Annotated in this window: 42 protein-coding genes and 3 pseudogenes (2 of these 45 cut by a window edge); 15 read left to right on the top strand and 30 right to left on the bottom strand. The window is 55.6% G+C overall.

Features of this window, described 5'->3' with window-relative positions; translation table 11 throughout:
* The 5 genes from purL to DBV39_RS03500 all read right to left on the bottom strand — a co-directional run.
* A protein-coding gene (gene purL / locus DBV39_RS03520) for a phosphoribosylformylglycinamidine synthase (RefSeq protein WP_227870888.1) crosses the window boundary here: on the bottom strand, positions 1-2822 show its 5' portion. 1186 nt of this gene lie to the left of the window's left edge; only the first 2822 of its 4008 coding nucleotides appear in the window; it begins with the start codon at positions 2820-2822; the stop codon falls past the left edge of the window.
* Between the two features lie 305 nt (positions 2823-3127).
* Positions 3128-3676 (bottom strand): phosphatidylglycerophosphatase A family protein, encoded by a 549-nt coding sequence (locus tag DBV39_RS03515; protein WP_227870798.1) that lies wholly within the window; start codon positions 3674-3676, stop codon positions 3128-3130.
* Between the two features lie 3 nt (positions 3677-3679).
* Positions 3680-5299 carry an acyl-CoA synthetase gene (locus DBV39_RS03510; protein WP_108623068.1) on the bottom strand — a complete coding sequence of 540 codons (1620 nt, stop codon included), beginning with the start codon at positions 5297-5299 and terminating at the stop codon, positions 3680-3682.
* Positions 5300-5604: 305 nt separating this feature from the next.
* The gene (locus tag DBV39_RS03505) at positions 5605-6783 is read right to left on the bottom strand and encodes an acetyl-CoA acetyltransferase (protein ID WP_108620377.1); all 1179 of its coding nucleotides are present in this window, start codon (positions 6781-6783) and stop codon (positions 5605-5607) included.
* 185 nt (positions 6784-6968) lie between these two features.
* Positions 6969-9995 carry an EAL domain-containing protein gene (locus tag DBV39_RS03500; protein ID WP_159078773.1) on the bottom strand — a complete coding sequence of 1009 codons (3027 nt, stop codon included), beginning with the start codon at positions 9993-9995 and terminating at the stop codon, positions 6969-6971.
* Between the two features lie 672 nt (positions 9996-10667).
* On the opposite strand from DBV39_RS03500, the gene DBV39_RS03495 reads away from it, so the two are divergent.
* The 4 genes from DBV39_RS03495 to DBV39_RS20555 all read left to right on the top strand — a co-directional run bounded on the left by DBV39_RS03495 (position 10668) and on the right by DBV39_RS20555 (position 14376).
* Positions 10668-11834: an acyl-CoA dehydrogenase family protein gene (locus DBV39_RS03495; protein WP_108620375.1), complete on the top strand. Its 1167-nt coding sequence runs from the start codon at positions 10668-10670 to the stop codon at positions 11832-11834.
* A 90-nt stretch (positions 11835-11924) separates the two neighbouring features.
* On the top strand, positions 11925-12377 hold the full coding sequence (locus DBV39_RS03490) for a MaoC family dehydratase (protein ID WP_108620374.1): 453 nt from the start codon (positions 11925-11927) through the stop codon (positions 12375-12377).
* A 572-nt stretch (positions 12378-12949) separates the two neighbouring features.
* Positions 12950-14047: a GntP family permease gene (locus DBV39_RS03485; protein ID WP_407669222.1), complete on the top strand. Its 1098-nt coding sequence runs from the start codon at positions 12950-12952 to the stop codon at positions 14045-14047.
* A gap of 17 nt (positions 14048-14064) precedes the next feature.
* Positions 14065-14376, top strand: a complete 312-nt coding sequence (locus DBV39_RS20555; protein WP_407669221.1) for a hypothetical protein — start codon at positions 14065-14067, stop codon at positions 14374-14376.
* A gap of 7 nt (positions 14377-14383) precedes the next feature.
* Here the strand turns inward: DBV39_RS20555 and DBV39_RS03480 are convergent, their stop codons facing one another.
* A complete protein-coding gene (locus DBV39_RS03480) occupies positions 14384-15646 on the bottom strand; it encodes an RNA-guided endonuclease InsQ/TnpB family protein (RefSeq protein WP_108620373.1) in 1263 nt (420 codons plus the stop codon).
* A 79-nt stretch (positions 15647-15725) separates the two neighbouring features.
* Here DBV39_RS03480 and tnpA (DBV39_RS03475) point away from each other — a divergent pair, with 79 nt between their 5' ends.
* Positions 15726-16142, top strand: coding sequence for an IS200/IS605 family transposase (gene tnpA, locus DBV39_RS03475; protein ID WP_108620372.1), 417 nt, complete (start codon positions 15726-15728; stop codon positions 16140-16142).
* A 290-nt stretch (positions 16143-16432) separates the two neighbouring features.
* On the opposite strand, the pseudogene DBV39_RS03470 reads toward tnpA (DBV39_RS03475), so the two are convergent.
* The 5 genes and pseudogenes from DBV39_RS03470 to aceE all read right to left on the bottom strand — a co-directional run.
* Positions 16433-17302, bottom strand: a pseudogene (locus DBV39_RS03470) (IS630 family transposase); the annotation flags it as partial.
* A 273-nt stretch (positions 17303-17575) separates the two neighbouring features.
* Positions 17576-17872 (bottom strand): hypothetical protein, encoded by a 297-nt coding sequence (locus DBV39_RS03465; RefSeq protein ID WP_108620371.1) that lies wholly within the window; start codon positions 17870-17872, stop codon positions 17576-17578.
* Positions 17873-18151: 279 nt separating this feature from the next.
* Complete coding sequence (gene lpdA, locus DBV39_RS03460; RefSeq protein WP_108620370.1) at positions 18152-19987, bottom strand: dihydrolipoyl dehydrogenase; 1836 nt, start codon at positions 19985-19987, stop codon at positions 18152-18154.
* Positions 19988-19999: 12 nt separating this feature from the next.
* Positions 20000-21424, bottom strand: a complete 1425-nt coding sequence (locus DBV39_RS03455; protein WP_108620369.1) for a dihydrolipoyllysine-residue acetyltransferase — start codon at positions 21422-21424, stop codon at positions 20000-20002.
* 23 nt (positions 21425-21447) lie between these two features.
* Positions 21448-24156, bottom strand: a complete 2709-nt coding sequence (gene aceE, locus DBV39_RS03450; RefSeq protein ID WP_108620368.1) for a pyruvate dehydrogenase (acetyl-transferring), homodimeric type — start codon at positions 24154-24156, stop codon at positions 21448-21450.
* 362 nt (positions 24157-24518) lie between these two features.
* Between aceE and DBV39_RS03445 the strand changes: the two genes are divergently transcribed.
* The 3 genes from DBV39_RS03445 to folD are packed head-to-tail and all read left to right on the top strand — an operon-like array spanning position 24519 to position 27762.
* Positions 24519-26285, top strand: a complete 1767-nt coding sequence (locus tag DBV39_RS03445; RefSeq protein WP_108620367.1) for a PAS domain-containing sensor histidine kinase — start codon at positions 24519-24521, stop codon at positions 26283-26285.
* Complete coding sequence (locus tag DBV39_RS03440; protein WP_108620366.1) at positions 26282-26905, top strand: response regulator transcription factor; 624 nt, start codon at positions 26282-26284, stop codon at positions 26903-26905. Before DBV39_RS03445 ends, DBV39_RS03440 begins: the two co-directional genes overlap by 4 nt.
* Positions 26902-27762 (top strand): bifunctional methylenetetrahydrofolate dehydrogenase/methenyltetrahydrofolate cyclohydrolase FolD, encoded by an 861-nt coding sequence (gene folD, locus DBV39_RS03435; protein ID WP_108620365.1) that lies wholly within the window; start codon positions 26902-26904, stop codon positions 27760-27762. The genes DBV39_RS03440 and folD overlap by 4 nt, the downstream gene beginning before the upstream one ends.
* A gap of 213 nt (positions 27763-27975) precedes the next feature.
* Here the strand turns inward: folD and DBV39_RS03430 are convergent, their stop codons facing one another.
* The 13 genes from DBV39_RS03430 to DBV39_RS03370 form a co-directional block, all read right to left on the bottom strand.
* Positions 27976-29955, bottom strand: a complete 1980-nt coding sequence (locus DBV39_RS03430) for an AMP-binding protein (protein WP_108620364.1) — start codon at positions 29953-29955, stop codon at positions 27976-27978.
* Between the two features lie 83 nt (positions 29956-30038).
* Positions 30039-31223 carry a CaiB/BaiF CoA transferase family protein gene (locus DBV39_RS03425; protein WP_108620363.1) on the bottom strand — a complete coding sequence of 395 codons (1185 nt, stop codon included), beginning with the start codon at positions 31221-31223 and terminating at the stop codon, positions 30039-30041.
* Entirely contained in the window at positions 31216-32133 is a 918-nt protein-coding gene (locus DBV39_RS03420) for an NAD(P)-dependent oxidoreductase (RefSeq protein ID WP_108620362.1), read from the bottom strand. The genes DBV39_RS03425 and DBV39_RS03420 overlap by 8 nt, the downstream gene beginning before the upstream one ends.
* Before the next feature lie 96 nt (positions 32134-32229).
* Positions 32230-33039, bottom strand: a complete 810-nt coding sequence (locus DBV39_RS03415; protein WP_159078772.1) for an IclR family transcriptional regulator — start codon at positions 33037-33039, stop codon at positions 32230-32232.
* A complete protein-coding gene (locus DBV39_RS03410) occupies positions 33029-33814 on the bottom strand; it encodes an IclR family transcriptional regulator (RefSeq protein ID WP_159078771.1) in 786 nt (261 codons plus the stop codon). The genes DBV39_RS03415 and DBV39_RS03410 overlap by 11 nt, the downstream gene beginning before the upstream one ends.
* A gap of 43 nt (positions 33815-33857) precedes the next feature.
* Positions 33858-34667, bottom strand: coding sequence for an enoyl-CoA hydratase/isomerase family protein (locus DBV39_RS03405; RefSeq protein WP_108620359.1), 810 nt, complete (start codon positions 34665-34667; stop codon positions 33858-33860).
* A gap of 15 nt (positions 34668-34682) precedes the next feature.
* On the bottom strand, positions 34683-35465 hold the full coding sequence (locus DBV39_RS03400) for an SDR family oxidoreductase (protein WP_108620358.1): 783 nt from the start codon (positions 35463-35465) through the stop codon (positions 34683-34685).
* 65 nt (positions 35466-35530) lie between these two features.
* Positions 35531-37474, bottom strand: coding sequence for an AMP-binding protein (locus DBV39_RS03395; RefSeq protein WP_322348737.1), 1944 nt, complete (start codon positions 37472-37474; stop codon positions 35531-35533).
* 33 nt (positions 37475-37507) lie between these two features.
* Complete coding sequence (locus DBV39_RS03390) at positions 37508-38233, bottom strand: ABC transporter ATP-binding protein (protein ID WP_108620356.1); 726 nt, start codon at positions 38231-38233, stop codon at positions 37508-37510.
* The gene (locus DBV39_RS03385; RefSeq protein WP_108620355.1) at positions 38220-38972 is read right to left on the bottom strand and encodes an ABC transporter ATP-binding protein; all 753 of its coding nucleotides are present in this window, start codon (positions 38970-38972) and stop codon (positions 38220-38222) included. Before DBV39_RS03385 ends, DBV39_RS03390 begins: the two co-directional genes overlap by 14 nt.
* Positions 38969-39922, bottom strand: coding sequence for a branched-chain amino acid ABC transporter permease (locus DBV39_RS03380; protein ID WP_108620354.1), 954 nt, complete (start codon positions 39920-39922; stop codon positions 38969-38971). The genes DBV39_RS03385 and DBV39_RS03380 overlap by 4 nt, the downstream gene beginning before the upstream one ends.
* Positions 39915-40790 (bottom strand): branched-chain amino acid ABC transporter permease, encoded by an 876-nt coding sequence (locus DBV39_RS03375; protein ID WP_108620353.1) that lies wholly within the window; start codon positions 40788-40790, stop codon positions 39915-39917. Before DBV39_RS03375 ends, DBV39_RS03380 begins: the two co-directional genes overlap by 8 nt.
* Positions 40791-40815: 25 nt before the next feature.
* On the bottom strand, positions 40816-42036 hold the full coding sequence (locus DBV39_RS03370; protein ID WP_108620352.1) for an ABC transporter substrate-binding protein: 1221 nt from the start codon (positions 42034-42036) through the stop codon (positions 40816-40818).
* A gap of 234 nt (positions 42037-42270) precedes the next feature.
* Here DBV39_RS03370 and DBV39_RS20550 point away from each other — a divergent pair.
* Positions 42271-43028: pseudogene (locus DBV39_RS20550) on the top strand (SDR family NAD(P)-dependent oxidoreductase).
* 57 nt (positions 43029-43085) lie between these two features.
* Here the strand turns inward: DBV39_RS20550 and DBV39_RS03360 are convergent.
* Positions 43086-44226: pseudogene (locus tag DBV39_RS03360) on the bottom strand (IS630 family transposase).
* Positions 44227-44459: 233 nt separating this feature from the next.
* Here DBV39_RS03360 and DBV39_RS03355 point away from each other — a divergent pair.
* Together DBV39_RS03355 and DBV39_RS03350 are read left to right on the top strand one after the other, a co-directional pair.
* Positions 44460-46589, top strand: a complete 2130-nt coding sequence (locus tag DBV39_RS03355; protein ID WP_108623067.1) for a M3 family metallopeptidase — start codon at positions 44460-44462, stop codon at positions 46587-46589.
* Positions 46590-46890: 301 nt separating this feature from the next.
* On the top strand, positions 46891-47202 hold the full coding sequence (locus DBV39_RS03350) for an I78 family peptidase inhibitor (RefSeq protein WP_108620351.1): 312 nt from the start codon (positions 46891-46893) through the stop codon (positions 47200-47202).
* Between the two features lie 118 nt (positions 47203-47320).
* On the opposite strand, the gene xth is transcribed toward DBV39_RS03350, so the two are convergent.
* Positions 47321-48103: an exodeoxyribonuclease III gene (gene xth, locus DBV39_RS03345; RefSeq protein ID WP_108620350.1), complete on the bottom strand. Its 783-nt coding sequence runs from the start codon at positions 48101-48103 to the stop codon at positions 47321-47323.
* A gap of 165 nt (positions 48104-48268) precedes the next feature.
* On the opposite strand from xth, the gene DBV39_RS03340 reads away from it, so the two are divergent.
* The 4 genes from DBV39_RS03340 to DBV39_RS03325 all read left to right on the top strand — a co-directional run bounded on the left by DBV39_RS03340 (position 48269) and on the right by DBV39_RS03325 (position 53329).
* The gene (locus tag DBV39_RS03340) at positions 48269-49174 is read left to right on the top strand and encodes an HpcH/HpaI aldolase/citrate lyase family protein (RefSeq protein WP_108620349.1); all 906 of its coding nucleotides are present in this window, start codon (positions 48269-48271) and stop codon (positions 49172-49174) included.
* A 62-nt stretch (positions 49175-49236) separates the two neighbouring features.
* Positions 49237-50484: a CaiB/BaiF CoA transferase family protein gene (locus DBV39_RS03335; RefSeq protein WP_407669220.1), complete on the top strand. Its 1248-nt coding sequence runs from the start codon at positions 49237-49239 to the stop codon at positions 50482-50484.
* A gap of 783 nt (positions 50485-51267) precedes the next feature.
* Positions 51268-51696: an IS200/IS605 family transposase gene (tnpA, locus tag DBV39_RS03330; protein ID WP_108619982.1), complete on the top strand. Its 429-nt coding sequence runs from the start codon at positions 51268-51270 to the stop codon at positions 51694-51696.
* A gap of 751 nt (positions 51697-52447) precedes the next feature.
* Positions 52448-53329, top strand: a complete 882-nt coding sequence (locus DBV39_RS03325; protein ID WP_159078770.1) for an MraY family glycosyltransferase — start codon at positions 52448-52450, stop codon at positions 53327-53329.
* Here DBV39_RS03325 and DBV39_RS03320 read toward each other — a convergent pair.
* From DBV39_RS03320 to DBV39_RS03305, 4 genes are all read right to left on the bottom strand, one after another.
* Complete coding sequence (locus DBV39_RS03320; RefSeq protein WP_108620347.1) at positions 53294-53917, bottom strand: nitroreductase family protein; 624 nt, start codon at positions 53915-53917, stop codon at positions 53294-53296. The genes DBV39_RS03325 and DBV39_RS03320 overlap by 36 nt on opposite strands.
* Positions 53918-54192: 275 nt before the next feature.
* On the bottom strand, positions 54193-54399 hold the full coding sequence (locus DBV39_RS03315) for a cold-shock protein (protein WP_108623065.1): 207 nt from the start codon (positions 54397-54399) through the stop codon (positions 54193-54195).
* Between the two features lie 384 nt (positions 54400-54783).
* On the bottom strand, positions 54784-57150 hold the full coding sequence (locus tag DBV39_RS03310; protein WP_108620346.1) for a polysaccharide biosynthesis tyrosine autokinase: 2367 nt from the start codon (positions 57148-57150) through the stop codon (positions 54784-54786).
* A 26-nt stretch (positions 57151-57176) separates the two neighbouring features.
* Positions 57177-57671 carry the 3' end of a polysaccharide biosynthesis/export family protein gene (locus DBV39_RS03305; RefSeq protein WP_108620345.1) on the bottom strand. Its footprint extends 801 nt past the window's final position, so the window shows 495 of its 1296 coding nt (coding positions 802-1296); the start codon falls outside the window, past its right edge — the gene reads right to left on this strand; the stop codon is at positions 57177-57179.

The raw sequence follows: 57671 nt of genomic DNA, 5'->3' as shown, positions 1-57671 counted from the left end.
ATCTTGTAGTCACCCCAGTCGGCTGCATACGGATCAATCGTCAGCAGATCCAGGTTGATGGACACGCCGCAATGTCCGGCAAATGCCATTTCCGCAAGCGTGACAAACAGTCCGCCATCGGACCGGTCGTGGTAGGCGAGAATGGTACCTGACTCCTCGAGCGTGCGAATCGTCGCAAAAAAGCTGCGCAGGGTCTGTGCATCGCTAATATCCGGCACTTCCTGGCCAAGCTGATTGCTGACCTGGGCCAGAATGGACCCGCCCATCCGCTGCTGCCCCTGGGACAGATCGATAAAGATGAGGGACGTGGGCCCCATGTCCGTACGCAACTGTGGCGTCAGTGTGCGCTTGACATCGTTAACCTCGGCAAACGCCGTGACAATGAGAGACACCGGCGAAATCACTTCACGCGAGGACTCGGTCTCGCCTTCGACCTCCCAGCGCGTACGCATGGAAAGCGAGTCCTTACCCACAGGGATCGACACGCCCACTTCACGGCAGAACTCACTCGCGGCCTGAACTGTGTCAAACAGCACCGCATCCTGACCTGGGCTGCCACAAGCTGCCATCCAGTTGGCAGAGAGCTTGACCAGATCCAGAGACTTGACATCGGCTGCAACCAGATTGGTGATCGCTTCCGTGATCGCCATGCGAGCCGAAGCCGGGCCATTGAACATGGCCAGCGGTGTGCGCTCACCCATGGACATGGCCTGACCATTGTCACCGTCGTGGTCGGTCAACGTTACGGCACAATCAGCGACCGGCACCTGCCACGGGCCAACCATCTGGTCCCTGCTCGACAAACCACCCACCGTTCGGTCACCGATGGTAATCAAGAACGACTTGCTGGCAACCGTTGGGTGACGCAACACGCGATCAACGGCATCATCCAGACGGATGAGCGTCAGATCGATTGGCTCATTCACCGGGGCAATCCGCGTGACGTCCCGTGTCATGCGGGGCGGTTTGCCCAGAATGACGTCCATAGGGACGTCAACCGGCTGGGTAGCATCGCCATCATCCGTGTCCACGACCTTGAGGTGCCGCGCCTGCTCGGTGACACCAATCACCGCAAACGGGCAGCGCTCACGTCGAGCGATACCACTGAATCTCTCCAGGCTATCGGGCGCGATGGCCAGCACGTAGCGCTCCTGGCTCTCGTTACTCCAGATTTCTGCGGGAGACATGCCGGACTCTTCAAGCAAGACTTTGCGCAGATCGAAGGTTGCACCGCGCAGGGCATCATTGACCAGCTCAGGAAACGCGTTGGACAGGCCACCCGCACCCACGTCGTGAATAGCCAGCACCGGGTTATCCTGGCCGAGCTGCCAGCAGCGATCGATGACCTCCTGGGCCCGACGCTCGATTTCGGGGTTGGCACGCTGCACAGAATCAAAATCCAGCTCGGCCTGGTTGCTGCCGACCCCCATGCTGGAGGCCGCAGCGCCACTCATGCCGATGCGCATACCCGGTCCGCCCAACTGGATCAGGAGTGATCCGGCCGGCAGCTCAAGCTTTCGCACCTGGGACTCATCAATGCTGCCCAGACCGCCGGCAATCATGATGGGCTTGTGGTACCCCCAGCGAAGGCCGGCACCACTTTGCTCGAAACTGCGGAAATACCCCAGCAAATTGGGACGACCGTACTCGTTGTTGAACGCAGCCCCGCCCAGTGGACCATCGATCATGATCGACAGTGGACTGGCGATGCGATCCGGCAACCCATGGTGATCGGACTCCCAGGGCTGAATCGCATCGTCGAATCGCAGATGGGAAACAGTGAACCCCGTCAGACCTGCCTTGGGCTTGGAGCCTCGACCCGTGGCGCCTTCGTCACGGATCTCCCCGCCAGCGCCCGTTGCCGATCCCTCAAACGGCGCAATGGCCGTCGGGTGATTGTGAGTCTCAACCTTCATCAGCGTGTGCACCATCGTCTGACGACGTCCGTAGGCCGACGGGCCTGCCTCGTCGAGTGCCTCGGCCTCAAACCGCGTGGCCCCGGATCCCTGCATCACGGCTGCATTGTCGGAGTACGCCACAACAGTCCCCTGCGGCGTTTGCTCGTGCGTCTGGCGAATCATGCCAAACAACGTTTCAGACATGGGCTGACCATCAATGACCCACTGCGCATTGAAGATCTTGTGGCGGCAGTGTTCGCTGTTAGCCTGGGCGAACATAAGCAACTCGACATCGGTGGGATCGCGGCCGAGTTCCACAAATGACTGCAACAGGTAATCGATCTCGTCTTCCGAAAGCGCCATGCCCCACTCAAGATTGACGCGTTCGAGCGCCGGACGGCCCTGCTCGATCACCGGCACGGTCTGCAACGACTTGCCCGGGCGCGCTTCAAAGAGCGCCGACACATCAAAACCGCTATCGACCACGACCTGGGTCATGCGATCGTGCACACACGCCGCAAGTTGCGCAAGCTGTTGCTCGTTGAGCTTCTTGCTCGATAGCCAGGCGCGCTTGAGTGAGAACACATAGCGCACACCACGCTCGATGCGCCTGACCTGAGTCAGACCACAGTTGTGCGCAATATCGGTTGCCTTGCTGGCCCAGGGTGACACCGTGCCAAGTCGCGGATAGACCCGTAAGACCAGTGCCCCCTCTTCCGACACCGGAGTTTGTGGTTCCACGCCATAATCAAGCAGCTTCGCAAGGTGCTCTCGCTGGGTTGCATCCAGATTCCCCGCGGCCAGCACCACGTGTTCGTAGCGTGCCTGCACGCTTGCAACCGGCAGATCCAGATTTGCGAACTGATCAATCAGCCGCTGGGTACGAAACGCCGACAAGGCATTCGCGCCAGCCAGCAAGATCACTTCGGATGCACTTGAATTCGCCTTCGGATCAGAAGCGTCAGAAGAGGAAAAAGAAACAGAAGAAATGGGGGAGGAAGAAACGGGCTGGGAGGACTGAGTCACGGATATCAACCATCGTGGGATGAACAATAATGGCATTTTAGCCCCCATCCCTGACACAATTGGCAGACAGGCCCTGCAGCGGTAGGGACAGCGAGCAAGTAACGAGTCTACTGGCCGTACACCTGACTGCGCATTGCTCGAGCGACAGACTGGGACGTGCCGATTGGAAGATCAGAGAGAATCAGGCGCCTGATTGAGATACTTCAACGTTCCAGGCGAGATCTGGCGATGAGGAGGTGATTTCGCCATGTACGATAAAGCAGACGGGCGCTCACCAGTACCAGCCAGACACATGACGCGGCGACCACATCGTCGAGCATGATGCCGAGTCCACCTGGAACAGACTCAAGCTCGCGAATCGGCCAGGGTTTGAAGATATCGAACGCCCGGTACAGCACCAGGGCCAACATCATCACGCCAGGGTGACGAGCGAATCGCAACCCCAGCACCGATAATGGAAAAGCCAGAAACTCATCGGCAACGATTTGCGGAGCATCGACGGCACCAAACCGTGCAGAGGAAACTTCACATACCCACCAGCCAACCCCAAAAAACAACATTGCCATCGCGAGTTGCGTGGCACGATCGCGTCCCAGCATCCACCAGGCCAGCAACACGCCGACAAGGGAGCCAAAGGTGCCAGGTGCCCAGGGCAGGAACCCAAGGCCGAATCCGGTCCCAACCCGGAAACCTGCCCTGTCAGCCCACGCCATCACCATCGCAACGACCCCCGCGTCCGGCATCGCTGCCATCGTTCAGGCCTGGATTTCCCCGCGCTCGATCAGCTGCTGGCGCACATCCTTCTTGGTGATTTTGCCGTACCCTGACTTGGGCAATGCTTCCCAGAAGAAAAAGGACCGCGGCCAGCGATACTTGGCGCAGCGCCCCTCAAGGTGGGCATAGAGGGCATCTGGCGCAATCGTGAGCGACTGATCGCGTAGCACCACCACGGCAACACCCACCTCCCCCCATTTGGGATCCGGAACGCCCAGCACGGCGACTTCGAGTATGTCCGGGTGCTCGAGCAGGATCTCTTCGACTTCACGCGGGTACACATTGGATCCACCCGAGATGTACATATCTGACTCGCGTCCCGTGATGTAGAGCAGCCCACGTTCGTCCATCCGGCCCAGATCACCCGTGTGGAACCAGTCACCGCGCAACGCCTTGGCGGTCGCTTCATCATTGCCGAAATACCCTTCGAAAACGGCCGGCCCTCGCACACAGATTTCGCCAATCTCGCCGGTGGGCACACGACGCATCTGCGAATCGAGAATCGCCACATCAATACCGGTGCGAGGACGTCCGCAAGAGCCAATACTGGCATTCGGGTCGTCATCATGCTCGCTGTGCATGTGTCGGGGCAGCACCGTGATACATCCGGTCACCTCTCCCAGTCCGAAATACTGCACCAGCACCTTGCCCAGTTTCTGCAAGGCCAGTTTCTGGTCGGTGCGATACATGGGCGCACCGGCATAGATCATGTATCGCAGGCTTGAGTGATCGTACTGATCGACCGCCGGATGCTCAACCAGCACCTTCACAATCGTAGGAACCGTAAAGAGATTGCTGACCCGATGCTTCTCGACCAGTTGCCAGAACACCTCGGGATCAAGCTTTTCACCTGGCATCAGCACCGAAGCGGCTGCGCGCGCCACATTGAGCATCGCGTGCACGCCCGCGCCGTGCGAAAGCGGCGCAACCACAATGGAGCAGTCTTCCTCAGTGGTCTGCGGAATCAGATCAGCCAGATGATTGGTGACAACAAAGGTCATCTGCCCGTGTGTCAGCACAGCAGCCTTGGGCTTGCCTGTTGTGCCTGATGTGTAGAAAAACCAAGCTGGCGTATCTTGATGCACTGGCACCGGCTCAAACCCTGCCCCGGGTGGCAAAGCCAGCATGGCGTCCAGGTGGGCCTGCACCATCTGCTCGTAATCCAGTTCGCCCGCATCGAGCGCGCGTTCGCTTTCGCGAATCACCACCCGCAGGCGCAGTGCAGGACTGCTTTGCGCCACGGCCTGCGCATGCGCTTCAAACCCTTGTTCATAAATCATGACAGTCGCACCGGAACTCTCGCCGAGGTACGCCACTTCGTTGGGCATGAGGCGAAAGTTAGTCGGGACCCACACACAACCCATGCGCCAGGCCACCCAGCCCAGCTCAAACGTCTGAAGGATATTGCGGGAATGTGAAAGTATCCGGTCACCCGGTCGGACTCCCTGGTCGCTGAGCGCTTTTGCCATGGCACTGGTGCGCGCATCGATCTCGCGCCAGTTCCAGGAGGTGTCACCCCGAATGACGCCGGGACGCTGAGGATGAAGTCTGGCCGTCTGGACCAGTAACTGTGCCAGATTGATAACCTGCGCCTGATGCATGATGATTGACTCGCTGTATTTGACTCGCTGTGTTTGACTCGATGCGATTGACTCGCACAATATGACTCTTGATCGTTACCGTGAGCTGTAGAGAGAAAGTGAACGGACGCGCTTATCGCTACCCGGGTATGCGACAACCCGCGAACCCGGACTGGACGTCCGGTCAGAGAAATCTGGAAATCGCAAAAAAATCAACGGGATAGTGAATCAAGCGACAGGAGCGACATCCCCAATGCTGGAAACACCCTGGGGCTGCGCACCCCGGACGTCTCAGTTCTCCCGGACCCTCTGATTCCTTCCAGGTGTCAGTCTGCTGCTCGCAAGATGCTCAAATAGTTGGCAACCGACGCCCCACCCATGTTGAATACCGCGCCGTGCGAACCACTTGTCACATTTGGCAGCTGCATGTCTCCTGCAGTACCACTGAGTTGCATCGCAGCCATCACGTGCATGGAGACACCCGTTGCACCGATCGGATGGCCTTTGGACTTGAGTCCGCCCGAGCGGTTGACGGGCAGCTTGCCATCTGCAGCAGAGATACCATCCAGTGCCACCTTTGCGCCTTGGCCGTACGGAGCCAGTCCCATCGCTTCGTACTCGAGCAACTCTGCAATTGTGAAGCAGTCGTGTGTCTCCACAAAACCCAGATCATCGAGTCCGAGTCCCGACTGCTCCAACCCCTTGTTCCAGGCCAGTGCCGCACCCTCGAAACGAGTCGGATCGCGACGGCTCAGCGGCAGCCATTCGTTGACATGCGCACGTGCAGCCCAGGTCACGGGTGTGTGACGCGCGCCATCGATCCGTTCGCTGGAGATCACCATCGCAGCCGCACCGTCAGACACAAGCGAACAGTCAGAGCGCTTGAGCGGCCCCGCCACGACCGGATTCTTGTCCGAAGGATTTCGACAGAATTCAAACCCGAAATCCCGGCGCAGATGCGCATACGGGTTGTCCATGCCATTGTGGTGATTCTTGGCTGCGATCGCGGCCAGTGCATCAGACTGGTCACCGTGACGCTCGAAATACGCCTTGGCAATCTCACCAAAGACGCCGGCAAAACCGCCCTGGATATCGGCCTCTTCCTTGACGTAGGAGCACTTGAGCAGAATATTGCCAATCTCGGCTGTGGGCAGCGTGTTCATTTTTTCGTAGCCGACCACCAGCACGCGCTTCATCCGCCCGGCCATGATGGCGTCCAGTGCGGTCCAGATCGCTGCCGACCCGGTCGCGCACGCATTCTCCAGGCGCACAGCGGGAACATGTCGTAACTCAGGCAGGGCCACGCCGACCATTGCCCCGCCGAAGTCCTGCTGAACGAATCCGCCGTTGAATGTGCCCACAAACACGCCGTCAATGTCCAGGGGATCGACACCTGAGGACTCGATTGCCTCACTGGCCGCCTGCTGGATCAACTGCTCGATGTCGACATTGTCAAGTTTGCCGAACTGGGTGTGACCCCAGCCAACGATCATGGGTGTATGCATGTTCTCTCCTCCTTCTGTTGTTCTGCCGAACTTCGTCTCGCTTTGTCCGGCGCTGTGTGGCTTATCGGTTTCATCGACTCGGTCTTTCGGCGAGCCAGACTTGCTGCCAGAACCAGACTCTGATCTTAGCAAGATTACCGCGCTCACGAGCGTGCCGCCTCAGTGAGCGTCCTGACTGAAAACATTCACTGTCCTGACCCGCCCTGATTCGGTCGGGCTGCTGCCACGATTGCCTGGACCATCTCGCCCACATCCGGGACCATCGCCCAGGTACGGTGAACCAGATCAACACCTGCAAACGTATCGAGATCCGCCGCGCGCAGTCCAGAAGCCGGACTCATGCACACCCACCGCATCAGATCAGGATGCACATCGGCCACCTTGATCAGAAGCGACCGCACGCCCATGTCTGTCAGGCAGTCCTGAATGATCACCAGATCCACGTCGAACTGCGCCAGAAACTCAAGTGTCTGCACACCCGAGCTGGCCTCGGAAACGCTGAAACGGGTGGCGGCGAACCCACCTGCCAAAGGCTCCAGCCCCGAGCGCAACTCGCTCGCCAGCGACCTGGACCATCGCGGCTGACCTGCCAGCAAAATGGCGTACGGCCGATGCGTACGTCGCACCCCGAACGGGGTGCCTACTCTTGGTAGTTCGCGTGAGGCCATTTCACAGGTGGAAACACCGAGGATGTCATCCAGTAAACGAGGACGATCAAACAGGTAACCCTGAAACAGATCACAACCACTACGTTGCAAGAAACTGAACTGGCCTATCGACTCGATGCCTTCGGCAACCACTTTCAGATGCAGGTGATGCGCCATCGCGATCACGCCACGTACGATGGCTGCATCAGCCGGCTCGCTGATGACGTTTCTCACAAACGTACGGTCAATTTTGATGGTGCGGATGGGAAGCTGCCTGAGGTAGGCCAGACTCGAGTAGCCAGTCCCGAAATCATCGAGAGCGGCGTCGACCCCCATGTCACGCAGATGCTGCAGCTTGCTGATCGCGGCGGGCGCATCATCTAGCAGCACGCTCTCGGTGATTTCCAGATATAGCCTGGAGGGTGTCAGGTCCGCTGTATTCAGGGCCGTCCGGATCCGCTCCACAAAATTCGCACTCTGAAAATAGCGCGGTGAAATATTGATCGCCAGCGGGATGCTGCCATAGCCGGCAGCTTCGAGTCGTTTCGCATCCTGACAGGCTCTGGCCAGCAGCCAGTCAGTCAGCGGAAGTATCTGGCCCGACTCTTCTGCCATCGGAATGAAGACTCCCGGCGAGATTTCTCCCAACGTCGGATGTGGGTGCCGCATGAGTACTTCAAAACACTCCACAGACCCGGTGCGACCATTGACGATCGGCTGATAACGAAGCTGGATCGTGCCCTTCTCCATGGCGGTCTGCAAGTCATTGAAGAGCGCGAGCCGGGCGTTGACTTGCTCACCAAGTTCAGGCGAATAGTGGCGCCAGGCGGAGTAGCCACTTTTTCGGGCCTTCAGCATCGCCATGTCGGCCTGACGCACCAGTCGCATTGGCTCGACCTGTTGTCCGGTTGAACGGGCAATCCCCGCAAACGCGGTCACCCTCAGCTGGTTGGACTCGACCTGCAAAGGTTCCTGAACCACAGCCAGCAGCCTGCGCGTGAGCGTCTCGATCTCCAGCTGTGTCATGCCTGCCACGTGAACGACAAAGTCACCCGAATCCAGTCGGGCCAGGCCCGCCGTCTCAGGCAGCTCTGTCCGTAACCGCCGGGCCGCTTCAATCAGCAGGGTGTCGGCTGCTTCATGTCCGAGTGAATCGCTGATCAGGCGCAAGCCGTCAAGCTCGAGAAACACGACCGACAGACTCGATCCGTCTTTCTCGCACTGAAGCTTGGTGCGCCTCAAGGCTTGCGCCAGCATGCGCCTGTTGGGCAAGCCGGTCAGCGAATCGTGCAAGGCACTGTGCTGCAACTGAAGATTACGACGTCGCACGACATGCGTCAGACGCTGACTGCTGTTGGCCAGAAACGTGAACACCAGACCGAAGAGCAGAATACCTTCAGGCAGATATGGCTGCTCGATGCGTGTGGATGAGTCCACGTACCAGTACCTGAAATCCAGACTGGAGTCATGGTGCATCGACGCAGAATCATACGCAACAGCCAGTGCGCGTTTGTCTGAATCAAGAGGTACTCCATGAATCACATGGCCATTGCTGACAATCTGGTAGCAACAACCAATTTCGCCTGGATCAAGACGCTCTATGGCGAGTTCCTGCATGTTGACAGTCGCAACCACCAGTCTTTCATCCACATCCCCGGCAAAGATTGCTGCAACGATGAACCCAACCCTGGGGTCAGAAATGAATTCACCGACCGGGGTCAGGTGCACGTCACCTGATTCAAACACATGTTCAAGGTAGTGTCTGAAATCGTCCAGGGCCAGTGCGGTCTCCAGGTGCCCCTCGAATGCCGGATCGCTGATCATGTCGTGACGCGGGACCAGCCCCGGGTCGAGATACGTCAGGCGTTTGAACTCATCAAAGCCTGATACGATGCTTTCGAACTCCTGCTGCACAAACACTGACGGCATGCTCTGGTCGATCGTACTCCAGCGAGCGGCCAGACGCTCCATTGCACCGACAGAAGCCGTGACCGCAGTGACGACATCGTCGCGTAGCCCCTCGACCTGCACCTGGGCTCGCTCCTGAATCTGGATGATATCCCGTTCGATCAGAACGTAGGCCGCACCCGTACTGAAAAAGGTACCAATCAGGGCGGTCGCCAGTGCGCTGCGTCCTGGCCTGAAAGCCAGTGGGCCACCCACCGGTCTTACAACCAGCATCATGATGCCTGAGAGCAACGCCAGTACTAGCGCAAACTCAGTGAAACCCAGTCGCTGGGACTGCCAGTCTGACCACAAACAGGACGACACCCAGCCAAAGCCCGTAATCAGGATGACGGTCAGGGCAAGCATCACCTTGAACCGGGGAACGAGCCTGGCGATCGCCAGCATCACGCCACTGCAGATCAAGAGACTGGCCAGGTTGACAGACATCAGGAGGTGACTCTGGTCGACCCGACCCAGTCTGATCGCTCCGACAAGCCCAAACAAGCCAATCCAGAGAGTCGCAGGCACGGTCACGAGCAAAATCAGACGTAGATAGCTATGTCCTGATCTCTCAAGTATCCTGCCAAGTGCAACCGGCATACCCACCGTATAAACCACCTTGATCGTCTTTTGCTGCCCATGCTCGCTGCATCTGCAGCCTACCTTACGCTACCCCTGCACCCGCCGGGGGATTCACCGTGAAGGCACACTGACTCGATCAGACAAGATATTCTTATTAGCGATTACCGATCGTTAATATACACGCTCGCCGCGACATAGGTACGATTGGCTGTAACCATAATTAGCACCAACACTTTTCAGTCTGCTGCGAAAGTCCCTCTCACAGACGTACCACGCTCACCCCGACGCTCTGTTATGCTCGAATCCGGATCCGAAAGACAACAGATTAACTCGGTACCGCGCCATTTCCCGCTAATCGATGCTTGCCAGGGTGACATCCATCAAGGGGGCGCGCATCCTGTCGGAAAATGCTGCACAAAAGGTCTGAGACGACCGCATCGCGGACCAACTAGTCGCTGGTGCAAGCGCTGACCGTGCCAGTTTCCGAGTGGGTGCCTGTCGGGCCCCGAGGGACGTTTCTGGCTGAAGTTTTTAGCTGAAATAGATAACTGTATTTTGTGACTAGTCGCGGATCAGGCTCACACAAACTTCACGAACCAATGGTTTGTGTCTGGTTTGCCTGACGCCACACACAGGCGAGTGAAGCATCAAGCGTGAATGACCTGTTCTGCCTGGATATTGCATAAAACTTCATAGAGGGGAGCAAGCATGGACTTTTCGTTTTCTGAGGATCAACTGCGCATTCGCGAAGCCATCGAAAAGATATGTGAACCATTTGACGAACACTACTGGTTGACGCGGGACAACGAAGGCGGCTTTCCGCACGAGCTGCACCAGGCCCTGGCTCGAGACGGCTGGCTGGGCATCTGCATCCCCGAAGAATACGGTGGATCCGGACTCGGCATCACCGAAGCAACCATCATGATGCAGGCCATCAGTGAGTCTGGAGCAGGCATGAGTGGTGCATCAGCCGTGCACATGAACATCTTTGGGCTGAATCCCGTGGTGCAGTTTGCCACCGAGGAGCAAAAGCACCGCATGCTGCCACCGCTGATTGCCGGACAAGAAAAGTCGTGTTTTGCGGTGACCGAACCCAATACCGGGCTCAATACCACGCAGCTCAAGGTCAAAGCCGAGCGCAAATCCGATCATTACCTGCTGAGCGGCACCAAAGTCTGGATCTCAACTGCCCAGGTCGCAGACAAGATGCTGATCCTGGCCCGCACCACGCCGCTGGAAGACTGCAAGAGCCACACCGACGGGCTGAGTCTCTTTTACACCGACGTCCACCGCAAGTACGTGACCGCGCGAGAGATCCCGAAGATGGGTCGCAAGGCGGTTGACTCCAACGAGCTGTTTATCGACGGTCTGCGGGTACCCTTGGACGACCTGATCGGAGAAGAAGGCAAAGGATTCCAGTACATCATGCACGGCATGAATGCCGAGCGCATCCTGATTGCATCCGAAGCCGTCGGGCTTGGACGTGCGGCATTGCGACGCGCCACGCAGTACGCCAAGGAGCGGGTGGTCTTTAACCGCCCGATCGGCATGAACCAGGCGATCCAGCACCCCCTGGCGGTGAACTGGATGCAGCTGGAGTCGGCCAACCTGATGGTGTTTCAGGCAGCCACACTCTTTGATGCAGGCAAGTCTTGTGGTGCCCAGGCCAATGCCGCCAAATATCTCGCAGGCGAAGCGGGATTCAATGCCTGCCAGCAAGCGGTCATGACCCATGGCGGGTTTGGGTACGCCAAGGAGTATCACGTTGAGCGCTATCTGCGTGAAGTGATGATTGCCCGGATTGCACCTGTCAGTCCGCAACTCGTGATGTGCTACATCGCCGAGCGTGTGCTGGGACTGCCGAAATCGTACTGAGATCTTACTGAAATCGTTTCGAACCCGCATTGATACCGCTGCATCGCATCCCCTCGAAAACGATTGCGGTCAGCGAACAAGGAGACAAACATGGCAGGACTGTATTTTGAGCAGTTTGAAGTCGGACAGGTGTTTCGCCACGAACTCACCCGCAGCATCACCGAGATGGACAACATGCTGTTTTGCAACATGACGCTTAATCCGCAACCGTTGCATATCGACTTTGAGTTTGCCAAACAGACCGAATTTGGCAAACCCCTGGTCAACAGCCTGTTCACCCTGGGACTGGTGATCGGGATTTCAGTGGCGGACACAACACTGGGCACCACCGTTGCCAACCTCGGCATGCAGGACACACGCTTTCCGGCACCGGTGTTTCACGGCGACACGATCCGGGTCGAAACCACGGTCAAATCCGTTCGAGAAAGCAAATCCAGGCCAAATGCAGGCATCATCGAGTTCGAACACAAAGGGATCAACCAGCGCGACGAAGTGGTCTGTATCTGCCTGCGCTCAGCATTGATGAAAAGAAAGCCGGCCTGATGTCTGTCTGATGCTGGTCTGATGTCGGTCTGCGGCGGCCTGGAGTCATCCCGGGATCAGATCTCATCCACTTCGCGCTCCTTCCAGTCATTTCCGTCATTTCCGTCATTTTCACCACATGAGGACCCCGGACCGCTAGCCGATCCGGTGTTCCCGCCTTAACCGTTGTCCTGCAACAGAAATCAGGGTTTGGCAAGTCCATTAGCACCTTCTTATATCTAAGACTTTCCCTAAGTGCAGATCAAATCATTCTTGAGGTACATTTCAGCTTGGTCGCAGATTAGTCACTATCCTTAAGGTTATCGGTTCAGAGCAACCGGTCAGATCAGCCGGATTATCGAGTCTGGGTCAAAATGCCTTCAGATGTATGCCGTTGCGTTCAGGAACCTGACGTCACATCTGCTGTTATTGAATGATTCAAATGGTTCCTGTACGCAACTCACCTTCAGTCTGCACTTCGCAGCTTTTCTCTGAACACACTGGCACAGATCCACATGCCGGCCTGCAACCGGCCGTGCTGTGCCTGTTCGCGTTCACGATTCCTGTTTCCTTAAAGCCTGGAGTTTCCAGACATGACTAGCACGCTTGCAATTGTTGTATCCCTGGTACTGCTGATGTACCTCGCCTATCGAGGCATCACCGTTTTGCTACTCGCACCGCTGATGGCGGGCCTGGCAGTGTTTCTGTCAGGCGAAATCAACCTGTTTCTGCCCATTTACTCCGACACCTTCATGAAGGCGCTCGGCAACTACGTGATCCAGTTCCTGCCCATCTTTCTGCTGGGCTCGCTCTTCGGGCAACTAATGGCCGACTCGGGCGCGGCGACCACCCTTTCGCACTGGATCGTCAAGCGTCTGGGGCACGAACGGGCCATCGTGACTGTGGTGCTTGCGTGCGCCCTGCTCACTTATGGCGGGGTCTCCCTGTTTGTGGTTGCGTTCGCGATCTTTCCGGTCGCCAAGAACCTGTTCCGCGAAGCCGACATCCCCAAGCGACTGGTTCCGGCGACCATCGCACTCGGTTCGTTCACTTTCACCATGACCGCGATGCCTGGAACACCAGCCATCCAGAACGCGATCCCGATTCCGTTCTTCGGCACCAACGTATTTGCTGCACCCGGGCTTGGCATCATCGGCTCTCTCATCATGCTGGGCGGCGGGCTGTGGTGGTTGCAAAGTCGTGCCAGCAAAGCGCAACGCGCTGGAGAAGGCTATGGCGACCATCCGGATGACACCGACGTCAAACTGCCCGACAGCGACGAGGAAATCAACAACACTGCAAGCGGCTCGGCAATGGCCCAGATGCCACTGTTTCTGGCTCTGCTGCCCTTGATACTCGTGATTGGCGTGAACGCAGTGCTGACCTATGTGGTGATCCCCTCAATCGACATGACCTACATCACGGTGCGTTTTCCCAACATCGTCCCTGACAAGATTGCGGGCCTGTGGGCACTGATCATTGCGCTGGTCGTGGCATGTACGACCCTGGTTCTGGTTCGGCTTGGTCACTGGAGCGATCTGCGCCAGACGATCAATAAAGGAGTGTTTGGCTTCATGCTACCGCTCTTTAACACCGCTAGCGAAGTTGGCTACGGCGCGGTGATTGCAGGTCTGGCCGGATTCGCGATCATTCGTGATGCGGTGCTAAACGTCACCCCGACCAACCCCTGATTTCCGAGGCGATTGCCATGAACGTGCTGGCCGGTATCACCGGATCGTCATCGGGTGGTCTGAGTATCGCGCTACAGACACTGGGCGCTGACTACCTGCGCATGGGTCAGGAAATGGGCATCAGCCCCGACCTGCTACACCGTGTGGCAGTCATGGCGGCCGGCGGCTTCGATACGCTACCTCACTGCGGCGCCATTATCACCCTGCTGGCAATCTGTAACCTGAGTCATCGCCAGTCCTATCTGAACATTGCCGCAGTGACCATGGGGGTACCAATGCTGGCACTGATCGCGGTCATCACACTTGGCACAATGTTTGGAAGTTTGTGACTGCTCCTCACGCCTGAAGGCGGAGGCTTCCCACTTCACTGGCGGTTGCGGGTGCGCTAGACACCCGACTGACACCGCCTCCATGGGCTGAGACCGACAGTCCTTCGGCCTTGAGTTTCAGAATCCCTTGCCGCCGGATGTTCTCGGCGGCATTTTCGTCACGGTCATGCAACGACCCGCAGGCGGTACAGAGCCAGGAACGATCCGAAAGCGTCAATCCTTCGTGTATCGCACCACAGCAACTGCACGTTTTGGTCGACGGGAACCAGCGGTCGATCTTCACCAGCCGACCGCCATGCTGTTTCAGCTTGTAGTCGATCTTGAGCAACAAACTGCCCCAGCCGACATCGGCGATGGCGCGGGAAAGGCGCCGGTTCTTCATCATGCCTTTGACGTTCAGCGTCTCGGCGGCAACGGCTTGGTTTTCGTCCGCCAGTTGCCGAGAGGCTTTGTGCTGCCAGTCGTCGCGTGCATGACGCACGCGCTCGTGGGCGACAGCGACCCGCTTCCGATCCTTGGCGATGTTCGCGCCAAAGAAGTCCCGCAGCCGATACGCCTTGCCGTCGTCCGCCGCTTTCGCGGCCTCAAAGCGTTTTTTCGCCGCTTCGATTTTGCGCGACATCGCCTGCTGTTTGCGTTTCAAGTTCTTCAACGCCCGGCGCAAGGGCTTCGGGTTGCCGGACTTGTGGCCGGCGCTGGACACCAGCGCATCCTTCAGCCCCAGATCAATACCCGTAATCCGCTCGATACGGGGCAATGGTTCGATCTCCGGCAGGCCATCGTCTGCGAGGATCGAGGCGTAATACTTGCCTGTCGACTCTCGCGAGACGGTAACGGTCTTGATCTTGCCGACGATCTCGCGGTGCACGACGGCTTTCACCCAGCCGACCTTTGGCAAATAGGCCAGGTTGCCCTCAAGTTTCACGCGTTGCGGATAGGCAATGCTTTGCCGGGCGGCGTGCTTCTTCTTGAAGCGCGGCAGTCGGGCGCGTTTCTCGAAAAAGTTGCGGTAGGCGCGGTCAAGATGGCGAATGACCTCCTGCATCACTTGCGAATCGGCGTCCTTGAGCCACGGAAATTCGCCGCCCTTCCAGACCGGCAACATACCCTTGATCGTATAGCAGGACAGCGATTCTTTACGTTCCTGCCATGCGGCCCGTTTCATGGCTAGCGCCCGGTTCCAGACGAACCGCGCACAGCCGAACTGCACCGCCAGGTGGCATTCCTGGTCGGCGGTCGGATAAAGGCGGATCTTGGTCGCAGTGAGCATCGGGGTTAGTATTTGGTGTTCGATGTCAGTTTATCATGTATAACGTGCTTTAATCCATTAAGTTGATAATAGGTGTTCGATGCCAAAACCCGCTACCGAGTATCGCTCTGGAAGACATTGCGTCTTTCAGCTTCACGCCCATTTGATCTTCACGCCGAAGTATCGACGGCGGGTCTTCGAGGGCGTTCATATCGAGGCAATGCGGGAGATATTTACCCGCGTCTGCGACGGGTTTCATGTTGAACTTGCCGAGTTCAACGGGGAAAGTGACCATGTGCACTTGCTGGTCAACTTCCCGCCGAGCGTCGAACTCTCGAAGTTGGTCAACAGCCTCAAAGGTGTTTCCAGCCGCTTGCTCCGCAAGCAGTTCCCCGAGCTTGAGAAACGGTACTGGAAGAATGTGCTCTGGAGTCGCAGCTACTTTGCCGCGTCCTGCGGCGGCGCACCGCTGGAAATCATCCGGCAGTATGTCGAGCAACAGAAAACACCGGCATAAACCTAGGACGCCAATGGCGTCCGCGCCTTATATCCCCGCCCAATCGGGTCGCCTCCGGCTAAAGGACGCTGCGCGTCCAGGCCCGATTGGAGCGAGGGTTTACGGCGCACTTGCTAAAGAACAGAAGAGCTGACTTCAGGCGCCAGCATCCAGCCGGAGAGCGATTCGAGAAAGGGGCGTGTCAATATCTGGCACGCCCGTTTTTGCGCGACAAATTGCTGAATGGCCTGGCATGGCTAGATGGTTACCCTCTGTCATGCTATCGATCTCTAGTGCATTGATTGGTTAATTCAATTATTCAAAAACATCGCCGTTTTCGCACGATCCACGCTGGCCAGAATCGGATCATCCGATTTGGCCCAGCGAATCGGTTTGGCGCTGAGCTTGTTGTGCGTCTCAGTGAATGTCTTGATGGCGTCTCGCAGATCTTTCACGTTGGTAAAGCATCCGCGGTACAGGGCTCTGCGCTCGAGTTGACCGAACCATCGTTCAACCGCATTGAGCCAGGATGCACTGGTCGGCGTGAAGTGCAGCTTGATACGAGGGTGCTTTTCCAGCCAGGCTTTCACATCAGCGGTCTTGTGCGTTGAGCTATTGTCCAGAATCACGTGCAGGTCCAGCTCTTTCGGGGTGTTGCGCTCGATCTGCCGCATGAATTCGAGGAACTCTTGTGCGCGGTGTCGTTCGGTGACTCGACCAATGACCTTGCCAGAGGCCACGTCAAAGGCGGCATACAGACTGGCAGTGCCGTTGCGCTTGTCATCATGCGTACGACGCTCGACCTGACCAGGACGAAGAGGTAGCTGTGGCTGGGTTCTGTCCAGTGCCTGGATCTGTGTCTTCTCATCAATGGATAGCACCATCGCGTTGTCGGGTGGATTTATGTAGAGCCCGACAATGTCGACCACTTTCTCGGCAAAGTTCGGATCGTTGCTAATTTTGAAAGTCTGGGTCAGATGGGGCTTCAGGCCTGCGGCTTGCCAGACCTGACTGACTTGCCACACTATGGTGTCCGTGTATTTGGCCATCAGGCGCAGGCTCCAGTGGGTGGCCTCTTTTGGCACCTGGTGCATGGTCTTGTCCAGGATTTCTCGAACCTTCTTCTCACTGAGCTTGCGGGGCTGACCCGGGCGGGGCAGATCATTCAGTCCCTCCTGACCTTTGCGCTGGATCTGGTTGCGATAGCCGTTCTCTTTGAGCCATTGATCTCTGGCTTTCCGGTTCTCACAGCACCAGAAAGATTTACTGAGAATTGAAAAATAGATGTTACTTTTCAATCCACCACAACTCTCATGAGAGCATAAATATGTACAGGTATAAAGTCATGGAACACTGCCGTGATGGACTCAATTGGTGGGATGCACTGTCGGGCTGAAAAAACGGTTTAGATAGATCATATCTCGTAAAAATACCATTTATTCCCGATACGACTGTTAACGCTCGGAGCGGCTCTGCTTTCTGGAACGCGACGCACTTTCCTGAGCATCGCGTAACGCCTTGCGGCGCAATTGATGCGAAGAAAACCGGTTCTGTATCCAGGGAAACAACCACGCTCCGACGCCTCCCAAGACGAGCACACCCAGCGCAAGCAGGATGATGTTCACATTGCTGGTCGGATCCTGCCCGACGCCGCCTGTCGCTGCCGCATACAACAAAAACAGCAAGGCACCAATCAACGCGCCCAGAAACCGGGACGACTGGCTACGTATGCGCCTTCTAGATGAAACCATAATCTGACATCCACTCGAAACCATCTTGGGCACCAGTCAACAGCCGACCAGACTAATCAGACTGACCAAACCTGCCGAACCGATCGAACGGGCCAAGCCCTCTGATACACACACGTCACTGCAGAACGGTTTGCCCCAGAAAATCGCGTCTGACACGGCGAAACCATCAAAGTCTGTCCAACCCGGATGACTTGCCAGAAACAACTGGGGGCACCGACTGTCACCCGAGTGCCCCCTCCTGATCGCCTGCAGCTTGTCAGACAGTTTGGCCGCCTCCGATCAACGCTTGCGCGCAGGCGGAAGATCCGTGCAATGACCATCCGCAGCTTCGGCCGCCATACCGACTGACTCGCCAAGCGTGGGATGTGGATGAATCGACTTGCCGATATCCACTGAGTCAGCCCCCATCTCGATGGCCAGCACCACTTCACTGATGAGATCACCCGCCCCTGTTCCGACGATGGCGCCACCGACGATCCGGCCGGTTTGCTCGTCAAACAGCAACTTGGTGAACCCTTCGTCCCGGCCATTGGCAATCGCCCGGCCCGATGCCGCCCACGGAAACACGCCTTTGCGAATTTTGACCCCTTCGCTGCGAGCCTGCTCTTCAGTCAACCCTGCCCAGGCTACTTCCGGATCCGTGTAGGCAACGGAAGGAATCACTCTGGCATCGAAGAAGCTCTTCTGTCCGGCGGCCACTTCGGCTGCGACATGCGCTTCATGTACAGCTTTGTGAGCCAGCATAGGCTGCCCGACGATGTCACCAATCGCAAAGATGTGTGAGACATTGGTGCGCATCTGCCCATCGACAGAAATAAACCCGCGATCGGACACATCAACGCCAGCCTTGTCGGCTCCAATTGCCTTGCCATTGGGCGAGCGACCTACCGCCTGCAAGACCAGGTCATAGACCTGAGGCTTGTCCGGCGCATTGGGTCCTTCAAAGGTGACGTGAATACCATCTTTCTTCGCCTCGGCTGCAACGGTTTTGGTACCGAGCATGATGTTGTCAAACCGGTGCTCGTTTTTCTTCATCCAGACCTTGACCAGATCGCGATCAGCTCCCGGCATCAGTCCATCGAGCATCTCGACTACATCCAGTCGGGTACCGAGTGCTGAGTAGACCGTGCCCATCTCCAGTCCGATGATGCCGCCGCCGACAATCAGCATGCGCTTCGGGATGAAGGGCAGCTCAAGCGCACCGGTGGAGTCCACAACGCGTGGATCATCAGGCATAAAAGGCAATTTCACTGACTGGCTGCCTGCCGCGATGATGGCCTGGCCAAACTCGATTTTCTCCACGCCCTTGTCGGTCGTGACCTCGATCGTGTCTGGCCCGGTGAACTGGCCGACGCCCTGAATCACTTTCACTTTGCGAGCCTTGGCCATACCGGCCAGGCCGCCCGTGAGCTTGGATACGACGCCTGACTTGAACTCGCGCAGCTTGTCCAGATCAACCTTGGGTTTGCCAAACGAAATGCCGTGCGACGCGAGGCTCTGGGCCTCTTCCAGTACGGCTGCCGAGTGCAGCAGGGCCTTGGACGGGATACATCCCACGTTCAGGCAAACACCGCCCAGCGTGGCATAACGCTCGATCAGAATGACTTCGAGCCCCAGGTCCGCTGCACGAAAAGCAGCCGAATAGCCGCCCGGCCCGCCACCCAGAACCACAGTCGGTCCTTTGGGTGGTGTACCGGTGGCAGCAGACTCATCCGAAGACTGGGTTGATTCCTTTGCAGGCACTTTCTCTGGCGTTTTCTCTGACGCGCCAGCAGACGCACCTGCAGCTGACTTGTCGGCTTGCTTAGCTGGTGCCTTTGCCTCGTCGCCGGATTCTTCAGAACCCTTGGACTGCGCTTTGCTCCCTTCCCCGTTCTGGGCGGAATCAAGTTGCAGGATCGCACTGCCCTCGCCTACCTTGTCACCGAGCTTGACCAGAAGCTTTTTGACCACACCGCCTTCGGAAGCCGGTATCTCCATCGAAGCCTTGTCGGACTCAACGGTGATCAGGCTTTGCTCAGCCTCGATGGTGTCTCCGGCCTTGACCAGGATTTCGATGATCTCGACTTCCTTGAAATCCCCAATGTCCGGTACTTTGATCTCTTTCAGACTCATGGGCGGCCTCCTTTAAAGAATGATGCGCCGAAAGTCGGCAAGCAAAGCACCCAGATAGGCGTTGAACCGGGCACCGGCCGCACCATCAATTACCCGGTGATCATAAGACAGCGACAGCGGCAGGGTCAGTCTGGGCACAAACGCCTTGCCATCCCAGACGGGTTTCATGAACGATCGTGACACACCGAGAATGGCTACTTCAGGCACGTTGATGATCGGTGTGAAGTTTGTGCCACCGATGCCACCAAGCGAAGAAATGGAGAAGCACCCGCCCTGCATCTGCGCCGGCGAAAGCTTGCCATCACGGGCTTTAGCCGAAAGCTCCGTCATCTCTCGAGCCAGTTCCAGCACGCCTTTCTTGTCCGCATCCTTGATTACAGGCACGACCAGACCGTTCGGGGTGTCGGCCGCAAAGCCGATGTTGTAGTACTGCTTGAGCACCAGGTTGTCGCCATCGAGTGAGGCGTTGAACTCGGGAAACTTCTTCAGTGCAGCAACAGAAGCCTTGATCAGAAATGCGAGCATCGTTACCTTGACGCCTTCTCGCTTGTACTCCTCGTTCAAGGTCTTGCGAAGTGCCTCGAGCTCGGTGATATCGGCCTCGTCATTATTGGTGACATGAGGCACCATGACCCAGTTGCGATGCAGATTGGCGCCAGAGATCTTCTTGATTCTGGACAGTGGCTTGGCTTCGATCGGACCGAACTTGCTGAAATCCACCTCGGGCCATGGTAGCAGGGACAGACCACCGATCCCTGCTCCCGCACCTGTTCCCGCTGGTGCCGCCGCACCACCCTGCATGACGCCTTTGACGAATCCCTGCACATCTTCCTGCGTGATTCGGCCTTTTGCGCCAGTTCCCCTGACCTGACTCAGATCCACACCCAGCTCGCGTGCGAACTTACGCACCGATGGTGAGGCATGTGGCAGTGATGCCGGGGATGCCGAAGTCTCGAGCCCGACGGTCGGAGGCGGCAGAGATCCCAGTGCGGCAGTCTGGCGCACACCCACAGCAGCGCCAGGTGGGGACGGGGGTACGTCTGCCGAACTCTGCCCGGCCGACTCTTCTTTCGCATTGCCAGCAGCAGGTTTTTCCGGGGAGGCGCTTTCAACGCTGTCGGTGTTGTCAGCCTTCGGCTCATCGCCGCTGGCTTTCCCGGACTCATCACCCTTGTTTGAGGACGCCGCGGAGCTAGCCCCGGCCTCGACGTGCATGATCACAGATCCTTCCTTGACTCTGTCACCAAGCTTGATGTCAATCTTCTTGATCACACCTGATTCAGACGCGGGGATCTCCATCGATGCCTTGTCAGACTCGACGGTGATCAGGCTTTGCTCAGCCTCGATGGTGTCTCCGACCTTGACCAGGATCTCGATCACCTCCACATCTTTGAAGTCGCCAATATCTGGCACCTTGATCGCAGTTAACTCACTCATTCTCAACTCTCCTGGCTAATTTCTCAAGCGCGTGCCGGATTGGGCTTGCTGGGATTGATCTTGTACTTGGCAATCGCCTTGGCGGGCACATCGGCATCCAGTTTGCCTTCCTGGACCAGAGCGTTCAAGGTCGCCAGCACCACAAAATGTCGGTCAACCTCGAAGAACTCTCGCAGTTTGTAGCGGAAATCTGAACGTCCGAATCCGTCCGTGCCAAGCACCTTGTAGGTGCGGCCCTGCGGAATGTAGGCCCGGATCTGGTCAGCAAGAACCTTTATGTAGTCAGATGACGCCACGATCGGACCTTCGGTCTTCTCAAGCTGCTGGGTGACGTATGGTACCTTGGGCTTGTCAGCCGGGTGCAGCATATTGTGACGCTCACAATCCATACCGTCCCGACGCAGCTCCACAAAACTCGTGGCGCTCCAGACATCGGCGTGCACGTTCCAGTCTTTTTCAAGCAACTCGGCCGCGGCAATGACTTCGCGCAAAATGGTGCCAGAACCCATCAACTGTGCACGCAGTGCGTTCTTGGCGCGCGACTTGGACTGCTGTAAACGATACAGCCCCTTCAGAATGCCCTTCTCGTCACCTTTCTTGAGCCCGGGCTGAGCGTAGTTCTCGTTCATCAGGGTGATGTAATAGAACACATTCTCCTGATCCTGCACCATGCGCTTGATACCGTCTTGCAGGATAACCGCAACTTCATGCGCAAATGTCGGGTCGTAGCAAACGCAGTTGGGAATGGTGGAAGCCAGAACATGACTATGACCATCTTCGTGCTGCAAACCTTCGCCGTTGAGCGTGGTACGCCCTGCCGTTCCACCGAGCAGGAAGCCGCGGGCCTGCATGTCACCCGCCGCCCAGGCCAGATCGCCCACTCGCTGGAAACCGAACATCGAGTAGTAGATGTAGAACGGAACCATGATGCGGTTATTGGTCGAGTATGACGTTGCTGCAGCGATCCAGGAGCTGAACGCACCTGCTTCGTTAATGCCTTCCTGGAGCAGCTGACCATTTGCCGACTCCTTGTAATACATCACCTGATCCTTGTCGACCGGGGTGTACTTCTGGCCTTCTGGCGCATAGATACCAATCTGCCGGAACAGCCCTTCCATACCGAAGGTACGGGATTCGTCTGCCAGGATCGGCACCACCCTGGGGCCGATCTCCTTGTCTCGCAAAATCTGGTTCAGTGCCCGGACAAATGCCTGTGTGGTCGAGATCTCGCGACCCTCTGCGGTCGGATCGAGCACGGGACGAAACACCTCAAGTGCAGGCGGCTTGAGTTTTTCATCGGCATGGGTGCGACGCTTGGGCAGGTATCCGCCGAGCGCTTTACGCCGCTCGTGCAGATAGAGCATCTCGGGAGAATCTTCGGCCGGCTTGTAATAAGGCAGGTCTTCGAGCTGGTCATCTTGTACGGGAATGTTGAAGCGATCACGGAACTCACGAATCGAGTCGATATCGAGCTTCTTTTGCTGGTGAGCAGGATTCTTGCCCTGAACGATCGCGCCGAGCCCATAGCCCTTGATCGTTTTGGCAAGGATCACGGTTGGCTGCTCCTTGTGGTTGACCGCCGCATGAAACGCCGAATACACCTTGTGCGGATCGTGACCACCCCGGTTCAGACGCCAGATGTCTTCATCGCTCATGCGCGAAACCATTTCCAGCAACTTGGGATGTTTGCCAAAGAAGTGATCCCGCACGAACTTGCCATCGTTGGCCTTGAACGCCTGGTACTCACCATCAACGGCCTCTTCCATGACACGACGCAGGATGCCTTCCTTGTCGCTGGCAAGCAAGGGATCCCAGTAACCACCCCAGATGAGCTTGATGACGTTCCAGCCGCTGCCGCGGAAATCTCCTTCCAGTTCCTGAATGATCTTGCCGTTACCGCGAACCGGTCCGTCAAGACGCTGCAGGTTGCAGTTCACGACAAAGATGAGGTTGTCCAGCTTCTCGCGTGCCGCCAGGCTGATCGCGCCCAGTGACTCGGGTTCATCCATTTCACCATCGCCGCAAAAGACCCATACCTTGCGCTTGCTGGTATCGGCAATGCCGCGTGCATGCAGGTACTTCAGGAACCGGGCCTGATAGATTGCCATGAGCGGACCCAGGCCCATCGACACGGTTGGAAACTGCCAGAACTCCGGCATGAGCTTGGGGTGCGGATAGGACGACAGCCCTTTGCCGTCAACCTCCTGGCGGAAGTGATCGAGCTGCTCTTCGGTCAGGCGGCCTTCAAGATAGGCACGACCGTATACACCAGGAGAGGAGTGCCCCTGGAAGTAAACCAGGTCACCGCCGTGGTCCTCACTGTCTGCATGCCAGAAATGGTTCTGACCACATCCGATCATGGTTGCCAGGGACGCAAATGACGCGATGTGCCCGCCCAGATCGCCACCATCAGGTGGATTGTGCTTGTTTGCCTTGACAACCATGGCCATGGCGTTCCAGCGGATGTAGCTGCGAATACGGGCTTCGAGTTCCTGGTTAGCCGGACTCTTGGCACCCAGTCCTTCTGGAATGGTGTTCAGGTAAGCAGTATTGGGCGAGAACGGAATGTAGGCGCCCGAACGGCGTGCCAGATCGATCAACCGCTCAAGCAGATAATGTGCTCTTTCGGGTCCCTCCCGATCAAGCACCGCCGCGAGCGCGTCGAGCCATTCTTGTGTTTCAAGCTCGTCATGATCCTGGGTTGCGTCCTGATTCAATGCGGGGTTGCTCATGTCCTCTCTCCCTTTGCTTCATAATTGATCCGTTGATCCGTTTGGTCCGTTTGGTCCGGGCTCTGTGGTCTGTCGGCGGCGAGATCTGTTCTTTGTTGCCGACTGCATCCTCCCGGAAACCCTTGACTGGCCGGCCTTGATTGACTGAACGAATTCTGTGTCGATTCTATGGGCATGTATGAAAACCGGCAACCAAAATTTCATAATTTGATATTACTTTTCACAATACGAAATTTACAGATCTCAAATAACAAAATTTATCTTTGTTTTAACCGATTTATAGAGAAATAGTCTGCTGCAGCGCATCAGTTTCAGGCGTGCGTACGAGGTATCGGTACAATTCGACCTCTCAAGGAAACACAATGCGCAGACGAAACAAGACGCAGAACAGATCCGGGATTGCTACACCGTTTCAGGACCACGCACAACTCAAGCGGCGACGTCTGTACTGGATTGCACCATTTCTGGTGCTGGTGCTGTACGCCCTGGTCATGGGGGCCTTCTTCTGGCTACAGCGAATTCGCGACGACAGCGTAATGTTCGTGACCATCGATCAGGAGTTGAGGCAGCAGCGACTCATGTGGGTCGTGATCGGTCTGTCGGTTGTCATCGTGATCGCATTGCTGGCTTTGTGGCGATACACCAGACATCGAACCCAGACCGAAGCCGCACTAATGGCCGAGACCTCGTTTCGGCGCGCCATGGAGAACTCCATGTCAACCGGCATGCGGGTTCTGGACATGGAAGGTCGGATTGCCTACGTGAACCCGGCATTCTGTCGCATGATCGGCTGGAACGAAGCGGATCTGATTGGACGCATGCCTCCCTTTCCGTACTGGGTGCCTGGCCGCTACGAATCTCACCAGCAGACACTCGATAGCGTACTGTCCGGTAAAACTCCGAGCAACGGAATCGAGCTTGAAGCCCAGCGGCGCGATGGCTCGCGGTTCGTGGCGCGCATGTACGTCTCACCCCTGCTTGACCCTTCAGGCAACCAGATCGGCTGGATGACATCCATGACCGACATCACCGAGCCGCGCAGGATCCGTGAGGCGCTGACCGCAGCACACGAACGTTTCATGACCGTGCTCGAAGGTCTTGATGATGCTATTTCCGTGACGGCCGACACCTCGGACGGCATGGATCTGCTGTTTGCCAACCGGACCTATCGCAGCCTGTTTGGCGCGCAGACCCTGGGGCACTCTGAACTGCTCGCCGGTCGCCGCGGGCGCTACACGGACCAGTCGGTCGAAATCTTCTCGCCAAGCGTAAACCGCTGGTTTGAGGTTCACCACCGGATGCTGGCCTGGACGGACGGTCGCCGGGTACGGTTACAGGTCGCTCGCGACATCACCGAACGCAGAAAGCACGAAGAAGCGTCCCAGCTTCAGCAAGAAAAGATCCAGATCACCAGTCGACTAACCACGATGGGTGAAATGGCATCCTCTCTGGCACACGAACTGAATCAGCCTCTGACCGCGATTTCCAACTACAGTATGGGTGCGGTCGCAATGGTCAAGTCGGGTCGCGCCAATAATGAGCAACTGCTCGAAGCGCTGGAGAAAGCCGCTGCCCAGGCCCAGCGTGCCGGCAAGATCATCAGTCGCATTCGAGAGTTCGTCAAACGAAGCGAGCCGCGCCGCCAGAGCGTTGACCTGTATGTCATCATCGACAATGCACTTGGCCTGGCCGATATCGACGCCAGAAAACGCAACATACTGGTCGAACGCGATATTCCCGGGAACCTGCCACATGTTCTGGCTGACCCCATTCTGATCGAACAGGTCCTCCTGAACCTGGTCAAGAACGGTCTGGAAGCGATGGACGAGAAACTCGGCGGCGAACTGCATGTGAAAGTGACCCGGCAGGACGTCATGATCGAAGTGGCCGTACTCGATCAGGGACACGGCCTGGCCGAACCAGAGAGATTGTTTGAACCATTCTTCAGCACAAAGTCTGAAGGGCTCGGAATGGGGCTTAACATCTGCCGTACCATCATCGAGTCGCATCATGGCCAGTTATGGGCGGTGAACAACCCGCAAGGCGGTACTATATTTCGCTTCACCTTGCCGTGTGCTCCCGAGCCGGCCGGTGAACCATCACTATCCCCGGAGGAAACCCCAGTATGAACACGTCACAAACTGCCAGCACTGTCTACATTGTGGATGACGACGAGGCTGTGCGTGATTCGCTGCGCTGGCTGCTTGAGGCCAACTCATATCGCGTGCGTGCCTATGCCAGTGCCGAGGCCTTTCTGGCTGACTACAACGACGACCAGGTGGGAGTACTGATCGTTGACGTGCGCATGCCTGGCATGAGCGGATTGCAACTGCAGGAAGAGCTCATAGCGCGTCGCAGCCCTATGCCGGTGGTATTCATCACCGGACACGGCGACGTACCCATGGCAGTCACCACCATGAAAAAAGGTGCGGTCGACTTTCTGGAAAAACCCTTTGACGAAGCCGACCTGCGCGAGATCGTCTCACGCATGTTTGAGCTGGCCAAGGCCAATTACGAGAAGCTGCAAACGCAGCGCGAGCACGATGCCATGCTGTCTCGTCTGACGGCCCGCGAGCAACAGGTGCTTGAACGAATTGTGGCGGGACGCCTGAACAAGCAGATTGCAGACGATCTGGGTATCAGTATCAAGACCGTCGAGGCGCACCGGGCCAACATCATGGAAAAACTCCAGGTCACGACTGTCGCTGACCTGATGAAAGTTGCTCTGGCATCCGAGGTGTCGTCGTGAGTGCAAGAATTATTGATGGCGTAGCACTGGCCGCAAAAATCCGTGAAGAGGTCGCCGTTCGTGCGACTGAACTGACCGCCAAAGGAACCAAACCAGGACTGGCAGTCATTCTGGTTGGTGAAAACCCGGCATCAGCTGTCTATGTCCGCAACAAAGTTACCGCCTGCGAGAAAGCCGGTATTGCATCGGTCAAGGAAACGTATCCTGCCGACATCACAGAAGACGCACTGCTGGCACGCATCCGGGCCCTGAATGACAACCCGTCTATTCACGGGATCCTGGTGCAACTTCCCCTGCCAGCGCACATCGACGCTCACAAGGTGATCGAGACCATCGCCGCAGAAAAGGATGTTGACGGGTTTCATGTCAGCAACGCCGGACTACTGATGACGGGCAACCCTCTGTTCAGGCCTTGCACGCCATACGGCGTCATGAAGATGCTCGAATCCGAGAATGTTAACCTCTGGGGTGCAGTGGCCTGCGTGATTGGCGCAAGCAACATTGTGGGCAAGCCCATGGCCATGATGCTGCTGGCCAAAGGCGCGACTGTCACCCTGTGCAACAGCAAGACACGAGATATGGCTGCACACACCCGGATGGCTGACGTGCTCGTGGTGGCCACCGGTCGGGCCAGGATGATCACCGGCGACATGATCAAACCGGGTGCAGTCGTGATTGACGTCGGCATCAACCGCCAGGAGGACGGCAAGCTCTGCGGCGATGTCGACTTCGACTCAGCCCGTGAAGTGGCGAGCGCCATCACACCAGTCCCTGGTGGCGTAGGCCCGATGACGATTGCCATGCTGCTGGTCAACACAGTTGAAGCAGCTGAAAGAGCCAGCACCCAGCCGCAATAGACGCGCAGGAGCGGCCCACCCCGCACGGGTATTCAGCGAAAAGGAAAAAAATCCCGAAGTGACCGGGGTCAATCCGACGCCGGTCACACCAAGGCAGCAAAAAAGCCCCCCCTGGACACTTCCTGGGACTTTTTTCAGGTCTCGGCCCCTCTCCTTTGCAATAAAACTCAGCTTTCGGGTGCACGGCCGGCGCTCTTCAAATGCTTTCGGCCTTCAGTCTTGAATAACGATTTTACGGATAGTATCCAGAGACTCGGGGTTGACAAGTGATGACAGGTCACCCGGTTTGGATCCCAGATAGACTGACCGGATTAGTCGTCGCATGATCTTCATATTACGAGTTTTGGGAAGTTCGTCAACAAAGTAGATGATCTTTGGCGAGAAAGCGGACCCCAGGCCCTGCGTGACCGCTGTTGTGATTTTCCATCGAGTGGCATCATCGGGGCGTACGCCCGGCATCAGCGTGACAAAAAGACCGACAGACTCACCCTTGACGTCATCCGGTATGCCGATGGCAGCCGCTTCGCCAGCTAGTCCTGACCCAAGCACCAGCCCCTCGATTTCAGACGGTCCTGTTCGCTTGCCAGCGATCTTGAGCGTGTCATCCGAACGACCGGTAATATACCAGTAGCCATCCATATCCACCGTGGCACGGTCCCCCTGCACCCACACACCGTGTATCTGCCCCCAGTAGCTTTCTAGATAGCGCGCGTTGTCGTTCCAGAGACCGCGCGTCAGGCCGACAGAAGGTTGTCGCATCACCAACTCACCAGATCCCGGTCTGGGTATGGATGCTCCTGACTCATCTGAGATATCGGCGCCAACCCCTGGGACAGGTGCCGAAAAAGCACAGGGTTTCATGGGATGAATCACTGTTCCGGTCACGATGCCGCCCCCGATCTCGGTACCTCCGGAATAATTGATGATTGGCAATCTGGACTTACCCAGATTATGGAATGTCCACATCCAGGCATCGTAGGTCCAGGGCTCGCCACTGGAAAAAATGACTCTGAGCGAACCCACGTCATATTGGTCAAGATGACATGTGCTCGCCATCATGAAACCGCGAATGAGGCTGGGGGAGATACCGAGATAGCTGATACGTTCACGTTCGATAATGCCCCAGTAGCGATCATCTGACGGAAAATCGTGAGCGCCCTCGGCAATTACAATAGTCGCCCCTACGAAAGTGGCCGAGAACGTCAACAATGGGCCTACAAACCAGCCCAGATCACTGATCCACAGGAAGCGGTCAGACGTCTTCAGGTCTGCGAACAGGACCATATCCGAAACGACCTTGGTAACCAGTCCGACATGACTATGCACGGTTCCTTTTGGCTTACCGGTCGTACCCGAGGTGTACATGATCATCATTGGATCCTCTGCATCCATCACCTCGGTTGCCGAGGCATCCGGATGACCGTGTATGAGATCATCAATCCAGCAATCGGTCTTCGGATTCCATTGCACGTCACATTCGGAATTGCGCACAACGATGACATGACGCAACGCATCGAGCGAACCGATGGCCTCGTCCACCGTCGCTTTCAAGCCATGATGTTTGCCGCGGCGCCATGTCCCATCAGCGGTAACTATTGCACAGGCACCAGCATCCCTTAGTCGGTCCACAACAGCCTGCGCGCCGAACCCAGAGAAAAGCGGTAAAAAAATTGCGCCAATTTTGTTGACCGCCAACATAGCAGAGATTGCCTCGGGCAACATCGGCATGTAGATTCCCACGACATCGCCCCGGCCAATCCCGCGCGCTCGCATGCCTTGTGCGAACTGACTAACATGACGAGTCAAACGGCCGTAGTCCCAAGTCACGCGTTCGCCTTTCTCGCTATACCAGACAATGGCATCTTTGGCGAGCGTGGGCGAATCCTGATGCCTGTCCAACGCATTTAATACTGAATTCGTCTGGGCACCGACACACCATCTGGCCCACTCATTGCCACCTCGGGTATCGAGTACTTGGTCATAGGGTCTGAAAAATCTAATTCCTAGGTACTTGACCAAATGATCCCAGTAAAACGTCGGGTCCTCCTGCGCCAGACTCAGCAACTTCTGATAGCCTACCGGACCTACATTCGATATGCCGATGGACTTCAGAAATGCAGCTAGGTTGCTTTGCGCCAGCAGATCCGCGCCGGGTTGCCAGACGACAGGATAAATACTTGTATCAGCGGTCATTTCTTTCACCCCTTAACGCTTTGTTCAACTGCTGCGCTGTGTGCGCATTCTGATATTTTTGTAGTTCTCGCGCTGACAAATACTCAGATTATCTTGTCTTGCGAAAATGATTCAATTTCGTTGGGTAAGTATCCAAGCCCTCTCAGAATTTCTGCATTGTGCTCGCCCAATGTCGGCGCTCTGGCTCCGTCCTGAGACGTCCCTCGGGAGAAGCTCACAGGCGACTGGACTACAGGCACGGGCTTCTCTACCCCTGGGTAATCCATAGGCCAGTACACATCGCTCTGGTGCAGGCCATCGTCGCGGACTGCCTGTTCGGGAGTGTAGAGCGGCCCGGCGGGTATTTTCCTCGTCGAAAGCAACTCCAGTGCGTGCCGGGTCGTGTACTGAGAGCACCAGCCTTGCATGATCTCGCTGATCGCATCGCCGTGTCTGCCACGCTCCTCATCGTTAACAAATCTCGGGTCATCACAAAGATCGGCACGGCCGATCATCTCGGCCCATTTCCTGAAGAGAGAGCCTCCAATGACCTGTACGATGATCCAGCCGTCCTGTGTGCGAAAGATATCCGACGGTGACGCAAGCGGACTGCGGTTCCAAGTTGACTCGCGCTGAATCCCGAGCAACTGAGACTCGATCAAGAACGCGCTTGCAATGTTTAGGGCCGATTTGATGAGCGTGGCCTCCACGCGTTGTCCTTCTCCCGTATTCTTGCGATCATAAAGCGCCGCGACTGCACCAAACGCCGCAGCCATCCCGGTCATGTAATCAACGTATGGAACCATTGCCTTGCTAGGCTGGCCGGGTGGTCCGGAGAGGTGCACGGCACCACTCATAGTTTGCGCCACACCATCGAAACCAACGCGGTCTCGATAGGGCCCTTTCCAGCCGAAGGCGGACGCCGTCACAAAGATCACAGAAGGATTGATCTGCTTGATCTGGTCGTGATCCAGTCCGAGCTTAACCAGCGTTCTATGCGGCATATTGGCGATCACGATATCCGAGCGTTCGATCAGGCGTTTCAGGATTTCCCGTCCAGCCTGTTGGGTGAAATCCAGCGTCAAAGACCGCTTGTTCCTGTTCGACTGCATATAGATCGCACCCGATCCATCAGGTGCAACCGGAACCACAAACCGGTCTTCACTGCCACCGACCCGCTCGACACGAATAACGTCAGCTCCCAGATCGGCCAGCATCGCGGCGCAGAACGGACCCGCGATATATCGACCCATGTCGAGCACCTGAACGCCTTCCAGAATGTTACCCATGGCTGGAATTTCCTTCAGCTTGCTCAGCACGGGTGAAGTAGTCCGCCACCGCACGCCAGCGTTCAAGATCGGTATCCCCTGTTGCATCGACCACCCCTGAGACTGCAGCAATGACAGGCAGAGTCACCGAGACCGCGCGGGCCAGGTCCTGCGCAATATGTAGGTCCTTCTGAACGATCTTCGATGCCGAAAGAAACACTTCCTCGGTTTGCGTCCAGGCCGCGTACTGCTGTGCAGAAATCTGGGCATCTTCAGTCAGAAAATTCCTCCCGGTACTGACTTCAAGCACACGCGTGAGGTTTTCGCAACATACTCCGTAGGCCTGCGCCATCCGAAACCCTTCGGCGACCAGATAAAGATTTGAGATACCGATCATGTTGTTGATTAGCTTGACCACTGACGCCGAGCCGAGCTTCCCGCAATAAAAAAGATGCGAACCCATAGCTTTCATCACCGGGTTGACCGCAGTGATATCCTCCTCGGCTCCCCCCAGCATGAGCGTCAGACTGCCCTGCTCGGCCTTTACCATCCCTCCACTGACAGGTGCCTCGATTAAGCGAATCTCGACCTTATCCAGTTCACGTGCAACCTCCTTGACGGTTTGCGGCAGCACCGTACTCATGATGCACAGGTAATCTGCTACAAAACGCGTATCGCGCAACCCTGCCTGCACGATCTGCCGAGTCACCTGTTTGACCTGATCATCATTGGCAACCATGAGGACAATCACGTCAGACTGGATCGATTCGGCAGCCTCAGACAGTACTGAGACTCCACTCTTTACCAGACTTTCACAAGCTTGCAGATTGGCATCGTGAACACGCAAGTCGAACCCTGCCTGCTTGACGCACGCTGCCATGCGCGAGCCCATATTGCCCACGCCAATAAATGCAACCGAACCGATCTCCATGTCATTTGTCTCCTATTGGCTCTCGGGTATTTGTTTCTTGTCGTTGTTCCTGTTTTGGAGTCCTGCAATGTTTGAACCTGACGGTTATCCGCTCACTTAAAGACTACAGTCGACGTCTTGACAAACTTTCTCGAGATTCTGAGCAGCACGAGTCAGCGGTTCGCGGATCACGTCGAGCAGGTATTCACGGGTCACGGCTTCATGTACAGCTCCTGCGTTAAGCGTCATCAGAGTGCGGGCCTGACCCAGATAGACAGGTACGGCCACACCAAACGCGTCGGGCTGGTACTCGACGATCGACATGCAAATGCCATGGGTGCGCAGATCAGTAAAAGCATCCGAGATTCCTTTTAATCTCTGCTCTGCCTTGGTGCCTGATGCGACCCGGATCTGCTCGATGACCTTGTCACGCTCTGACTCATTCATGCCCCATAGATAGGCTCGGCCCACCGAGGTCACGTCCAGCGGTAACAAAGACCCCACACCTAATCTCAACGTGGAAATATTCTCGCTCTTACGGTACGCAACATAAAGCATCTGCAACCCCGCTCGAGTAGCGATTGCGCTTGACACTCCCAATTCGTCAGCCAGCGACTGCATCACCGGCGTGACCAGACGCGCCATCGGACTAGCATCCAGATAAGCCTGTCCGATCGATAGCGGCCTCGTCCCGATCTGGAACTTACGGGTTCCTGGCACCCTCACCAGCAACCCGAGCGAGATCAATGTGCTGGTGATTCTTGAGACCGACGCCTTGGGAATGTTGGTTCTCTTGACAATATCAACGTTGCCCAGTGCGACTCGTGCTGCCCGAAAGGCCCGTATGACTTCGATTCCCCGCCGAACCGTCAACATGGTGTCATCGATATCGCGCTCACCTTCTGGCTGGATCTGGCTACTCAGCAAACTGACCTCCATCTCTCGTGCTTGATTCAATTCTGGCAAGCAAGGGTCCGAGCTCACGCTCGACGCGCGAACGGGACATGTTCTTGGTCTCACCCAAACAGGCGATCACCATCGGACCGTGTTCGGGCAGCATCAGTGGAGCCGCGACAATGCTAATGTCCGGATCAATCTCGCCAAGCGACATGCAATAGCCACGCTGACGCACGACATTCTCGGCGTCGATGAGCTTGCGACGGATTCTGGGCCAGTCATGTGATTTGCGTTGCTCGATTTTCATGGAGAGGTAGTTGCGCTCTAGATCGGGTAAAGATGCAAGCAACGCCCAGCCGAGCGGCGACTCACCAATATCGAATCGCGTTCCGGCAGAAATCCTCAACCGAAAACCGGTACGACGGCTCTGCTCTGGCCTCGGATTGACGCATTCCAGCAGCACCACATCAAGCCGATCACGTGTGCCCAACACCACGTATAGACCGTGTTGCTCAGACAATGAGCGCATGGCTGGTGTCAAGGTAAACTGCGCTTCGGAATAGGCAATCGCCGCGTAGCCTAATGAGAGCACCAATGCCGTTAACCGATAGCGTCGGGTACGGCTACACTGATGGACGTACCCTAGGTTCACGAGGCTCTTCAGAATCCTGAGCACAGTGGAAACGGGCAGATCCGTTCTGGCTGCGATGTCAGCTCCGTTTAGCCAGCGCTCATGGGGGCTGAAGGCTGACAACACCGAGAAAGCCCGTCCAATCGGATTGATGAAGGTTTCTCTCATCGCCATCCCAACTCCCGTACCCATCTCCATCGCCGTCATCTTATGCCGACTAGATCGATACCTTTTGGCTAAACACGGGTTTGCGTTTTTCAAGGTGAGAGGCAAGCCCCTCTTTGACCTCGGGCCCTGACATGCCCATGAACTCCATGGCAAGCGACGCATCGAATATAGGGCCTGCCTGCCGCAACCAGTTATTCAGTGCATACTTGGTCCAGCGAATCGCTGTGGGCGCGCCTTGGGCCAAACGGGTTGCGACCTCCACCGCCTTTGTTTGCACCTGGTCATCATCGACGCAGAGAGAAACCAGGCCCATCTGCTCGGCCTGTTCGCCGTTGACAGGCTCGCACAGCATCAGGTGATACTTGGCCTTAGCCATCCCACACAATAGTGGCCATATGATGGCCGCGTGGTCGCCGGCAGCCACCCCCAGACGCGTGTGGCCATCTACGATCTTGGCAGAGCGGCCTGCAATCGAGATGTCACACAGCATCGCGGCCACCAGACCAGCGCCTACCGCTGCGCCATGAATCGCAGACACGGTCGGTTTTGAACAGTTGATGATGTTATAGACCAAATCCCGGGTTTCCTTCCAGACCCGGCACCGCCCTTCGAAACTATCTATCAGTTCCTCGACCAGCTTGAAATCCCCTCCCGCCGAAAACATCTTGCCTGCCCCGCAGAGAATCACCGCGCTCACATCTGGATCGGTGTCTATTTCCTTCCAGACATCAGCAATCTCCTGATGCCCCAGTGCATCCAGACTATTATGACGTCCTGGATTATTCAGAGTCAGCCGCAAGACACGCTCGGCTGGATAGTCAAACTCAATGTACTTGTAACCTTGATAGCGTGATCCCATTACCGTCTCCATTGTTTAGATAATTGACTTTGCGGATGAGATGCCACCATCCACAGTAAACACCACACCCGATGTGTAGCCTGAGTGCTTCGAAGCCAGAAAGACAAATAGCTCCGCGATCTCGCCGACAGTTGCCGGACGACCAAGTGGCAGGTGGCTTGATAGTTCCTGGACATGGGAATCGTCTCCAAACTGAGTCTGGGATCGCATTCTGAAAATTTTCTCAATCCGCTCGGTCGAGACCGGGCCAGGATTGACACCCGCCACCCGGATGTTGTCACGCAGGCTTCTGCCGCCGACAGATTTCGTGAAAGCGGCAAGGGCCGCATTTCCTGAGGATCCTGCCACGTAATCAAAATCAAAAGCTTCGGCGGCCATGCCGATGTTGTTCAAGATCACACCGCCGCCTCGTTCTTTCATGAGCGGATAGTATTGTCGCGTCATATCGATGTAACCAAATACCTTGAGTTCCCATCCTTCACGCCATGCTTGGGCGTCTACGTCCCATAGATTTCCTGCCGGGATCGTTCCCGCATTGTTCACGAGCACATCGACCTGCGGCTCCAGTCGCGCAATCTCATCGACCACACCTTTTTTGGTCAGGTCCCTAGCATAGACTTGAACCTGGACGGCATGCCGGGCCTTGATCTCATCTGCCAGCGCAAGCAGCTTCTGGTCTGAGCGCGCAACCAGCACGAGGTCACACCCCTCGGCAGAGAAGGCTCTGGCCAAAGCAGCGCCGATACCCTGTGATGCACCGGTAATCAAGACCCTCTTCCCTTTCAGATCCATATCCATTGTTGTCTCCACCTCATTTTGTATGATTGCGCTTTAGACTCTATCGTTCTGGCATTGTGTGTCGGTCATACCCGAGGAATCAGGTGTTTCAACTCATCCAGTGCCGCCGGATTATCCAGTGATGACAGATCACCATACGGTGCGTTCATGTAAACGTTGCGTATCAATCTGCGCATGACCTTGGTGCTGCGAGTTTTCGGTAACTGACTCGCTACATACACCTCGCTCGGACGAAACGGTTTGCCCATACGAGACTGAACCAGATCCATAACGGTCTGTTTCAAGACTTCAGGATCGCCATTAAAATCCGGCTTGGGTGTTAAAAAAACCACAAGGCGATTACCTTTCATCGCATCAGCCACACCGATTGCAGCCACGTCCGCTATTTGTGGCAGTTCCACCAAAATTGCCTCGACCTCTGCTGGGCCAAGCCGCTTTCCCGCCACTTTGATGGTGTCATCCGAACGTCCGAGCAGGTAGTAATAACCATCAGTATCGTGCAAGGCCAGATCGCCATGAACCCAGATACCCGATATCGTTTGCCAGTAGGATTCAAGATATCGCTTATCATCACGCCAGAAGGAACTGCACATGCCGACAAACGGTTTGCGCACCACGAGCTCCCCGATCTCTCCCGTCACGGACTGACCACTGGCATCTACCACATCAGCCGAAACAGCCGGACTGGTTGTGTTAAAACAGGATGGTGCAATCGGCTTGACAACGACACTGGAAAGGAGTGCACATGAAACTTCGGTTCCACCCGTGATGTTGATAATCGGGCATTCCCCCCTGCCAAACGTGGTCTGAAACCAGTAATGATGCTCCGGGGTGATGCTTTCACCGGCTGTGATCAAAACCTTGATCGAAGAAAAATCATGCGCAAGTGCATCGCTTGCATGCGCCTGCAAGCCGCGAATGAGTGTGGGTGAGGCACCAAAGTGGGTCACTCGGTACTTTTCGATTAGCGATCCCATCACTCCCCAGTCAGGTGTATCTGGTGCACCATCGTAGGTCACCAGCGTGGCTCCGTTCAGGAGCGCAGAAAAGCTGACAATTGGCCCGGCAATCCATCCCATGTCAGCTGGCCAGCACAAGACGTCGCCTTTACCGATGTTGATATGCACGTTTGAGTCGTGCGCCATCTTGAGCGGAAATCCTGCGTGTGTATGCACCGGCCCCTTTGGTTTACCAGTCGTCCCGGATGTGTAGATCAGCAGAAATGGGTCATTCGGATCCATCGATTCAGACACAGACGCTTCATCCGAATGAGCCAGCAACTGACTCCAGCGTAAGTCATGCGCTTCAAGCTCAGAACCTTCTGGTGAAGGTTTCCAGTAGATATGCTCGACCGAAGGCAACTCCTTAACTGCGTCGCGAATGTACGCCTGGGCATCAACAAACCTTCCACGACGAGGAAATCCAGTAGTGGCCAAGATGAGCCGGGCATCGCAAGATGCCAATCTTGATATGATGGCATCAACTCCAAAGCCTGTGAACAAGGGCACTGCCACCGCACCGATGTAGGAGATGGCAATCAGAGACACGTTGGCCTCGACACCATTTTCCATGAGCATGCCCACGCGGTCGCCCCGCTTGATTCCGATCTGTCGCAAGCCATTGGCAAACGCCCTAACCTTTTGCGCGAGTTCCTTGTATGTTACTTGTTGACAATGGCCAGACTCCCTTTCAGCAATGATCGCGGGGCGATCGGCTGTAAACGTATCATCCGACCAACGAAGAACCGAATCCACCCAGTTGAGCTGCCCACCTATGAACCATTGTGGGAATTCCACACCTCGTTCGAAATGCACGAACGTCTCATGATCACGTTTCCAGACAAAGCCGCTGAACTCAATATACTTTCGCCAGTACTGATCGTCCTGCTCTATCGAGAATCGATGCAGTGCTTCATACGATTCAAAGCCACAATAACGGATGAACCGGGCAACAAACGAGTTCTCGATTTCGTCTTTACCAGGTAGCCAAACAGGCAAGTCGTTCTTCATAATCATTTCACTCTTGAATTAAATCAGTCGCCACTAGATACCCAAATAGGCTTTTTGCACTTCCGGATTGCTGGCAAGTTCACTGGCAGGCGCTTCAAGCACGATGCGCCCCTGTTCCAGGACATACCCGTAGTCGGAAATCTCAAGTGCCATCTCAGCGTTCTGTTCGACCAGCAACACATCGACACCATCGTTGCTAACTTGGCGGATGACGCCGGCGATGACGTCCACCACCGCTGGTGCCAGTCCGATCGTCGGTTCATCGAGCAACATCACTTTAGGACTAGTCATGAGCGCTCGGGCAACTGCCACCATCTGTTGCTGTCCCCCACTCAGAGAACCCGCTGTCAAATCAAGCTTAGGCTTGAGATCCGGAAAGAATTCGAGCACCTTTTCGAAATCGGCCTGGACTTCCGGTGCTGACGTTCTGCGATATGCACCCATTTCCAGATTCTCGCGCACGGTCATCGGTGCAAACAGACGCCGCCCTTCCGGAACAAGTGTCATACCCAATGGAGTGAGTTGATCGGGCGATTTGCCCAGAACATCTTTTCCAAATAGGCGCACACTGCCCGATGTAGCCTTATGCAATCCCATGACAACTTTCATCACAGTGGACTTGCCGGCTCCGTTCGCACCGATAATAGTGACGACTTGCCCTTTGGTGACTTTAAGAGACACATCGTGCAGAACGGGCACCTTGCCATAGCTCACACAGAGGCCGTCCAACTCAAGCGAGAAAACATCAAGACCTCGCATGTTTTTCTCCCAGATAAGCGGTAATCACGGCAGGGTTGGAACGGATCTGTGATGGTGTTCCCATGGCCAACATCTGACCGTGATGTAGCACAACAATCCGCTCACACAGTTGCATGACCGCCTTCATGTTGTGCTCGACCAGCAAGATGGCGCACTTCTGATTGTCTCGTATGTGTCGCAACAGATTCAGTGTCTCGGTCGCTTCTGTTTGATTCAATCCAGTCAGTGGTTCGTCCAGACACAGAACCTTTGGACTGGCCGCATAGGCAATGGCGATGCTGATCAGTCGCTGGATGCCATGAGACAGGTTTCCCGACACCTCGTCCAGGTACTGTTCAAGTCCGAGCATTCTGGCTGCATCGACTACCTTGTTCTGAACGGACCGGGTATGCAACAGGCCGACGGCTCCCAACACCCCAACTACGATGTTGTCTCTTACAGTAAGCGACTTCATCAGGCTCCCGTGCTGAAAGGTACGAACCAGCCCCATACGACTGATTCGGGTAGGAGACGACCCCGTGACATCCTTCCCCTCAAAGAAAAGACGTCCCGATGTAGGCTTGACGAAACCACTGATAAGGTTAAACGTTGTGCTCTTGCCTGCCCCGTTTGGTCCAATCAGACCGAGGATTTCCTCCGGAAAGATATCAAAGCTGAAATCAGCCACAGCCTGCAGCCCCCCGTAGCGCCTTCCGATACCTTCGGTTCGAACCAGTGCAACGCGTTCATCTGATTTCATATCTGACTCTCCCTTGTGGACTGTTGCACCGTGCTCGAGGTCTTTCTGGATGTTTTTAAATGTTCGAGCAGACCAAAAAGTCCCTTGGGCATCACCAACAGCGTGAGAATGATCGCAATACCGTAGAAAATGTGATCTCCGCCTCCGAAACTGAGCGAAACACTGCTGAGGTATACCAGCATGACTGCACCGGCGATAGGACCGATCGGGTGATCCTCTCCTCCAACCTTCAAATACGCCAGCGCAAAGGTCGACAGAAGAAAACTGAAGTCGGCCGGGCTGATCACGTTATTGACAAATGCCGTCAATCCCCCTGCGATGCCGGACACAAAAGCTCCGATCGACAGGCACAGGACTTTGGTCATGTGAACATTGATGCCAACTGACAGCACGACCTGGTCGTTGTCACGTATGCCAATAAAGCATTTGCCTAGATAGGACTTTTCAATTGCGTACATCAGCATGATCAGAACGCCCGAAAGTCCGACAGCAAACACGGTAAATCTTTCCCAAAGGAAATCTGGCGGAAAAATGCCGATCATCCCAGAATTGCCACCCAGCACGTCGATGCGGGTGTAGATGAGTCGGATCACTTCGGTGAATGCGAAGCCGATCAGCAGAAAGTACGGACCCTTGGTCTTTAAGGTAACGTATCCGAAAGCAACGCCGATCAACGCGGCGAACAATCCTCCGCAAATCAGCGAAACTGCAAATGGCAACTCAAGAATGGTCAACGAGTAACCCGATGCGTAGGCGCCTAGGCCGACAAATGCCGCAGCTGCAAAATTGAGCTCACCAATAAGGGTCACAAATCGTAGACCTGAGGCAATCAGAGCGGCAATCGCCATCCAAGCCATCAGATTGGCAGAATATCCATCTTTCAGTAGCATCGCCAGCGCCATGGCCACAGCGAGCGCAACAAAACTCCCGGAAAGTGTCTTTTTATCCATTTCCCATCAACCCATTCGGACGAACCATAAGAGCAATCATGACCAACACAAAGATCGCGATGTTGGCAAACGACGGATCGAAGTAGAAGCCGCCAAAGCTCTCGATGAAACCAATGAAAAGGCTGCCAATAATGGCGCCCGGAACACTGCCCAAACCTCCAAGAATGACGGCGATGAAGCCTTTGACCAGATAATCCGCACCGACTGTCGGGGATACCATGGCAAGCGGTGCCATGACGGCACCGGCCAGCGCACCGAGAAACGTCGCAATCAGAAAGCCTGTGAGCGCAATCTTCTTGTAAGGTATGCCCTGAATCATGGCCGCCTCGTGATCGATTGAAACGGCACGCATTGCCTTGCCGGTTTTGGTATGCCCAAGCACCCAATACAATAGAGCGGTGAACACTAGTGCGACAAAGATCAGAATCAGTCGCTGGTACGTCACATTCACGTTCAATATCGAGACACTTCCTTCAACAAAGTACGGTACGGATTTCACTGCTCCACCAAAATAGTGCAACAGCAGCCCTTCAATGAACAGCACGAAGCCGACTGACAAGATGAACGAGCCGGCCAGATCTCTCTGAAAGAATCGAAATCCGAACTGATATAACAGGTATCCCAGCACCAGCGATGCCAGGATACCTGCCGAGATCGCCAGGCAGAACGCCATCACATGCGAAAAGCCGTGTCCAGCAAAATAAGGGTAGAGCACGGCTATCAACAATGCAGTCAGCGTAAAGAACTGGCCATGCGCAAAGTTGACAATCTTCATCACCCCAAAAATCAGGTTCAATCCGAGTGAGAAGATGACGTACAAAGCCCCGATCTGAAGACCGGTGAGTATCAATTGTGTTAGCGTCTGCATAGATCACTCCAGCCAGTTTATTGCGTTATTGCTTGGCTTTTTGCAAGCGATCCTTGAGCTCCTGGCTGTCAAGCCGGTCGACCTGCTTGAGCGTGGTTCCGGTGACCTGGGTGACGATCACGGGAACTAGAATCTGCTGCGGGATATCGTAGGTTTCCTTGCCGCCAAATGCACTGGTGCCATACGTCGCCTCGAAGGTGACTTCCGGCAAAGCCTTCGCCACCACTTTGGGATCAAGGCTCTGAGCCTTTTCCATGGCAGCTCTGAGTGCCATGACAGCATCGTAAAAACCGATCTGGATCGCGTTGACAGACTCCCCAGTCGCCTTTTTGACACCTTCGTTTAGACGGCGCTGTAACTCAGTGGCAGACGGATCGTCAAAGTTGACAGCCGCGCCTAGATAAGTACCTTCTGCTGCATCGCCACCTGTTGCAATGAGGCCATCTGCACCTGTACCGGCCTCAACCACCTGCACACCTTCCCAGCCAGCTGCCTTGAGCTCCTTGAACACCCTTCCTGCATCCGGAGGCGGCGCACCGCCCAGATCGACCACATCCGGATTCATCTGCGCGATTTTGGCTGCAATGGGCTGAAACTCGGTCGTGCCGCGCTCGTACCAGTCTGTGGCAATAACTTTGACACCGACGTCCTCCCATACGCGTCGTGCGATCACTTCAACGTCCTGCCCGCTAGCATCGTTCGGGTTTAACAAGGCAACAGTCTTGATATCTGGATGCGTCTGCTTGATGTAACGAATGAGCGGCTCGACCAGTTCAAGCGGCGTATTCATCTGCGTAAACGTCAGGGGATACTTGGGTCCTTTGATCGAGGGCCCCCAAGCCGTGGTGAACATCAGGACACCCGCACGTTCAGTGAGTGACTGCATCGCACGAGCCGGCGCGGTGCCAAGGCTGCCAGCAATAAACTTCACGCCGTCCTTGCGAAGCAGTGTCTGGGCAACCTTGGTGCCTTCTGCGGCGTTGTACTTGTTGTCGTAGGCGATGCATTCAAAGTTGTAGGTCTTGCCACCGACCTTGACGCCACCGCTAGCGTTGACATCTTTGGCCGCTTCGTCGCATAGCCACTGACTGCCAATCCCCCAGTTCGCTCCCGAACCGGACAGCGGGATGGAAAGACCTAGTTTGATGGTTTCCTGCGCAATAGCCTGGGAGGAAAGAAGTGATGCGGAACAGGCGAGCATAGCCAAGCCCGCAATCCTGGTGCGAAGTTTCATGTTTGTCTCCATGTTGATAAGAGCAGCTAGTTGGGTTTGTTTTTATTGCTAGCTTGGATTCATCTTATGTGAACAGATCTCGAAAGAATCCAGCATTAATCATTTGTTCCGTACTCTGGAGATCAATTAGCAAGATTCTCCTGTAATTTATCTCAATGTACGGAACATTTATCAAACAGCTGAAACATGCTGGCGGGGATCACGCATCATGAAACAGTTGCTTGAACAATGTAGAAGGAGACAGATATGGGGAAGCTGGACGGTAAAGTCGCATTCATCACCGGTGCTGGCGCAGGAATTGGCCGCGCTAGTGCACTTCTTTTTGCAAGGGAGGGGGCCTCGGTAGCCATAGTCGAAATTGATCCGGTTCAAGGTCAAGAAACTGTCGACATGATTCTCGCGCAAGGCAGCCAGGCGATGCTATGCCAGACCGACATTACGGATCAGCAAAGTGTCGAACAAGCAGTGAACGCTGTCCTAGAGCGGTTTGGTCAAATCAACATTCTGTACAACAACGCAGGTGGATCGACTAATCTGGACGACCGTGTGTCCGATGCTCCCATTGATGAATTCTGGAAGAAGATCAAGCTCGATCTCTTTGGAACGTGGCTTTGCTGCCGGTCCGTCATCCCTGAACTGATCAAAGCGGGCGGCGGCTCAGTCATTAACAGTACATCGGTGTTTGCCTTGCGAGGCACAAGCAAAAAGGACGCCTACACGGCCGCAAAAGGGGAGTGAGTGCTCTGACCCGCTCCATGGCTGTCGAATATGGCGAGTATGGAATCCGAGTCAACGCCGTTGCGCCAGCCGCAACTAAAACAGAAAGAGTCCAACGAATGATTGAGGGTGATACCGGAGTCATCCAAAGAACACTAGATCGGCAGTTTCTTGGGTGGAGTTTGCCCGAGGATATTGCCAATGCAGCCTTATTTCTGGCGAGCGACCACTCACGGGTGATCACAGGGCAAATTATTGCTATTGACGGCGGACTGACCGCTTCCTAAGTCGATTCGGGATTGCAGGGCAAAGCGAGTAGATCGTTTCAGCAATGCAATTGCAAATTATGAGAGCCCGAGGTCGAACTTGCTCCAGCGAAACACCACGGGCTGCTGATTCATCTCCTCGACCCCCTTCATGATTCTGGCTTTCAACTCGTCAATCGAATCGACCCGGATGTGACGCAAGAAGGTTCTTGCCATCTTCGAGAATGCACATTCGATCAGATTGAGACACGATCCATGTTTGGATGTACGGACATATTCGAACCGGCCAGGGCGCGTGGGCCAGATAAGCCATGGTCTCCTTTGAGATGTGCGGAGAGTGGTTGTCCAGAACAAGCCGTATGACTGACTCGGGCCAATAATACGCATCAATATCCTTGAGCAGAGCAATGAATTCGACACTTCGGTGGCGATCCTCCGTGCGTGCAAAGATATGTCCGGAGTGCAAGTCAATGCCGGCCAGAGTGGAAACCGTGCCATGGCGAACATACTCGCAATCGCGCGACGCTGCTGCGGCCTTGCCGGGGACCGGCGGTAAATCGGGTGCAGTCAGGCCCAGTGCTTGCACGCCTGGCTTTTCATCCACGCTGACGGTGTAGACCGGGTTTGTAGCAGGCCCCCGGGTGTTGCAGTCCTGGTAGAGCGAGACCTCCCGATAGACAAGCAGCACGTCTTGCATCTTGCGATCAAGCTCCGGATCTCGACGCTCGAGGTAGTACCGAATCTTGTGTGGCTTGATTGCATTCTCGTTCAGAATTCGCCAGATGGTGCTCTTGCTGGCTTCGGCGAGTCTGGCATGCCCAGCCTCGAGAGCATGCTTGCGGATATGGGCCGCCAGTGCCGAGATGGTCCAGAGCTGCGCAGACAAGCCCAGATCTTTCGGTTTGACGCAGGCGATGCTCACCACCCACGCTTTCGCCTCATCAGAGATTTCTGGCTCGTGTGGACGATGGTAGGTGTCTTTCAAACCAGCGCTTGCACCGGCAGCCAGTGCCTTGTCAATGCACTTGTAAATCATGGATCGACCCACACCGATCTGGCGCATCAAGTCGCTGATCGAAGCGCCGTCGGCGTAACCCAGGAGTATCTTGGCCCGTTCAACCTCGCGAATCGGTGCGGTTCGAGAGCCCGCAAGCTGCATGAGCATTGCGCGCTGTTCTGATGTCAACACCAGAGCGGCGCGACTGGTTTGTCTGGTCAGGATGGTTTCCCTCCAGGAAACTTGAAAGTATCATGACCATTGCACTCTATTTTGTAACTGTATTATCGGAACGATTTACCAGACAACTTTGCCGTGTCTTGCCGTGCATCACACGATCAGTTGTGCCAGAATGAGCGGTGATAACCGACTGATCGATGAACCCTTCGAGCCGGTTTCTGTCCAAGATGCGTAACATCACTGATCCACACCAATGCGAGTCTGACCGATCCGATATGCAATCCAATCCACATTCAAATTCCAGCACGCTTTCGAACCCACAGTCGAACCCGCTCCTTGCGCCCGTTGACACCCTGATCGACTACAGGGCCGTTAAGCCTGAGCACATACAGCCTGCTATTGAGCTACTACTTGAGAAAGCCCGGGCAGCAGTCGATGCGGCAGCCGATCCCTCGCTACCCGCGACCTGGAAAGCCGTTGTGAGCCCCATTGATGATGCGACCGACCCGCTCTGGCGTGTCTGGACGATTGTGGGTCACTTGAAATCGGTACAGAACACACCCGCGCTACGCGAAGCGGTCAACGCCATGCTAGGGCCAGTCACCGAGTTTGCGACGTGGGTTGGCCTGCATGAGGGCCTGTTCACACAATACCTGAGACTGCAGCAAAGTGAAGATTTCAACTCATGGCCAGAAGTCAGACGTCGGGTCATTGATCTTTCGGTGCGTGACTTCCGCCTGGGCGGTGTCGAGCTTAAAGGCCAGGCACGTGAACGCTATGCCGAAATTGCCGAGCGCGAATCGCAGGTCGCCCAGAAGTTCTCCGAGAATGTGCTGGATGCCAACGACGGCTGGTCACTGGTGCTGGATGATGTCTCGCGTCTGGACGGCATTCCCGCTGACGTGATCGAGGGGTTTCAGGCGATGGCTCAAGCTGACCCCGAGATCGATCAGAGCGGCACCCCGAAGTACAAGCTCAATCTCAAGATGCCAAGCTACCTGCCGGTGATGCAGTACGCCAAAGACAGGGAGCTGCGGTATACGCTCTACAAAGCCTATGCCACGCTGGCATCGGACCAAGGTGACCCACAGTTTGACAACTCGTCGTTAATCGAGGAATCACTTTCGCTGCGCGCTGAAAGCGCGCAGCTACTAGGTTTTAAAAGTTTTGCGGAGCTGCGCCTGGAAACCCGGATGGCGGACACACCGGATGAGGTGCTGACCTTTCTGCGACAACTCGCTGGCCGCGCACTTCCCTACGCTCGCAAGGATCTGGATGATCTGCGTGCATACGCGCGTGATCATCTAGGCCTGGCAGAGCTCGAGCCATGGGATGTGGCGTACGCGAGCGAGCATCTCAGACAAGCCCGTTACGACTACTCCGAGGACGAGGTCAAACAGTATTTCACCGAGCCCAAGGTGGTTCAAGGGTTGTTTGATCTCGCCCAGCGTCTCTTTAGCGTGCGGATTGTTCCCACCACGCTCTCGTTGTGGCGGGACGATGTCAGTGCTGCACGGATCGAGTCTGAAAAGGGAGAGCTTATCGGACACCTGATCATCGATCTGTATGCTCGAGAGGGCAAGCAGGGAGGCGCCTGGGTCAGCCAGGAGCGTAGCCGCAGAAGAACCGATACGGGTTTGCAGACACCTGTGGTTTACCTGACCTGCAATTTCGCAAAAGGTCGCGACGGAAAACCATCGCTGCTGACCCATGACGATGTCATTACCCTGTTTCATGAAGCCGGTCACGCCTTGCACGCACTGCTTGACGAAATCGATGAGCCCGGTGCCAGCGCGTTTTCAGCTGTCGAATGGGATGCGATCGAACTCCCCTCCCAGTTTATGGAGAATTTCTGCTGGGAATACGAGGTGTTGAAGGATCTGACCAGTCACATCGAGACGGGTGACGTGCTTCCCAAGTCGCTTTACGACAAGCTCAAGGCAGCGCGAAACTTCCAGAGCGGAATGCAGACCGTACGCCAGATCGAGTTTGCGCTCTTTGACATGCTGCTGCACCAGCAGGAAAAAGGCCTCGCAATCGGTGACGTAATGGCCACGCTCGAAGCCGTCCGACAGGAAGTGGCTGTACTGATTCCGCCAACCTGGCATCGGTTTGCACACGCTTTCACACACTTGTTTGCAGGTGGCTATGGTGCCGGTTACTACAGCTACAAATGGGCTGAAGTACTATCTGCCGATGCTTTTGCCGCGTTCGAAGAAGCAGCGAGCACACTGGACCCACAGACAGGCGCACGCTTTAGAAGGGAGATCCTTTCGGTAGGTGGTATCCGTCCAGCTGCAGACTCGTTCAGGGCATTCAGAGGGCGGGACCCGAAACTCGACGCCCTCCTGCGTCATCATGGCATGACAGAGGATGATGCGCAGCAGGAAACAACGAGCGCCTGAAAGCGCAGAGGTATGAAGTTGAAGTCGAGAAAGCCCGGACTACCTGGTTCGGGCTTCACAGTACGAGGCTTCACTTTCCAGTACCGGGCCTCTGCGCCCTCGTTCAGAAACAGGCCGCCATACATGAAGCGGCCTGTTTCTGACAGCACACGACCGCGAGCAGTCTCACCATGACCAGGCACACATTCATCAATATTTAGTACCATTAGTACGAGTACGATTAGTACCACTAGCACCATTCGGTTTGTGGTTACGGTTGATCAGGACGAATCAACCAGTCATGGATAAGGAGTGATCAACAATGACGCACAGTTTCGGTCGTATTTCCCTGAAAAAAGCCAGTACCGCCATGGCACTTGTTGCTGTCTCAGCCGTTTTAGCTGGCTGCCAGAGCTCATCAGCACCCAAAACGGTGGAAACGGACGATCCGTGTGGCGCCAAACAGTACAAGCACCTGATCGGCACAGACGCCAGCAAACTTGACATGAAGCAGTTCAAGGAAGGGACCCGACTGCTCTACCCGACGACCCCGACCACCCGGGACTACCGGACCGATCGACTCAACATTCACGCAAACACAAACGGCAAGATCATCCGCCTGGATTGCAACTGATTGCGCCAAAGTCTGCTGAAGGACACTGAACCGCACCATAACTCGCCCGTGAGCATGGCGATGTGCGGCTGGCAGTACGGATTCGCAGCATGCCCAAGCTGCAAGGCTGTTTTATCGATCAGCCTATGGCTATCTCGGCGACTACCGGTGCATGGTCTGACGGCTGCGGGTTCTCACGAGGGACCTTGTCGATCACACAGGATCGGCACGCTTTGGCCAGTGGCTCCGATAAAAGAATGTGATCAATTCGCAGGCCTGCGTTGCGTTTATAACCATTCAAACGGTAATCCCACCAGCTAAACGACTTGGGAGGCTGATCAAACAACCGGAACGAATCCGTCAAACCCAGATCGATTAGTCGCGTGAGCGCTGCACGCTCTGGCTCGGAAACCAGCACCTGCCCCTTCCAGCGTTCAGGGTTGTGTACATCGTCATCGGTTGGTGCGATGTTGTAATCCCCTAGCACGACAACATTGGGATGGCGTTCCATCTCGGTTTTTAGCCAGTCAGCAAAGGCGTCATACCACGCAAGTTTGTACTGATACTTGTCCGACTCGAGCGACTGGCCGTTAGGGCAGTAGGCATTGATGACGCGCACCGCTGTGCTTCCAACACCGTAGGTCGCTGTGATCACCCTCTGCTGGGGATCCTCAAAACCTGGAATGTTGCGCACTACGTCTCCCCCCTCGCCGAGCGACAGGATGGCCACCCCGTTATAGGTTTTCTGGCCAGCCCAGACTGCCTTGTAACCAGCGGCCTCGATCTGTGCGAGCGGAAACCTGTCCTGATCGAGCTTGAGCTCTTGCAGGCACAAAAAATCCACTTTCTGTGTGGCAAGCCAGTCCAGGACCTGTGGCAGGCGGACTTTGAGGGAGTTGACGTTCCAGGTTGCGATTTTCATGGCCGCTATTATCCCACGAGAGTCGCCTGACGCGTAGCGGGATATCCAGCCTGCTTCTGCGGCCCTGTGCCGGACTTGGACACAGTCATTCCAGCAGGTACAGTTGACACATTGAAATTCACATCATTTTTCATTCCATCCCTCCCCTCTTCATGGAGAGCCTTGATGCGTTCACTCCTGTTTGTACCTGCCGATAGCGACAGAAAACTTGCCAAATCTCTGCAAAGCGGATCCGATGTCCTGATCTTTGATCTGGAAGATTCGGTGTCGCTCTCAAGAAAGCCAGCAGGACGTGAAGAGCTCGTCAAGTTCCTGACCAGCGACACCGTCAGGCAACTGCGCCAGCAGCAGAACCGGACTCAGCTCTATGTGCGGGTCAATGCACTTGATACGGGACTGACCTTGCAGGATCTGGTCGCGGTGATGCCATGCCACCCAGACGGCATCGTGCTACCAAAATCCAGAGGTGCCCAGGACGTGAACCGGCTGGCTCACTACCTGGATGCCTACGAAGCCCAGCAAGGGCCCGAGTCAGCCCACCACACGCGGATCATTGCGATTGCCACCGAGACTGCTGATTCGCTTGCAGGGTTGAACACATATCGCGAAGCCAGCGACCGGCTTGAAGCGCTCATGTGGGGTGCAGAAGACCTGTCAGGCGACACCGGGGCGCTCACCAACAAAGAAGACGACGGCGAGACCTGGACACCGATATTTGAGTATGCGCGCACCCGCTGCCTGCTGGCCGCCTCCGCCGCCGGGGTGATCGCGATTGACACCGTTCCAACCGACATCCACAACCTGGACGGACTGCGCCGCGAAACTCAACGGGCCTACCGGGATGGCTTCAGTGCCAAAGCGGCCATCCATCCGGGACAGGTCGCGATCATCAACCAGGCCATGACCCCTGATCAGAAAACGCGTGACTGGGCCGCGAAAGTCGTGGCCGCGTTTGAAGCCAGCACAACTGTCGGTGTCGCCACGCTGGACGGCAAGATGCTGGATACCCCACACCTGAGGCTTGCACGCAAGATACTGGCAGCAGGCCAGTTCGCGAGCCAGGTTCAGTAGGGTCCGGGAGAGTTCGGCAAAAGACAGGCTGACGTGTGCGTGCAAATCGAGCATAGGTCGCCATGACAACAAGAGGTGTCAGGATGAATCAGTCTGGTCAGGACAGTGATCAACCCGCCGATCAAGTGACAGGGCCACTGACAGGTATCCGGGTCGTCGACATGACGGCTGTGGGCATGGGTCCATATTGCACACAGACCCTGGGTGACTATGGGGCCGATGTCATCAAGATCGAATCCCCGGATGGCGATGTATTTCGCTATGCAACACCTAGCAAACACCACGGGATGGGTGCACCCTTTGTTCAGCTTAATCGAAACAAACGAAGCATCATCCTGAACCTGAAACAGCCCCGGGACTTGCAAGTCGTCAAGGATCTAGCCAGACGAGCCGACATCCTGGTGTACAACCTGCGTGCGCAAGCCATGCGCTCGCTCGGACTGGACTATCCATCTCTTTGTGAAATCAACCCTCGACTGGTGTATTGCGGCGTCTACGGGTTCTCCGAACAAGGCCCCTACGCGGGCAGACCTGCATTCGATGACATCATCCAGGCAATCAGCGGTATGGCTGATTTGCAGGGACGCGGTAACGGCTCCCCACCCGTCTACGTGACCTCGATCCTGGCCGACAAAGTGACAGGCTTGTCAGCTGTCAACGCCATTCTTGCGGCCCTGTACGAACGGAGCCAGTCTGGTATCGGACAGTCGATCGAAGTACCGATGTTCGAAACCATGGTGAGCTTCAATCTGATGGAGCACATGGCTGGTGCTACGTTTGGCGGCCAGCCAGACGACATGGGGTATGCGCGAGCCCTGTCTCCGCACCGCAAACCGTTCCGAACGCAAGACGGATACATTGGCCTGCTGCCTTATACCTCGCAACAGTGGCAAAGGTTCTTCGAGATTGCCGGATGTCCACAAGTGCTTGAGTCACCCAGATTCTCCACACCATCCGAGCGCGCCAAACATATCGGAGAACTCTACGCAATGCTGGAGGACATCACTGCACACAAGACCACCGACCAGTGGATGGCGCTTCTCGAAAAGGCCGATATACCAGCCACACCAGTAAACAGACTCGAGGATTTACTCACAGATCCTCACCTCGTTGCCACAGGCATGTTCGAAACCCGGAACCACCCGACTGAAGGGTCGATCACCATGACTCGACCACCGGCGAGGTTTTCAAGGACACCCTCGAGTATTGATAAGCTGGCTCCCGCGCACGGCGAGCACAACGACGAGATCTTTGATGCCCAAACAGGTGCCATCCGTGTCTGGCCCGAACGCAATCCAGAAAAAGAGTAAGAACAAATTTACGGGTCAGTGCTGGCTTGAGATCTCAGAGGGTATGACCTGACTTCGCACGTAGAATTATTGGATGAGATGATCAAACCCTTGCGCTCTGAGTACTGTTCAAGGGACCTGAACCACCCCATGGCTAAAGCCTGGGGGTTCTGAAGGCGTGCGTGCGAGGGGTATCCGGGCTCTCCGTCTGGCGACGCACAGCATCCCGGCCAGGACCTTGCACAAACCTTCTTTGCCGCGGCGCGATCGGCTCTGACGCAATAGCCACCGTGGGATTGCCGCAAAGGCAACCCCCTTGTCGATTCGTGAAGCTGGCACAGTCCCGCCCGTTCTGGTAGCGGTTGCACAACCGCCCAGCCCTCTTCGAGCCGAAGCCGGGACGGACTATGCCCGTCTTGCGTGGCGTGTTTTGCCAGAAAGGCGCTATAGCTATCCCGCTGCACGATCATGCTGGCACCACCCAGGCGTTGCCAGCGTTGACAGCGTTGACAGCGTTGACAGCGTTGTGACAGCGGTTTCTTCGTGCGCGAGTCCGATACATGATCGTATTGACTCATCGCCAGGCGGCGGGTGTTCAACATCACGAGCTTGGAGAGCCTGTTTCTGTCACGCACCTGAAACCCCGCTGTCATCTCGAATCTCCCCAAAACTACCTTTGTTAAACAAACATGGGAAATCCCCCGGCTATGCCGGGGTGGCAGTAGAAGTTTGACATTTAGGGGAGTCCATCGATGAAACTATCCGAGTGAGCCGCCAAGCACACTCGAGAAAAGGAGTTTCACGATGGACGAGTATGAAAGCCTAAGCCATAGCCGTTGGGAGTGCAAATACCATGTGGTGTTTATTCCCAAGTGTCGAAGAAAGACGTTGTATGTCAGTTTGAGAAAGCACCTGGGTGAGGTGTTCAGGCAGTTAGCCCGTCGTAGGGAGAGCGAGATTCTGGAGGGTCACCTGATGCCAGATCATGTACACATGCTGATCGCAATTCCGCCAAAGTACGCGGTCTCTCAGGTGGTTGGGTACATAAAGGGCAAAAGTGCGATTCACATTGCCCGGGTGTATGGAGAGAGGAGGCGAAACTTTGTCGGGCAGCACTTTTGGGCCAGAGGGTATTTTGTTTCGACGGTTGGGCGTGACGAAGAGGTCATTCGGCGTTACATCCAGGACCAGGAAAAAGAGGACTCTCGATTGGAGCAATTGAATCTGCTCTGAATCTGGCCACCGAACGGTGGCACAAGACACGGAGCCGCGTTAGCGTCTCCGGATAGCCGCTTTGAGCGGCTCACAAATGAAGGCCCCCGGCTTTGCCGGGGGATTGTTACTATGCTCCCACGGAACTGCCATAGTGATTTCTCAATTTAAGATCTACACTCTGTCGAATTAAATATCTCCTTACATGTCATGCTACCCGGTCCAGGCACCAGTTTCCGCAAAGACGGGCGGCTGAGCAATTCGCCGTTTGTGTCATCGTGATGTCAGTTTGAAGTGATCCAATTCTTGCATGAACGCCTCAGGGCTCGAACCGAGTAAGGTGACCGGCTACGAACGCCATTGTTACAGAAGCAAGTCCGGTGCGCTAACTTATTCTTACCATTATCATGGTATTTTAAATTAGTAACAAATAATTCAAAGCAGAGTGCCGTACCTCACTCCCGGGCTGAATACACTTTAATCAAGGCACTATCCATCTGAGGATAGTGCTTATCCAGAAACATCATCCATGGTCTCGTTAACGAACTCCATCCAAATGGTATTACCGGCTACCGCAGGAGTATCGCTTCTAGTCGCTTTGCTTGTTGTGGTAACTCACCGCTGGCATGGATCGCTGACAGCTGACCATGCAACAGGTATCCAGAAAGTTCATCACGGCGCTACACCTCGAGTAGGCGGGCTGGGTATTTTCTTTGGATATCTCGCGGCTGCGCTGATTTTGACGAACATTTACTCACAATACCAACTAACAGTGTGGGAATTATTGATTGCGTCAGGCCCGGCCCTGCTGTTTGGACTGGCAGAAGACCTCACCAAGCGGGTCGGAACCAAAGAGCGGCTGCTCGCGACCATGTTCAGCGGTGTCGTCGCCTGGTATCTAACCGGCTACGCCCTGTTCCGTGTCGATGTACCCGGCGTCGATATACTTTTGTCCTATACCCTTGTAGCTGTTTTATTTACCGCGTTCGCAATCGGAGGGGTTGCCAACGCAATCAACATGATTGACGGTTTCAACGGACTGGCCTCTGGAACTGTTCTGGTCTGTCTCGGTGCCATGGGGGTGATGGCATGGCAGGTTAATGATGAAGAAGTCCTGATGCTCATTCTGATCATAGGCGCGGCTACGCTTGGTTTTTTTGTGGTGAATTTTCCCTTTGGACGGCTGTTCCTTGGCGATGGCGGAGCCTATGCACTGGGCTTCATGGTTGCCTGGATGGCGGTCATGCTGTCAGCCAGGCACCCTGAACACATCAGCCCATGGGCTCCGCTGCTAGCCTGTGCCTACCCGATTCTGGAGGCTGTTTTCTCGATGGGCAGACGCGCGATGCGTGGCCTGGCAATCGATCAGCCTGACCGCACGCACCTGCACAGCCTGGTATATCGCCGCGTGATCCCACGTTTCTTTAAAACACAGAACCAGGCACTACGCAATGCCGCCGTCTCACCTTTCATGTGGGCTTTTGCATGTTTGCCGGCACTGCTGTCCATCCTTTTTATGAGCAGCACAATCGCCTGTATTGCCGGTCTACTGTTCGCGGCGCTGGTGTACGCGCATATTTATGCGCGCTTGAGCCACTTCAGGTGGACACCAGCCCGATTACGCTTTCGGAGCCGTCCATCGCGTCAAGATTGACTTGCCAGGAGTGCGTGTTGCTGGGGTCGGGGTAAAAGCGGGAGTCCCAACGGCCAGAAATCCCACAAATCTGTAGTCAAGCGTATCAAAGCCCAGCATGGTTGGTACCTCTTCGGTGAAGGTACCGAGCCCCGTGCTCCAGAATGAGGCATACCCCATGGCATGCATGGCATTCTGAAAATTCATGACTGCTGCCCCCATGGAAAGTGTCTGCTCAAGCTCAGGCACCTTGGGATTGTCGTGGTGAATCTGATACGCCATGGCAACCAGCAAAGGCACACCTTTGAGCCATTCGCGGGTCTTGACCTGCTTTTCCGGGGCCATAGGTCTACCTGCTTTCGCAACAGCCTCAATCGCGCGCTCACCTAACTCAACGATATCGGGTTGCTCGATCATGGCAAATCGCCACACCCGAAGTGCGGCATGATCAGGTGCTCTGACGGCGGCTTCGAGCGCAAGCTCGATCTGATCACGAGAAGGCCCCGGCGCCACAACAGACTTCACGGAACGTCTGGATGTCAGCACTCTGATCACGTCGCTATCACTCGCGGGTTGCGCTTGAACTTGGGCTTGATGTTGCGCTTGCATTTCGATCTTGTCCTACCTGGTCCGGTTTGATGGTCGCAGTCGCGGCCCGCTCAACAGTTTGTATTCCACTCGCATCCTAACAACTCTGTCCCTAAACGCAACAAAGCCCACACTGATGAGTTAGTGTGGGCCTGGGAGTCGGTCACAGAGTACCAGTTACACGACATCCTTCAACTGAACCACCCCATGGCTAAAGCCAGGGGCTTGCGCTCATAGTTGGTCATACAACTCACGGGACCAGTCTGCATGCACTGATCCCGTACTGATCAAGACGATTAGTCGATGATCTGAATGTTCGTTGCGCTCGGACCCTTGGCGCCCTGACCAATCTCGAAGCTGACTTTCTGGTTCTCCTGCAGGGATTTGTAACCGTCTGCACGGATTTCTGAGTAGTGAGCGAACAGATCCTTACCACCACCATCGGGCATGATGAATCCGTAACCTTTTTCAGAATTGAACCACTTAACGACACCAGTTGCCATGATAAAAACTTCCTTGATAATAGAAATAAAAGCAGCATTACGCTTGGATGCCAGACGATCAAGGAAGGGATAAGGACAACTGAAAGCGCACAGGGCGACACTCAAAATCACAACCACGTCGCTTGAAAATCTTGCTGTTTTAGTGTATTCGCGCGAATCTTCTGCGTCAAATAATTTCTGTTGCTTTTTTCCATCTTGCAGCAGGAGCGCAACCACTTCGGGATAGAAATACACCTGCCAGTGGCATTATCAAAAACACGACATCAGACGCGCAAAAACAAGGCGAGGAAAACACCGCAACGAAGCTGCAGTGGATTCCCTCGACAAAGATCAAAATGTATCAACGCGTATCAACGACTTCGCGGACAATGGCTCAATAATGGCCTATCGACCATCCTTCGAATCATCAGCGGAATCATAATAACGACCATAGCGCCCATATGTCGCATACTTGCCATAACGGCCCGCATATTTTCGATAACCGTAGCCATAGCCGTATCCGTAGCGGATACGTGACGGCACAAACCCGTTGAATACAAGACCATCAAAACGATTGCCGACCTTACTGAAAACATCAATCGCGTCTTGTACCTCAGACAGACTGACAGCATCCTGGCGGGCCACAAACAGCGAGATATCAGCCACTTTCCCGAGTGAGCGGGCGTCATGCACGGGAAGCAGAGGTGGCGAATCAATCAGCACATAATCGTATCGCTCGGCCATTCGATTAATCAATTCCAGAATCGGCTCGCCCGCAAGCAGATCACCGGGGTTACGAACGCGAGAACCTGTTGGCAGGAAATCCAGACTCTCAAGCAGGTCAGGCATCACAACGTCATCAACCGACGCGGGTTCTCCCGCTCGCGACGACTTGAGCAAATCGGTCAGACCGGGTGCCTTCGGATCGAAGTTCAAGTATCGCCGCATGGATGACTTGCGAATATCGGCGTCGATCAGCAACACCTTCTTGCCCGTGGCACAAAGCAGGTAAGCCAGGTTGGCGCTGATAAAGCTCTTGCCTTGCGATGGAACGGCGGAGGTAATCAGGACCACTTTCGAACGCGGCTTCTCGGACAGGGCAAAAATGAGTGCCGTTCGCAAGCTGCGCAGCGCTTCAGCCCCTGCCCCGTCCGGCTGCTCATGTGCCAGCATGAAAGGTCTGTTGTCGTTCTCCAGGACCTGCTTCATCTGCTCACCATCGAGCGGCATGATGGAGAGTGTCGAAATGCCGGTTTCGAGCTCGAGCTTCTTGGGATCCCGCACGACCTTGGTCATGAATGCAACGACCTGGGTGAGCAGAAACCCGAGAAACATACCCGCCATCGTCCCGACCGCAACGATCATCGACTTGCTAGGCTTGGTTGGCGATTGGGGCACAACCGCCCGGTCAATAATGGCGACGTTACCCACCGTGCCGGCTCTGGCAATTTCAAACTGCTGCGTCGTGTTCAGTAACCCAAGATATAGCTCATTGCTGACCTCGACGTTTCTCGCCAGGCGAATGTAATCCTGCTGCACCGCCGGCAACTTGCTGATGCGGCTGGAGATTTCCTCTGCATCGCTGTTCAGACCAGTAATCTGCGAATCCAGGGCCCTCATGACCGGGTGACTCGGATCATAGCGAATCGCCAACTCCCTGCGCTTGAGGTCCGCCTGCATCTGCTGCGTTTCGATGTCGGCAGACCGCGTCAAAAGCTCCTGCAACTCAAACGTCATGTCGACAGTGCGTGTCCTGGTGCGAAATTCATTGAGTGCCTGTTCAGACAAGTCAAGCTGCTCTCGCAGACGCGGGAGCTCTCCTTTAAGGAACTGCAGTGTTTTTTCTGCTTCAGCCGAGCGACGCTCCAGATTCTGCCGCAGATATGCATCTGCGATCGTGTTGAGCATCAATGCGGCATACTGCGGATCCGGACTTTCATATGTCATTCGAATCAAGCTTGACTGACGACCTGACTCGGCCACACTCAATCCCCCTGTCGCTCTGCGAATCTCATTCTGCAAGGACAGCACGACAACTCTGAACACCGTGCCTGGGCGAGCCTGGAACGGGCCGAGCTCAATCTGAAATTGACCGTTTAGAGCGGACAGTTGCTGGCCGCTGCCCTGTCCCTTCAAAAGTAACTCACCGGTCTCCTCAACGCTGAGCGCCCATGATCTACCCTCTCCTATCTCCAGAAGCAAAGCTTTCCCGTACAAATGATCAGGAACCCGGATATTGTTGACCTGAAGTTTTTCTCCGCCCCAGGCGAACTGCAAAGCGTCCGTCATCGGGATGACAAGACCATTCTCGTCCTTATCCAGAACGCGCGACAGCCATTCACCGATGACAGGGATACGATTCTGAACACTGACATCCACGTTTGCGTTGAGAGATTCAACCGCCTGACCAATTACCGATCGCGAACGAATGATTTCAATTTCGCCCACAATTGGAGAAGTTGGCGCAAATAGCGATGTCGCCCCATCGCCAAGACCGCTAAAGAGCGATGAACCCTTTTTCTCCTCGATCTGTATCAGTGCATCAGCTGTGTAAATCGGTGTCGCGATAATCGCATAGCCAAGTGACAGCGCCCCCGCGATCAGCGTGACGATGATGAAGTACCACTTGTAATACAGAAAATTGTCGAGCAGGTCCACCAGGGAGATGGTGTCATCATCCTGAATCACAGCCCCTCCGTTGGGATGACCCTGCGGGTAACTCACCGGCGCGTTGGAAGACCCAGAACTCGACGAAGTATTCGATGCACTCATATCGCTAAATTATCCGGTTCAGACCGTCAGAACGGGCTGATGTTGTTCGCAGTGTTCGTGGCACTCAGGATCGGGAAGAACTGACCGATGAATCGACCAATAACCGTCGGTCCGGTCGGGTTCACGAAGATCACGTCGCGCGGAAGAATCGGGAACTGGTCCGCGAGTACCAGCATCTGCGGCTCTCTCGAACTCAGTTTGAACACGACTGGCTTGCGGGCCCCTTCAGTCGGGGAGCTGGCATCCGGGTCAGCCCTGAGCACATAGATTTCCGAGGCTGCCGCACTGAAAGGACTCACGCCGCCAGCGTCAGCAAGCACCTCAGTGAGTGACATCCTGCCGCGGCGCATGACATAAGACCTGGCCTGATTGGCTCCAACCGAGTTGCCGACCTCACCGAGCATGAAGATCTTGCGTTGCAGGCGGTCAGGAACTGACAGTACGTCGCCTGCGTGAAGCAGCACGTTCACATCCATGTCGCCGTCGTAGTAAAGCCCGTCAAGATTCAAACGGACTGACTC

The organism is Orrella marina (assembly GCF_003058465.1).
Classification (GTDB): domain Bacteria; phylum Pseudomonadota; class Gammaproteobacteria; order Burkholderiales; family Burkholderiaceae_B; genus Algicoccus; species Algicoccus marinus.
Note: the sequence above shows the minus strand (reverse complement) of the source record. Positions and strands in the feature narration are given on the sequence as shown.

Excerpts from the sequence above, each read along its gene's own strand:
- DBV39_RS03370 (WP_108620352.1), bottom strand. The coding sequence starts at position 42,036 with ATGGAGACAAACATGAAACTTCGCACCAGGATTGCGGGCTTGGCTATG.
- DBV39_RS03315 (WP_108623065.1), bottom strand. The coding sequence starts at position 54,399 with ATGGCAACTGGTGTCGTTAAGTGGTTCAATTCTGAAAAAGGTTACGGA.
- DBV39_RS03425 (WP_108620363.1), bottom strand. The coding sequence starts at position 31,223 with ATGGGTAACATTCTGGAAGGCGTTCAGGTGCTCGACATGGGTCGATAT.
- DBV39_RS03310 (WP_108620346.1), bottom strand. The coding sequence starts at position 57,150 with ATGAGTGCATCGAATACTTCGTCGAGTTCTGGGTCTTCCAACGCGCCG.
- DBV39_RS20555 (WP_407669221.1), top strand. The coding sequence starts at position 14,065 with ATGAACGTGCTGGCCGGTATCACCGGATCGTCATCGGGTGGTCTGAGT.
- tnpA (WP_108620372.1), top strand. The coding sequence starts at position 15,726 with ATGCCAAAACCCGCTACCGAGTATCGCTCTGGAAGACATTGCGTCTTT.
- aceE (WP_108620368.1), bottom strand. The coding sequence starts at position 24,156 with ATGAGCAACCCCGCATTGAATCAGGACGCAACCCAGGATCATGACGAG.
- DBV39_RS03445 (WP_108620367.1), top strand. The coding sequence starts at position 24,519 with ATGCGCAGACGAAACAAGACGCAGAACAGATCCGGGATTGCTACACCG.
- DBV39_RS03430 (WP_108620364.1), bottom strand. The coding sequence starts at position 29,955 with ATGACCGCTGATACAAGTATTTATCCTGTCGTCTGGCAACCCGGCGCG.
- DBV39_RS03495 (WP_108620375.1), top strand. The coding sequence starts at position 10,668 with ATGGACTTTTCGTTTTCTGAGGATCAACTGCGCATTCGCGAAGCCATC.
- lpdA (WP_108620370.1), bottom strand. The coding sequence starts at position 19,987 with ATGAGTCTGAAAGAGATCAAAGTACCGGACATTGGGGATTTCAAGGAA.
- DBV39_RS03375 (WP_108620353.1), bottom strand. The coding sequence starts at position 40,790 with ATGCAGACGCTAACACAATTGATACTCACCGGTCTTCAGATCGGGGCT.
- tnpA (WP_108619982.1), top strand. The coding sequence starts at position 51,268 with ATGGACGAGTATGAAAGCCTAAGCCATAGCCGTTGGGAGTGCAAATAC.
- DBV39_RS03395 (WP_322348737.1), bottom strand. The coding sequence starts at position 37,474 with ATGAAGAACGACTTGCCTGTTTGGCTACCTGGTAAAGACGAAATCGAG.
- DBV39_RS03400 (WP_108620358.1), bottom strand. The coding sequence starts at position 35,465 with ATGGATATGGATCTGAAAGGGAAGAGGGTCTTGATTACCGGTGCATCA.
- DBV39_RS03485 (WP_407669222.1), top strand. The coding sequence starts at position 12,950 with ATGACTAGCACGCTTGCAATTGTTGTATCCCTGGTACTGCTGATGTAC.
- DBV39_RS03465 (WP_108620371.1), bottom strand. The coding sequence starts at position 17,872 with ATGGTTTCATCTAGAAGGCGCATACGTAGCCAGTCGTCCCGGTTTCTG.
- DBV39_RS03440 (WP_108620366.1), top strand. The coding sequence starts at position 26,282 with ATGAACACGTCACAAACTGCCAGCACTGTCTACATTGTGGATGACGAC.
- xth (WP_108620350.1), bottom strand. The coding sequence starts at position 48,103 with ATGAAAATCGCAACCTGGAACGTCAACTCCCTCAAAGTCCGCCTGCCA.
- DBV39_RS03405 (WP_108620359.1), bottom strand. The coding sequence starts at position 34,667 with ATGGGATCACGCTATCAAGGTTACAAGTACATTGAGTTTGACTATCCA.
- DBV39_RS03320 (WP_108620347.1), bottom strand. The coding sequence starts at position 53,917 with ATGCAAGCGCAACATCAAGCCCAAGTTCAAGCGCAACCCGCGAGTGAT.
- DBV39_RS03380 (WP_108620354.1), bottom strand. The coding sequence starts at position 39,922 with ATGGATAAAAAGACACTTTCCGGGAGTTTTGTTGCGCTCGCTGTGGCC.
- DBV39_RS03355 (WP_108623067.1), top strand. The coding sequence starts at position 44,460 with ATGCAATCCAATCCACATTCAAATTCCAGCACGCTTTCGAACCCACAG.
- DBV39_RS03455 (WP_108620369.1), bottom strand. The coding sequence starts at position 21,424 with ATGAGTGAGTTAACTGCGATCAAGGTGCCAGATATTGGCGACTTCAAA.
- DBV39_RS03340 (WP_108620349.1), top strand. The coding sequence starts at position 48,269 with ATGCGTTCACTCCTGTTTGTACCTGCCGATAGCGACAGAAAACTTGCC.
- DBV39_RS03480 (WP_108620373.1), bottom strand. The coding sequence starts at position 15,646 with ATGCTCACTGCGACCAAGATCCGCCTTTATCCGACCGCCGACCAGGAA.
- DBV39_RS03515 (WP_227870798.1), bottom strand. The coding sequence starts at position 3,676 with ATGGCAGCGATGCCGGACGCGGGGGTCGTTGCGATGGTGATGGCGTGG.
- DBV39_RS03350 (WP_108620351.1), top strand. The coding sequence starts at position 46,891 with ATGACGCACAGTTTCGGTCGTATTTCCCTGAAAAAAGCCAGTACCGCC.
- DBV39_RS03390 (WP_108620356.1), bottom strand. The coding sequence starts at position 38,233 with ATGCGAGGTCTTGATGTTTTCTCGCTTGAGTTGGACGGCCTCTGTGTG.
- DBV39_RS03335 (WP_407669220.1), top strand. The coding sequence starts at position 49,237 with ATGACAACAAGAGGTGTCAGGATGAATCAGTCTGGTCAGGACAGTGAT.
- DBV39_RS03510 (WP_108623068.1), bottom strand. The coding sequence starts at position 5,299 with ATGCATCAGGCGCAGGTTATCAATCTGGCACAGTTACTGGTCCAGACG.
- DBV39_RS03410 (WP_159078771.1), bottom strand. The coding sequence starts at position 33,814 with ATGGCGATGAGAGAAACCTTCATCAATCCGATTGGACGGGCTTTCTCG.
- DBV39_RS03385 (WP_108620355.1), bottom strand. The coding sequence starts at position 38,972 with ATGAAATCAGATGAACGCGTTGCACTGGTTCGAACCGAAGGTATCGGA.
- DBV39_RS03505 (WP_108620377.1), bottom strand. The coding sequence starts at position 6,783 with ATGCATACACCCATGATCGTTGGCTGGGGTCACACCCAGTTCGGCAAA.
- DBV39_RS03490 (WP_108620374.1), top strand. The coding sequence starts at position 11,925 with ATGGCAGGACTGTATTTTGAGCAGTTTGAAGTCGGACAGGTGTTTCGC.
- DBV39_RS03420 (WP_108620362.1), bottom strand. The coding sequence starts at position 32,133 with ATGGAGATCGGTTCGGTTGCATTTATTGGCGTGGGCAATATGGGCTCG.